The 55278-nt window shown below is 62.6% G+C and carries 58 protein-coding genes (1 of these 58 only partly in view); 32 read left to right on the top strand and 26 right to left on the bottom strand.

The window, feature by feature from the left end:
- The 4 genes from A0O30_RS05895 to nhaA form a co-directional block, all read left to right on the top strand.
- Positions 1–119, top strand: the 3' end of a protein-coding gene (locus A0O30_RS05895; protein WP_003254879.1) for an ABC transporter ATP-binding protein. It extends 583 nt beyond the left edge of the window; the window shows 119 of its 702 coding nt (coding positions 584–702); the start codon falls outside the window, past its left edge; the stop codon is at positions 117–119.
- Between the two features lie 238 nt (positions 120–357).
- Entirely contained in the window at positions 358–1032 is a 675-nt protein-coding gene (locus tag A0O30_RS05890) for a COG3650 family protein (RefSeq protein WP_028698538.1), read from the top strand.
- Between the two features lie 103 nt (positions 1033–1135).
- Positions 1136–2743, top strand: coding sequence for an NAD(P)/FAD-dependent oxidoreductase (locus A0O30_RS05885; protein ID WP_016713793.1), 1608 nt, complete (start codon positions 1136–1138; stop codon positions 2741–2743).
- Between the two features lie 251 nt (positions 2744–2994).
- The gene (nhaA, locus tag A0O30_RS05880; protein ID WP_105945870.1) at positions 2995–4170 is read left to right on the top strand and encodes a Na+/H+ antiporter NhaA; all 1176 of its coding nucleotides are present in this window, start codon (positions 2995–2997) and stop codon (positions 4168–4170) included.
- Positions 4171–4239: 69 nt separating this feature from the next.
- Here nhaA and A0O30_RS05875 read toward each other — a convergent pair whose 3' ends face one another.
- The gene (locus tag A0O30_RS05875) at positions 4240–4704 is read right to left on the bottom strand and encodes a glycine zipper 2TM domain-containing protein (RefSeq protein WP_009684613.1); all 465 of its coding nucleotides are present in this window, start codon (positions 4702–4704) and stop codon (positions 4240–4242) included.
- A 147-nt stretch (positions 4705–4851) separates the two neighbouring features.
- Between A0O30_RS05875 and A0O30_RS05870 the strand changes: the two genes are divergently transcribed.
- Positions 4852–5085 carry a hypothetical protein gene (locus A0O30_RS05870; RefSeq protein WP_105945869.1) on the top strand — a complete coding sequence of 78 codons (234 nt, stop codon included), beginning with the start codon at positions 4852–4854 and terminating at the stop codon, positions 5083–5085.
- A 42-nt stretch (positions 5086–5127) separates the two neighbouring features.
- Here A0O30_RS05870 and pdxH read toward each other — a convergent pair whose 3' ends face one another.
- The 5 genes from pdxH to dinG form a co-directional block, all read right to left on the bottom strand.
- Positions 5128–5775, bottom strand: a complete 648-nt coding sequence (pdxH, locus tag A0O30_RS05865; protein ID WP_105945868.1) for a pyridoxamine 5'-phosphate oxidase — start codon at positions 5773–5775, stop codon at positions 5128–5130.
- An 18-nt stretch (positions 5776–5793) separates the two neighbouring features.
- The gene (locus A0O30_RS05860; protein WP_016713789.1) at positions 5794–6774 is read right to left on the bottom strand and encodes an OmpA family protein; all 981 of its coding nucleotides are present in this window, start codon (positions 6772–6774) and stop codon (positions 5794–5796) included.
- Positions 6775–6873: 99 nt separating this feature from the next.
- Positions 6874–8019 carry a serine hydrolase domain-containing protein gene (locus A0O30_RS05855; RefSeq protein WP_105945867.1) on the bottom strand — a complete coding sequence of 382 codons (1146 nt, stop codon included), beginning with the start codon at positions 8017–8019 and terminating at the stop codon, positions 6874–6876.
- A gap of 109 nt (positions 8020–8128) precedes the next feature.
- Entirely contained in the window at positions 8129–10363 is a 2235-nt protein-coding gene (locus tag A0O30_RS05850; protein ID WP_105945866.1) for a beta-galactosidase, read from the bottom strand.
- 79 nt (positions 10364–10442) lie between these two features.
- Positions 10443–12587, bottom strand: a complete 2145-nt coding sequence (dinG, locus tag A0O30_RS05845; RefSeq protein WP_019096578.1) for an ATP-dependent DNA helicase DinG — start codon at positions 12585–12587, stop codon at positions 10443–10445.
- 98 nt (positions 12588–12685) lie between these two features.
- Here dinG and A0O30_RS05840 point away from each other — a divergent pair, with 98 nt between their 5' ends.
- Positions 12686–13150: a CopD family protein gene (locus A0O30_RS05840; RefSeq protein ID WP_105945865.1), complete on the top strand. Its 465-nt coding sequence runs from the start codon at positions 12686–12688 to the stop codon at positions 13148–13150.
- 118 nt (positions 13151–13268) lie between these two features.
- Here A0O30_RS05840 and A0O30_RS05835 read toward each other — a convergent pair whose 3' ends face one another.
- The 4 genes from A0O30_RS05835 to A0O30_RS05820 form a co-directional block, all read right to left on the bottom strand.
- Entirely contained in the window at positions 13269–14027 is a 759-nt protein-coding gene (locus tag A0O30_RS05835) for a hypothetical protein (protein WP_105945864.1), read from the bottom strand.
- Positions 14020–14295 (bottom strand): DUF1145 domain-containing protein, encoded by a 276-nt coding sequence (locus tag A0O30_RS05830; protein ID WP_016713783.1) that lies wholly within the window; start codon positions 14293–14295, stop codon positions 14020–14022. Before A0O30_RS05830 ends, A0O30_RS05835 begins: the two co-directional genes overlap by 8 nt.
- A 98-nt stretch (positions 14296–14393) precedes the next feature.
- Complete coding sequence (locus A0O30_RS05825; protein WP_105945863.1) at positions 14394–15113, bottom strand: OmpA family protein; 720 nt, start codon at positions 15111–15113, stop codon at positions 14394–14396.
- An 89-nt stretch (positions 15114–15202) separates the two neighbouring features.
- Complete coding sequence (locus A0O30_RS05820; RefSeq protein WP_016713781.1) at positions 15203–15895, bottom strand: OmpA family protein; 693 nt, start codon at positions 15893–15895, stop codon at positions 15203–15205.
- 159 nt (positions 15896–16054) lie between these two features.
- Here A0O30_RS05820 and A0O30_RS05815 point away from each other — a divergent pair, with 159 nt between their 5' ends.
- The 4 genes from A0O30_RS05815 to A0O30_RS05800 are packed head-to-tail and all read left to right on the top strand — an operon-like array spanning position 16055 to position 17712.
- Positions 16055–16549 (top strand): DUF6231 family protein, encoded by a 495-nt coding sequence (locus A0O30_RS05815; protein ID WP_060497855.1) that lies wholly within the window; start codon positions 16055–16057, stop codon positions 16547–16549.
- Positions 16550–16551: 2 nt separating this feature from the next.
- Complete coding sequence (locus A0O30_RS05810) at positions 16552–17028, top strand: YchJ family protein (protein WP_025754557.1); 477 nt, start codon at positions 16552–16554, stop codon at positions 17026–17028.
- A 2-nt stretch (positions 17029–17030) separates the two neighbouring features.
- The gene (locus tag A0O30_RS05805; RefSeq protein WP_105945862.1) at positions 17031–17507 is read left to right on the top strand and encodes an LEA type 2 family protein; all 477 of its coding nucleotides are present in this window, start codon (positions 17031–17033) and stop codon (positions 17505–17507) included.
- Positions 17508–17514: 7 nt separating this feature from the next.
- Positions 17515–17712, top strand: coding sequence for an SEC-C metal-binding domain-containing protein (locus A0O30_RS05800; protein ID WP_009684590.1), 198 nt, complete (start codon positions 17515–17517; stop codon positions 17710–17712).
- A gap of 31 nt (positions 17713–17743) precedes the next feature.
- Here A0O30_RS05800 and A0O30_RS05795 read toward each other — a convergent pair whose 3' ends face one another.
- Genes A0O30_RS05795 through A0O30_RS05780 form a run of 4 tightly spaced genes read right to left on the bottom strand, consistent with a single transcriptional unit; the run spans position 17744 to position 21349 of the window.
- Positions 17744–18646 carry a pyridoxal-phosphate dependent enzyme gene (locus A0O30_RS05795; RefSeq protein ID WP_105945861.1) on the bottom strand — a complete coding sequence of 301 codons (903 nt, stop codon included), beginning with the start codon at positions 18644–18646 and terminating at the stop codon, positions 17744–17746.
- Positions 18643–19854 carry an MFS transporter gene (locus A0O30_RS05790; protein WP_105945860.1) on the bottom strand — a complete coding sequence of 404 codons (1212 nt, stop codon included), beginning with the start codon at positions 19852–19854 and terminating at the stop codon, positions 18643–18645. Before A0O30_RS05790 ends, A0O30_RS05795 begins: the two co-directional genes overlap by 4 nt.
- Complete coding sequence (locus A0O30_RS05785) at positions 19851–20639, bottom strand: alanyl-tRNA editing protein (protein ID WP_105945859.1); 789 nt, start codon at positions 20637–20639, stop codon at positions 19851–19853. The genes A0O30_RS05790 and A0O30_RS05785 overlap by 4 nt, the downstream gene beginning before the upstream one ends.
- Positions 20636–21349, bottom strand: coding sequence for a serine O-acetyltransferase (locus tag A0O30_RS05780; protein WP_177410253.1), 714 nt, complete (start codon positions 21347–21349; stop codon positions 20636–20638). Before A0O30_RS05780 ends, A0O30_RS05785 begins: the two co-directional genes overlap by 4 nt.
- Before the next feature lie 171 nt (positions 21350–21520).
- Between A0O30_RS05780 and A0O30_RS05775 the strand changes: the two genes are divergently transcribed.
- Together A0O30_RS05775 and A0O30_RS05770 are read left to right on the top strand one after the other, a co-directional pair.
- Entirely contained in the window at positions 21521–22861 is a 1341-nt protein-coding gene (locus A0O30_RS05775; protein WP_105945858.1) for a PLP-dependent aminotransferase family protein, read from the top strand.
- 103 nt (positions 22862–22964) lie between these two features.
- Complete coding sequence (locus tag A0O30_RS05770; protein WP_105945857.1) at positions 22965–25406, top strand: penicillin acylase family protein; 2442 nt, start codon at positions 22965–22967, stop codon at positions 25404–25406.
- Positions 25407–25444: 38 nt separating this feature from the next.
- Here A0O30_RS05770 and A0O30_RS05765 read toward each other — a convergent pair whose 3' ends face one another.
- Together A0O30_RS05765 and A0O30_RS05760 are read right to left on the bottom strand one after the other, a co-directional pair.
- Positions 25445–25894 (bottom strand): type II toxin-antitoxin system HicB family antitoxin, encoded by a 450-nt coding sequence (locus A0O30_RS05765; RefSeq protein ID WP_256589612.1) that lies wholly within the window; start codon positions 25892–25894, stop codon positions 25445–25447.
- Positions 25891–26073 (bottom strand): type II toxin-antitoxin system HicA family toxin, encoded by a 183-nt coding sequence (locus tag A0O30_RS05760; protein WP_105945890.1) that lies wholly within the window; start codon positions 26071–26073, stop codon positions 25891–25893. Before A0O30_RS05760 ends, A0O30_RS05765 begins: the two co-directional genes overlap by 4 nt.
- A 205-nt stretch (positions 26074–26278) precedes the next feature.
- Here A0O30_RS05760 and A0O30_RS05755 point away from each other — a divergent pair, with 205 nt between their 5' ends.
- From A0O30_RS05755 to pdeM, 5 genes are all read left to right on the top strand, one after another.
- On the top strand, positions 26279–27301 hold the full coding sequence (locus tag A0O30_RS05755; RefSeq protein ID WP_105945856.1) for a ligase-associated DNA damage response exonuclease: 1023 nt from the start codon (positions 26279–26281) through the stop codon (positions 27299–27301).
- Positions 27298–28956: an ATP-dependent DNA ligase gene (locus A0O30_RS05750; protein WP_105945855.1), complete on the top strand. Its 1659-nt coding sequence runs from the start codon at positions 27298–27300 to the stop codon at positions 28954–28956. Before A0O30_RS05755 ends, A0O30_RS05750 begins: the two co-directional genes overlap by 4 nt.
- Before the next feature lie 100 nt (positions 28957–29056).
- The gene (locus A0O30_RS05745) at positions 29057–30172 is read left to right on the top strand and encodes a succinylglutamate desuccinylase/aspartoacylase family protein (RefSeq protein WP_105945854.1); all 1116 of its coding nucleotides are present in this window, start codon (positions 29057–29059) and stop codon (positions 30170–30172) included.
- Between the two features lie 67 nt (positions 30173–30239).
- Positions 30240–32690, top strand: a complete 2451-nt coding sequence (locus A0O30_RS05740; protein ID WP_105945853.1) for a ligase-associated DNA damage response DEXH box helicase — start codon at positions 30240–30242, stop codon at positions 32688–32690.
- On the top strand, positions 32687–33337 hold the full coding sequence (pdeM, locus tag A0O30_RS05735; RefSeq protein ID WP_060497868.1) for a ligase-associated DNA damage response endonuclease PdeM: 651 nt from the start codon (positions 32687–32689) through the stop codon (positions 33335–33337). Before A0O30_RS05740 ends, pdeM begins: the two co-directional genes overlap by 4 nt.
- A gap of 6 nt (positions 33338–33343) precedes the next feature.
- Here pdeM and A0O30_RS05730 read toward each other — a convergent pair whose 3' ends face one another.
- The gene (locus tag A0O30_RS05730) at positions 33344–33571 is read right to left on the bottom strand and encodes a hypothetical protein (RefSeq protein WP_016713758.1); all 228 of its coding nucleotides are present in this window, start codon (positions 33569–33571) and stop codon (positions 33344–33346) included.
- Between the two features lie 94 nt (positions 33572–33665).
- Entirely contained in the window at positions 33666–34232 is a 567-nt protein-coding gene (dcd, locus tag A0O30_RS05725) for a dCTP deaminase (protein ID WP_003258001.1), read from the bottom strand.
- Positions 34233–34560: 328 nt separating this feature from the next.
- Between dcd and A0O30_RS05720 the strand changes: the two genes are divergently transcribed.
- The gene (locus A0O30_RS05720) at positions 34561–34770 is read left to right on the top strand and encodes a cold-shock protein (protein WP_003254922.1); all 210 of its coding nucleotides are present in this window, start codon (positions 34561–34563) and stop codon (positions 34768–34770) included.
- Positions 34771–34891: 121 nt separating this feature from the next.
- On the opposite strand, the gene apbC is transcribed toward A0O30_RS05720, so the two are convergent.
- The gene (apbC, locus tag A0O30_RS05715; protein WP_016713757.1) at positions 34892–35986 is read right to left on the bottom strand and encodes an iron-sulfur cluster carrier protein ApbC; all 1095 of its coding nucleotides are present in this window, start codon (positions 35984–35986) and stop codon (positions 34892–34894) included.
- A 159-nt stretch (positions 35987–36145) separates the two neighbouring features.
- Between apbC and metG the strand changes: the two genes are divergently transcribed.
- From metG to A0O30_RS27815, 7 genes are all read left to right on the top strand, one after another.
- Positions 36146–38185, top strand: a complete 2040-nt coding sequence (gene metG, locus A0O30_RS05710) for a methionine--tRNA ligase (protein ID WP_105945852.1) — start codon at positions 36146–36148, stop codon at positions 38183–38185.
- A gap of 89 nt (positions 38186–38274) precedes the next feature.
- Positions 38275–38823 (top strand): Rnf-Nqr domain containing protein, encoded by a 549-nt coding sequence (locus A0O30_RS05705; protein WP_105945851.1) that lies wholly within the window; start codon positions 38275–38277, stop codon positions 38821–38823.
- Positions 38820–39794 (top strand): RnfABCDGE type electron transport complex subunit D, encoded by a 975-nt coding sequence (locus tag A0O30_RS05700; RefSeq protein ID WP_105945850.1) that lies wholly within the window; start codon positions 38820–38822, stop codon positions 39792–39794. Before A0O30_RS05705 ends, A0O30_RS05700 begins: the two co-directional genes overlap by 4 nt.
- Entirely contained in the window at positions 39791–40393 is a 603-nt protein-coding gene (locus A0O30_RS05695) for an RnfABCDGE type electron transport complex subunit G (RefSeq protein WP_105945849.1), read from the top strand. The genes A0O30_RS05700 and A0O30_RS05695 overlap by 4 nt, the downstream gene beginning before the upstream one ends.
- On the top strand, positions 40386–40910 hold the full coding sequence (locus tag A0O30_RS05690) for an Rnf-Nqr domain containing protein (protein ID WP_105945848.1): 525 nt from the start codon (positions 40386–40388) through the stop codon (positions 40908–40910). Before A0O30_RS05695 ends, A0O30_RS05690 begins: the two co-directional genes overlap by 8 nt.
- Positions 40911–40914: 4 nt before the next feature.
- Complete coding sequence (gene nth, locus A0O30_RS05685) at positions 40915–41553, top strand: endonuclease III (protein ID WP_105945847.1); 639 nt, start codon at positions 40915–40917, stop codon at positions 41551–41553.
- 104 nt (positions 41554–41657) lie between these two features.
- Positions 41658–41834 carry a PA3496 family putative envelope integrity protein gene (locus A0O30_RS27815; protein WP_012273877.1) on the top strand — a complete coding sequence of 59 codons (177 nt, stop codon included), beginning with the start codon at positions 41658–41660 and terminating at the stop codon, positions 41832–41834.
- A 56-nt stretch (positions 41835–41890) separates the two neighbouring features.
- Here A0O30_RS27815 and A0O30_RS05680 read toward each other — a convergent pair whose 3' ends face one another.
- Positions 41891–42514 (bottom strand): response regulator transcription factor, encoded by a 624-nt coding sequence (locus A0O30_RS05680; protein WP_019096559.1) that lies wholly within the window; start codon positions 42512–42514, stop codon positions 41891–41893.
- A 369-nt stretch (positions 42515–42883) separates the two neighbouring features.
- Between A0O30_RS05680 and A0O30_RS05675 the strand changes: the two genes are divergently transcribed.
- On the top strand, positions 42884–43351 hold the full coding sequence (locus A0O30_RS05675; protein ID WP_105945846.1) for a hypothetical protein: 468 nt from the start codon (positions 42884–42886) through the stop codon (positions 43349–43351).
- A gap of 70 nt (positions 43352–43421) precedes the next feature.
- Here A0O30_RS05675 and A0O30_RS05670 read toward each other — a convergent pair whose 3' ends face one another.
- Together A0O30_RS05670 and A0O30_RS05660 are read right to left on the bottom strand one after the other, a co-directional pair.
- The gene (locus A0O30_RS05670; RefSeq protein WP_016713748.1) at positions 43422–44639 is read right to left on the bottom strand and encodes an argininosuccinate synthase; all 1218 of its coding nucleotides are present in this window, start codon (positions 44637–44639) and stop codon (positions 43422–43424) included.
- Positions 44640–44918: 279 nt separating this feature from the next.
- Positions 44919–45845, bottom strand: a complete 927-nt coding sequence (locus A0O30_RS05660) for an OmpA family protein (protein ID WP_105945844.1) — start codon at positions 45843–45845, stop codon at positions 44919–44921.
- Between the two features lie 130 nt (positions 45846–45975).
- Here A0O30_RS05660 and pyrC point away from each other — a divergent pair, with 130 nt between their 5' ends.
- Positions 45976–47022 carry a dihydroorotase gene (pyrC, locus tag A0O30_RS05655; RefSeq protein WP_016713746.1) on the top strand — a complete coding sequence of 349 codons (1047 nt, stop codon included), beginning with the start codon at positions 45976–45978 and terminating at the stop codon, positions 47020–47022.
- Between the two features lie 59 nt (positions 47023–47081).
- Positions 47082–47693 (top strand): ribonuclease T, encoded by a 612-nt coding sequence (gene rnt, locus A0O30_RS05650; RefSeq protein WP_225917480.1) that lies wholly within the window; start codon positions 47082–47084, stop codon positions 47691–47693.
- Positions 47694–47852: 159 nt separating this feature from the next.
- Here rnt and A0O30_RS05645 read toward each other — a convergent pair whose 3' ends face one another.
- Positions 47853–48455 (bottom strand): peroxiredoxin, encoded by a 603-nt coding sequence (locus A0O30_RS05645; RefSeq protein WP_012273884.1) that lies wholly within the window; start codon positions 48453–48455, stop codon positions 47853–47855.
- 224 nt (positions 48456–48679) lie between these two features.
- Between A0O30_RS05645 and A0O30_RS05635 the strand changes: the two genes are divergently transcribed.
- A complete protein-coding gene (locus tag A0O30_RS05635; RefSeq protein WP_045185737.1) occupies positions 48680–48898 on the top strand; it encodes a bacterioferritin-associated ferredoxin in 219 nt (72 codons plus the stop codon).
- Positions 48899–49099: 201 nt separating this feature from the next.
- A complete protein-coding gene (gene bfr / locus A0O30_RS05630; protein ID WP_105945842.1) occupies positions 49100–49573 on the top strand; it encodes a bacterioferritin in 474 nt (157 codons plus the stop codon).
- A gap of 57 nt (positions 49574–49630) precedes the next feature.
- On the opposite strand, the gene grxD is transcribed toward bfr, so the two are convergent.
- Both grxD and A0O30_RS05620 read right to left on the bottom strand, forming a co-directional pair.
- Complete coding sequence (gene grxD / locus A0O30_RS05625; protein WP_016713741.1) at positions 49631–49966, bottom strand: Grx4 family monothiol glutaredoxin; 336 nt, start codon at positions 49964–49966, stop codon at positions 49631–49633.
- A 91-nt stretch (positions 49967–50057) separates the two neighbouring features.
- On the bottom strand, positions 50058–52166 hold the full coding sequence (locus A0O30_RS05620; protein WP_105945841.1) for a molybdopterin oxidoreductase family protein: 2109 nt from the start codon (positions 52164–52166) through the stop codon (positions 50058–50060).
- A 374-nt stretch (positions 52167–52540) separates the two neighbouring features.
- Between A0O30_RS05620 and argF the strand changes: the two genes are divergently transcribed.
- Both argF and A0O30_RS05610 read left to right on the top strand, forming a co-directional pair.
- On the top strand, positions 52541–53461 hold the full coding sequence (argF, locus tag A0O30_RS05615; RefSeq protein ID WP_105945840.1) for an ornithine carbamoyltransferase: 921 nt from the start codon (positions 52541–52543) through the stop codon (positions 53459–53461).
- Positions 53458–54567, top strand: coding sequence for an ABC transporter ATP-binding protein (locus A0O30_RS05610; protein WP_105945839.1), 1110 nt, complete (start codon positions 53458–53460; stop codon positions 54565–54567). The genes argF and A0O30_RS05610 overlap by 4 nt, the downstream gene beginning before the upstream one ends.
- A gap of 136 nt (positions 54568–54703) precedes the next feature.
- Here the strand turns inward: A0O30_RS05610 and ybaK are convergent, their stop codons facing one another.
- Positions 54704–55174 (bottom strand): Cys-tRNA(Pro) deacylase, encoded by a 471-nt coding sequence (ybaK, locus tag A0O30_RS05605; RefSeq protein WP_105945838.1) that lies wholly within the window; start codon positions 55172–55174, stop codon positions 54704–54706.
- Positions 55175–55278 lie beyond the last annotated feature (104 nt).

Here is a 55278-nt window from a genome sequence, read left to right as displayed (position 1 = left end):
AGGCGCTGAAGATTGCTGACCGGGCGTATGTGCTGGAAAACGGCCGGGTGGTGATGCAGGGCACGGGTGAAGCATTGTTGACTGACCCGAAGGTGCGCGACGCGTACCTCGGCGGTTGATAAATAAAGGGCCAACTACTGGCCCTTTATTTTGCCTGTCAGAAATGTAATGCCTGTACCGGCCCTATCGCCGGCAAGCCAGCTCCCACAGGACTCCACAGCTCGTGAAGATTGTGGTGACCTGTGGGAGCTGGCTTGCCGGCGATAGGGCCGGTACAGGCAACCATTAACTTGTGATCCCGCGCCAGCCTGAGTAACGTGGCCAGCTCTTTGGCAAAGATTCCCCGGAGCCCGCCCCATGCGCCTCACCCCCACCCTGCTGCTCACCGCCCTGCTGCCCCTGTTCGCCGGCTGCCAACTGATGGCTAGCCCGCCAAGCGACCCGAACATCGGCACCACGCGCATGCAGGGCGAACTGCGTGCCGCCGGTGGCCAGTTGCTGTTCAAGCCATGCAGCGAAAACCGCACCTTCGTGATCAACGATGTCGGTGCGACGGGCATCCTGCAAGAGGCCGCCAACCTCGCCAAGGACGCCAACGACAAGCTGTTCGCCGACGTGCGCGGGCGCCTTACCGGGAGCAAGCAGGCCAACAATGATGGCCAGCTGGAAGTGCGCCGCCTGTACCGCCTGGAACCTTCAACCCGAGCTTGTGACGACCCCAACTTCAAGCAGCTGACCCTGCGCGCCAATGGCCACGAACCGGAGTGGGACATCAAGGCCAGTGGCAAGGGCATGGTGCTCAACCGCGTCGGCCAGGAGCCCCTGCCCCTGCCCTTCCTGGAAGAAGAAGTACCCGGCGGCGGCCTGACCCTGACCAGCGAAGCCAACAACCAGCATGTGGAACTGTGGGTCGCACCGCAGCGCTGTGTAGACAACGCCACCGGTGCCATCCACCACCTGCGTGCCGAGCTGCGCATCGACGGCAAGACCCTGCAGGGCTGCGGTTACTACGGCGGCGCACGCGACAACTGATCGCCGGGCGCTTTTATCCTGCCAGTCGGGGCGGCTAACAGCTTATACTTGGCGGTTTGTGTAAAGCCGCCGGCCGCCCATGGCCGGGATACTGGACCCTGCCATGCTACGAATCACCGAACTGAAGCTGCCCCTGGACCATCCCGACGAAGCTCTGCGTGAAGCCATCGTCCAGCGCCTGGGCATCCGCGACGAGCAACTGCTCAGCTTCAACCTGTTCAAGCGCAGCTACGATGCGCGCAAGAAGAACAGCGAACTGCTGTTCATCTACACCATCGACCTGGAAGCCAGCAACGAAGCCGAACTGCTCAGCAAGTTCGCCGACGATCGCAACATCGGCCCAGCGCCGGACGTCACCTACAAGTTCGTCGGCCAGGCCCCGGCAGGCCTGCAGGAACGCCCGATCGTGGTCGGTTTCGGCCCCTGCGGCATCTTCGCCGGCCTGCTGCTGGCACAGATGGGCTTCAAGCCGATCATCCTTGAACGTGGCAAGGAAGTACGCCAGCGCACCAAGGATACCTGGGGCCTGTGGCGCAAAAGCGTACTCAACCCCGAGTCCAATGTGCAGTTCGGCGAAGGCGGCGCCGGCACCTTCTCTGACGGCAAGCTGTACAGCCAGATCAAGGACCCGCAGCACCACGGCCGCAAAGTGCTGGAAGAGTTCGTCAAGGCCGGTGCGCCCGACGAGATCCTGTACATCAACAAACCGCACATCGGTACCTTCCGCCTCACCGGCATGGTCGAGCAGATGCGTCAGGACATGATCGCCCTGGGTGCCGAAGTACGCTTCCAGCAGAAGGTGACCGACCTGTTGGTCGAAGACGGCCAGCTGACCGGCGTGGTGCTGGAGAGCGGCGAGCAGCTGCATTCGCGCCATGTGGTCCTGGCGCTGGGCCACAGTGCCCGCGACACCTTCCGCATGCTGCACGCCAAAGGCGTGTACATGGAAGCCAAGCCGTTCTCGGTCGGTTTCCGTATCGAGCACCCGCAAACGCTGATCGACAAGGCGCGCCTGGGCAAGTACGCCGGCCACCCGAAACTGGGCGCTGCCGACTACAAGCTGGTGTACCACGCCAAGAACGGCCGTTCGGTGTATAGCTTCTGCATGTGCCCGGGCGGCACCGTGGTCGCGGCTACCAGCGAGCCGGGCCGGGTGGTGACCAACGGCATGAGCCAGTACTCGCGTAACGAGCGCAACGCCAACTCCGGCATCGTCGTCGGCATCGACCCGGAGCGAGACTACCCGGGTGGCCCGCTGGCCGGTATCGAGCTGCAAGAGCGCCTGGAAGCCCATGCTTATGTGATGGGGGGCAGCAACTACCAGGCGCCTGCGCAATTGGTAGGCGACTTTGTAGCGGGTCGGCCCTCGACCGCGCTGGGCAGTGTCGAGCCGTCCTACAAGCCGGGCGTGACCCTGGGCGACCTGGCGCCGAGCCTGCCGGACTTCGCCATCGAGGCAATCCGTGAGGCATTGCCGGCATTCGACCGGCAGATCAAGGGTTACAACCTGCATGACGCGGTGTTGACCGGGATCGAGACACGTACCTCGTCGCCATTGCGGATTACCCGGGGTGAGGATTACCAGAGCCTGAACCTGAAAGGCCTGTTCCCGGCAGGTGAAGGGGCCGGCTACGCGGGCGGGATCCTGTCGGCGGGTGTCGATGGCATTCGCATCGCCGAGGCAGTGGCGCGGGATATGCTCGGCCTCTGATGCTTGATTGCCTGCCAGCACCCTTTCGCGGGCTTACTCGCGAAAGGGTGCTGGCAGGCATCAGAATAATCCACCCCCAACATCAGGCTTCCCCTCCCCCTTCCTTCCTCAGTTCCATCTAGGCTTCTCCCAGGCCTGTCAGCAACAACATATAACAAAAACGAATATGGTTTTTGTTTTAAAGCATATAGTCACAGGCTAGGGTGTACGCCCGTTCCATTCGTAAACTGCTCATGGAGAGCCTATAGCCCGTGCGTAGCCTGTTCACCCGCTTCTTCCAGCTTGAAGCCGCCAGCGGCCTGCTGCTGATCGCCGCCGCCGTACTGGCACTGATCATCAACAACTCACCGCTATCCTACCTGTACAGCGGCCTGCTCGACGTTCCCGTCGCTGTCCAGGTCGGCGCGTTGAACATCGCCAAGCCGTTGCTGCTGTGGATCAACGATGGCCTGATGGCGCTGTTCTTCCTGCTGATCGGCCTAGAGGTCAAACGCGAGGTGATCAATGGCCACCTGTCCAAACCTTCGCAGATCGTGCTTCCTGCCACGGCCGCTATCGGCGGCATGGTGGTACCCGCGCTAATCTACTGGTTCATCAACCGCGAAGACCCTGCCGCCGTTGCCGGGTGGGCGATCCCCACCGCCACCGACATCGCCTTCGCCCTCGGCGTACTGGCCTTGCTGGGCAAGCGCGTGCCGGTGTCGCTGAAGCTGTTCCTGATGACCCTGGCGATCATCGACGACCTGGGTGCAATCATCATCATCGCCCTGTTCTATTCCGGCACCCTGTCGAGCGTGTCGCTGCTGCTGGCTGCGGCCTGCCTGGTGGTGCTGGTGGCGATGAACCGGCTTGGCGTGGTCAAGCTTGGGCCGTACATGGTCGTTGGCCTGATCCTGTGGGTCTGTGTGCTCAAAAGTGGCGTGCATGCCACGCTGGCGGGTGTCGCCCTGGCCTTGTGCATTCCACTGCGCACACGCAACGCCGAAACTTCGCCGCTGCTGGCGCTTGAACATGCCCTGCACCCGTGGGTGGCCTACGCCATCCTGCCGCTGTTCGCCTTCGCCAACGCCGGTGTCTCGCTGGCAGGCATGACCGTAGAAAGCTTCACTCACCCCGTGCCGATGGGCATCGCGGTCGGCCTGCTGCTGGGCAAGACCGTGGGGGTTTTCGGCCTGACATGGGTGGCCGTCAAGCTACGACTGGCCGCGCTGCCTGCTGGGGCCGGCTGGGGGCAATTGCTGGGGGTCGCGATACTCTGCGGCATTGGCTTTACCATGAGCCTGTTCGTTGGCTCGCTCGCCTTTGTGCCGGGTAGCAGCGAATACGCCGGCATGGACCGCATGGGCATTCTTACCGGCTCGTTCTTCGCCGCAGTGATCGGCTATGCCGTCACCGCCATGGCCAGCCGCAAAACCCACGCAGGCTGAGTTGGCTGACGCATGAAAAAACCCCGACTGGCAGGCGCCATGTCGGGGTTTTGTTTTACCGTGCGGCGGTCAGTGCGAAACGCGGCTGGTACCGTCAACGGTCATGATGCGTACACGGTCGCCCACGCGGAAGATTTCGTTCTCCTGCACGGCCTGAACGTAGGCGCGCATGCTGCCATCGTCCTCACGTACGGTGATCTCGACGCCTTGGGTGCGCGTCAGGCCTTCCTCGGCAGCAGACCCGGCCAGGCCGCCGGCGACAGCACCGATAACAGCTGCCACGATGCTGCCACGGCCACCGCCTACGGCACTACCGGCAACGCCACCCACGATGGCGCCAGCGCCGCCACCGATCGGGGTTTTGGTACCCTCGATCTTGACCGGGCGCAGGGATTCGATGGTGCCCATGCGCACGGTTTGCACGCGGCGGGCTTCGTCACGGGAGTAGCTATCACCGGTCAGGCTTGAGGCACAGCCCCCCAGCAGCAGCGACATGGTGGTAAAAGTCGCCACCAGCAAAGCGGATTTACGCATGGGTAAAGTCTCCATAAGTCAGGTGCTCATTAGACGCTGCACATTGACGGCTGTCACGGTACAAACGTAATAAAATTGTTTTCATTCAGCCGGGGTACAGCCTGCGGGGCTGTGTCGAAGGCCTTTCAAGTGAGACCAAGGATAGCCATGGATTACTTCATCGTCGTGGTCACCACCGTTGCAGGGCTGTATTTTCACGGGTGGTTGTATGTGCGCATGCGCCGCTGGGTGGACCGTGACCTGGCGTTGTCATTGGCGGGGGCGGATGTGGGGAAACGCGCGTACATGCTGCAGCGGCTGGAGCAAGCGCGGGTGGAAAAGGTGGGGCGCAAGCAATTGGCAGGGTGGTTGGAGCGGGAGGCTGCGGGGTATGTGGGGTAGCCTCTGGTCGAGTATTGGGGCCGCTTTGCGGCCCCAACATTTTCAGGGTGCCAGGCGCTCGCGCTGCCATTGCCCATCGACCAGCCGATAGTTCAGCCGGTCATGCAGGCGGCTAGCCCGACCCTGCCAGAACTCGATGCGCTCAGGCAGCAAACGGTACCCACCCCAATGCTCAGGGCAATGGGGCAGGGTGTCCGAGAAGCGCGCCTCAGTTGCCTTGACCAGCCCCTCCAGTTCTTCACGCCCGGCAATCACCCGGCTCTGCGGCGAAGCCCAGGCCCCCAGGCGGCTGCCCAGCGGGCGCACCTGGTAGTAGTCGTCCGACTCCTTGGCCGTGACCTTTTCCACCCGCCCCTCAATGCGCACCTGGCGCTCCAGCGCCGGCCAGAAGAAGGTCATGGCTGCAAAGGGGTTGGCTTGCAGCTGCTGGCCCTTGGCGCTGTCGTAGTTGGTGAAGAAGGTAAAACCACGCGTGTCGAGCCCCTTCAGCAGCAGCACACGGCAATGCGGGCGGCCTTCGCCGTCGACAGTGGCCAGGGTCATGGCGTTGGCTTCCACCGGTACCTGCTCGGTTTTCACCGCATCGGCAAACCACTGGTGAAACAGGGCGAACGGCTCCCCCGGAGCCTGGGCTTCGGCCAGGCCATCACGGGTGTAGTCGCGGCGCATATCGGCCAGGGATTGGGTCATTGCTGCGTTCCTTGACGATCAGTTGGTCTTCGCAGGGCTGTTGGCAGCTACTTTCTTGTCAGTGGTAGCTTTCTTGGCGGCTGGCTTGGCCGGCGCGGCTTTTTTCTTGGCGGTGGTCTTGGCTGGAGCCTTGGCCTTGGCTGCTGGCTTTTTCGCCACTGGCTTCTTCGCGGCTGGCTTGCTGTCGGCGGCCTTGGCAGCCGGTGCCTTGGCATCCTGTACCGCAACCATCGAAGCCGGCGCAGGTGCCGGGCCGGCCTGCTGATATTTGGCCAGCAGTGCGACCATGGTGTTCTGCGGGGTCAGCAACATTTCAACGCGGCGGTTCAGAGAACGGCCTTCGGCGCTGTCGTTGGCGGCACGTGGCATCACCGAGCCCATGCCCTTGAGGGTCAGGCGGTCACGCTGCAGGCCGCTGAGGCGGAAAATGGCCGATACCGACGCGGCGCGCTCCAGGCTGAGCTTCTGGTTGGCAGCTGCAACACCGCTGCTGTCGGCATGGCCGAGCACCAGCACGGCAGTTTTCGGGTCACCTTCGACGGCCTTGGCCACTCGGGTGATCGGGCCGAGCGTCATGGGCAGCAGCATGTTCGGGCGGTCAGGGTTGTACGAGCTGTCTACCGGCAGGGTTACCGCCAGCACATTGTCGCGACGCTCCAGCTCCAGCTTGCTGTCCTTGATGGCTTCGCGCAGCTTGGGCTCGTACTCGTCCAGCCAGGCCTGGGTGGCCTTCTGGTCGATCTTCGGCACCACAGGCCCTTTGGCTTGCTTGTCATCACCACCGAACGGCCACCACCAGCGGCTGGCGCTTTCAGACTTGGCATCGGCTTTGGCCACGTTTTCAGTGACGGCTGCCTTCACTTCCTGCTCGGCGACCTTGTCCGAACCGAAAGGCCACCAGCTGGAGCCACCTGCCTTGGAGCCTTCCGGAGAGTGGCTGGCACAGCCGGTAACGGCGGTCAGGCACAGGGCGAGTGCTAAGGTTTTATGTGAAGACATCAGCGATACACCATGAAATTAAAAGAAATTTTGCCCACACACATAAGGCGTTGGCATTGAGGATAGTCAAAGGGCTGGGGCAATACCCGCATTACCCGATCAAAGGCAACTGGCAAGGACACGCACCAGCTTCTGGGCTCGTGGGTCCATCAGCACATAAGGGCCGAGGGTATTGACCACGAAGCCGAACGCCACATCGTGCTCCGGGTCGGCAAAACCGACCGAGCCACCGGCACCGGGGTGGCCAAAGGCACGTGCGCCGAGGCCGAAGGTGGCATTGGCCACATCGGGCTGGTCGAGCATACAGCCGAGGCCGAAACGGGTCTGGGTGAGCAAGGTACGATCCTGGCCCAGGCTGTGTTCACGGGTCAGTTCATCGAGCAGTTCGGACTCGAGCAGGCTGCCGTCCAGCAGCCCGGCATAGAAACCCGCCAGGCTGCGGGCATTGCCATGGCCATTGGCCGCTGGCTGCTGCATGCGCCGCCATTCCGGCTTGTTGGTGCTGGTCAGGATTGCTGGCGGGTTGGTGAAGGCACGGGTCGACAACGCCTCGGGCTCACGCATGGTCACCTGCAACAGGCGCTGCGCGGCGGCATCCCCGGGGTTGCCCTTGCCACGGGCGATATGCGCCACGCGGTGGAACTCTTCATCTGCCAGGCCAACATGGAAGTCCAGCCCAAGCGGGCGGGCGGTACGGGCCACGATCGAGTCGCCAGGGCCACGGCCATCGGCACGACGGATCAGTTCACCGATCAGCCAGCCGTAGGTGATGGCGGCATAGCCGTGTTCCGTACCTGGAGCCCACCAAGGTGTCTCGGCGGCCAGGGCATCCACCATGGCCTGCCAGTCATACAGGGCTTCGGCTGGCAGCAGTTCACGGATGGCAGGCAGGCCGGCACGGTGGCTAAGCAGTTGGCGCAGGGTGATCGACTGTTTACCCGCTTGGGCAAACTCGGGCCAGTATTTGGCCACTGGCGCATCGAGGGCCAACTTGCCCTCACCCACCAGTTGCAGGGCAGTGACGGCGGTGAAGGTCTTGGTACAGGAGAACAGGTTGGCGATGGTGTCGCTGTGCCAGGCCTGCTGCCCATCCTTGTCGGCGCTGCCGGCCCACAGGTCGATGACGGTTTCGCCACCCACCTGGATGCACAGCGCGGCGCCACGCTCCTGGGGATCATCGAACAGCGCGGCAAAGGCTTCGCGCACGGCTTCGAACTTCAGCTCATAGTGACCCTGGATCTGCACCCGCTGTACCCCGTACGACCATGTCCAAAAAAGGTGTGCATTGTTTCAGTAGTTGGGTGTTTTGCAAACTGGCTTGGGCCAAATGGTCGCGACGAACGGTAGCCTGCACTCAAGGCGCCGGCTTTTCCAGCTGGGTACGCAGTTGGCTCACGGCCTGCAGGTTGCTCTTGCGCACAGCGTCGACAAACCCTGGGTAAGGCATATCCGTAATCGCGACCAGCCCCAGGTGCCCGTTCTCGCCGTCGAGCAGGCGGCCGCTAGCTGGCTGATCGAGGTACTGGAACCAGTGGGCACCCACGATCATCGGCTGCGCCAGGGCCGCCTTGAGGAAGTTGCCATAGGCCGGGCCACGGTCCTCTTCCCGCGCCACCTCCAGCGGCCCTGGCCAGAACGGCCCGCGATCGCGCGAACCGAACTGGAACTCGGACACCAGCACCGGCTTGTCCAGCTCGGCCAGGCGGGCGAAGTCGTAGCCGTCCTGCGGCTTGAGGGTATAGAAGTTGAAGCTGAGCACATCGCAGAATTCGGCACAGGCCTTGACCGCCTCCGGCGTGCTGACCGCATAGCGGCCACCCAGCAGCAGGTGATTGGGGGCATGCCATTTCAATGAGTCGGCAATGGTCTTGAAGTAAGTCTCGGCAAACACCTGCTGGAAGTGCTGGTAGTCGCGCTCGATTTCCGGGTGTTCCGGGTTGGGCAACGGTGCCTCGAAGCCCGGGTCTTCCATCAGCTCCCAGGCGGTCAGTTCGATGCCCCAGGCCTTGGACAGCCCCTCCTGGTTACGGTACTTGTCGCGCAACTGCTTGAGAAAGGCGCGCTTGGCCGGTACGTCGGTGGTCAGGCGCAAGGTGCCATAGGCCAGGCCATAGCGGGCTTTGGGGTCGTTACCGGGGGCAGCCCACGCCAACTCGTTGTCGGCAAAGTAGCCGATCAGCCAAGGGTCGTCGCGGTGATCGCGGGCGGCAATGGCCACGGCGCGCTCTGTAGCCATGGCAAAACGTGGGTCGAACGGGTCGGGCATACTGCCCCACCAGTCCATGCCGGTGCTGATGCTGGCGTAGTCTCCCACGATCGACAGCGGCAAGGTGTAGGGCATCCGCTTGGCCTGGCCCAGGGCAGGCTCACTCCAGTTGCCGATCGTGTTGAACCCCCAGGCCTGCAACCGGTCGAGCGCATGCGCCTGCCAGCGGGCAGCATCCAGTACCAGCGGCGGGCAGTTGGCTGGCTGCCCTTCCAAGGCCGGCGGGCAGGGTTTACCGTAGATACGCTGCAGGTTGGCAGCATAGAAGTCGAACCAGCGCCCTTGCTTGAAATTGCGCCCTTGCGACGAGGCATTGCCATCGTCGTTGTTGCCTTCGCCATAGAATGCCGCCAATGCCTCGCCCTCACCCGGCAATGCCTTGAACATGCCTTCACGGCCGGCGACGTAAGTACGCCCGCCGTCTGCAGCTATCGCATTTACCCCCAGGGAATAGAACGGGTGCCCCTCGGGCGTTACCAGGTACCAGCGGCCATCACGCTTTTCGGTACGGAAGAACCCTTTGGCCTCGAACGCCGGCCCGGCAACAAGCCCGCCGTAGCTGTCCAGTTGCTGCTTGTCACGCTCAGCCAGCCAACCCTTGAGCTGTTGCTGCTCGCGCTTATCGGCCGCCTTGAGTTGATCGTCATTGGCGACCTTCTCTGGCCAGTTGGCGCGGGTGGACTGGCCGTAGGCATCGATCAGCTCGTGGTAAGCCGCCTGGTAGGCCTGGTCGTCATCCTGGATGCCCACCCGTTCGATCAGCAGGTTCTGCGCCACCTTGGGGTTGGGGATGCTCAGGCTGACCGAGGTCACCTGCTTGAGGTCAACCGCGCCAGCGCTGCTGGTCAGTAGCAGGCGCTGGCCGCCATGGTTCCAGGGCATGGGAGGGCCGGCGCGCATGCCCTGGCTCAACGGCGAGCTGGCCGTCAGTGGCACCATCACCGTTTGCGCAGGGCCGGCCGGCAGGTCGATGCGGCTGGTCAAGGTGCGGCCATCGCTGCCTTGCACCGTAACATCAACAGTCAGTGCCCAGTCCATGGCACTTTGCAGGCGCAAGGTGAGGAACTGCCCGGCCGACCAGTCCCACACCCCGCCTTGCGGGCTCAGGCGCAAGGTCGGTCGCAGGGCCGGGTTGAACACCACACGGCGCAGCACCTCGCCCTCGGCCGTTTGCTCCGCGTTGTACTGCGGCATGCCTGCATCTTCGGTCGCCACATTGACCACCGAGGCCGGGCGCACGAAGCTGAACAGCGTCTGCTGCCCGGCCAGCAAGGGCGAGCTGAACAACAGGGCGAAAACGGCGGGCAGGGTACGGCGGACCATAAGGCTGGGGCTCTCCTTCAGGGCCGTCATGGCCCAAGACTGAGTAATGGACAACGCGCCGGAGCAAGTGCTCCGGCGGTCAGGAAATCTCCCGCCGGAACGGCGGCAGCGCATTGAGAATAGCCTTGCCGTAGCGCTGGGTGACCAGGCGCCGGTCGAGCAAGGTGATGACGCCGCGATCCTGCTCGGTACGCAGCAGGCGGCCACAGGCCTGGATCAACTTCAACGAGGCGTCGGGCACGGCAATTTCCATGAACGGGTTGCCACCGCGAGCCTCGATCCACTCCGACAAAGCGGCTTCCACCGGGTCGTCGGGCACGGAGAAAGGTATTTTGGCGATGACCACATGCTCGCAGTACGCACCTGGCAGGTCGACACCTTCGGCAAAGCTGGCCAGGCCGAACAACACGCTGTGCTGGCCATCATCGACCCGCGCCTTGTGCTTGTTCAGGGTTTCCTGCTTGGACAGGTTGCCCTGGATCAGCACCAGCTTGCGCCAGTCACGGTCCAGGCCGTCGAACACATCCTGCATTTGCTTGCGTGACGAGAACAGCACCAGCGCGCCACGGGCATCCTCGACGATGTTTGGCAGCTCACGGATGATCGCCGCCGTATGCGCCGCCGCATCGCGGGGGTCGGCCTGCAGGTCGGGGACCCGCAGCAGGCCGGCATCGCCATGCACGAACGGGCTGGGCACCACGCAGGTGACGGCATCGCGCGGCAACCCCGAGCGCATGCGGAAGCGGTCGAACTTGCCCAGCGCGGTCAACGTCGCCGACGTGACCAGTGCGCCGTGGGCAACGCTCCACAGACTGCGGCGGAGCATTTCGGCGGCGAGGATAGGGCTGGCGTTAACTTCGATGTCGAACAGTGCGCCACTCTCGGCCAGCGTCAGCCAGCGAGCCATGGGCGGGCTGTCTTCCGGGTCCTCGGCGGTAAAGGCCGTCCACAGTTCCCAGTTGCCTTGGGCACGGGTGACCAGGCTGCCAAACAGCGGGTACCACTCTTCGGCCTGATGGCTGGCGATACCGATATTGACCTCGCCGTCCATGCCCTCCTTGAGCAAGTCGGCCAGGCGGGTGAACAGGTCGTTGAGGCGGGCAAAGCCCTTTTTCAGTTCGATGCCCACTTCGCGGATTTGCTCTGGCACCACACCGCCCTCGAAGCGGTAACGCGGGCGTTCACGGCCTTCGGTGTCCTCGCTGGGGCGGAAGTCCGCCACCTGCTCGCACAGGGTGAACATGAACTGCTGTTGGGTGCGCACTTCCCGCGCCAGCTCCGGCACCTGCTCGATGTACTTGCCAAGGTCACCGGGCAGCGGGTGCTGAGCCAACAGCTTGGTCAGGTTCTTGGCGGTCTGTTCCAGCCAGTCGGCGGTGGAGCGCAGGCGCGAATAATGGGCGAAATGACCAATGGCCTTGTCTGGCAGGTGATGGCCTTCGTCGAACACGTACAGGGTATCGCGCGGGTCGGGCAACACCGCGCCACCGCCCAGGGCCAGGTCGGCCAGCACCATGTCGTGGTTGGTGACGATCACGTCGACCTTGCCCATGCCTTCGCGGGCCTTGTAGAACACGCACTGCTGGAAGTTCGGACAGTGGCGGCCTGTGCACTGGCTGTGGTCGGTGGTCAGCCGTGCCCAGTCCTGGTCTTCCAGGGCCTCGGGCCAGCTGTCACGGTCACCGTCCCAGCGGTTGCCAGCGAGCTTCTCGATCATGCTGTTGAACAGCTTCTGGCTGCGCTCGTCGACTTCGATACGGAAGCCTTCTTCCTCGAACAGCTGGGCGGTGGCCGACTGGGCATGGCCTTCCTGCAGCAGGATGTCGAGCTTGGACAGGCACAGGTAGCGCCCACGGCCCTTGGCCAGGGCGAAGCTGAAGTTGAGCCCGCTGTTGCGCATCAGGTCGGGCAGGTCCTTGAAAACGATCTGCTCCTGCAGGGCCACGGTCGCGGTGGCGATCACCAAGCGCTTGCCGGCGGCCTTGGCGGCCGGGATGGCTGCCAGGCTGTAGGCCACGGTCTTGCCGGTACCGGTGCCCGCCTCGACCGCCACCACGGCAGGCTCGCCGGCACGGCGGCCTTCATCGTCGCAGGCGATGTCGCCAAGCACCTTGGCCACTTCGGCGATCATCAGGCGCTGGCCATAGCGCGGCTTGAGGCTCTTGGCTTCGAGAAAACGCGAATAGGCGCCCTGGATGGTGGCTTTGAGTTCGTTGCTGATCATGGTCTGCAGGCGCCCGAAGGGCTGGATATATTTTCAGTGTTTCACACGGGGCGGCTATCATACCCCGCTATTGCCCATTATGCCGCATGGAGATCCGGATGCTTGCCTTTGCCCTGCCCTACACACTGCATGTTCTGGCTGCCCTGGTATGGGTCGGCGGCATGTTCTTCGCCTGGCTGGTGCTGCGCCCGGCAACGGTTGTAGCCCTTGAAGGGCCTGCGCGGCTGCGCCTGTGGGTGGAAGTTTTCCGACGCTTCTTCGGCTGGGTCTGGGTGGCCGTGGCGATCTTGGCGATAAGTGGTATCGGCATGTTGCACATGCGCTTCAGCGGCTTCGAGACTGCGCCAAAGTACGTGCAGGTGATGATCGGCGGCGGGATCGCCATGTTTGCCTTGTTCATGCGCATTCAGGCGTTGCTGTTGCCCGAGCTGAAGGCAGCGGTGCAGGCGGAGGACTGGCCGACGGGTGCGGCAGTGCTGGGGCGGATTCGACGGATGGTGGGGATCAACCTGCTGCTGGGCATGGCGGTGGTCGCCGTGGCCAGTTCGCGCCTGATGATCTGATGTTGCCTGAACTAGCCCTATCGCCGGCAAGCCGGCTCCCACAGGTACTCTGCATGGCTTGCAGCTGATGCGGTCGGGGTGGGAGCTGGCTTGCCGGCGATAGGGCCAGTTCAGGTTTTCAAAGGCGCTGCAGGATCAACTCACCCGCTGCCCCCGCCAATCCTGGCTGGCCCGGCTGCCCCGGCCGGCCATTGGCCCCGGCGTCGGTGCTGTACACAAGGCAACCTTTACTCGCCCCGCCTTTACCCGCCTTGCCTGCCGCCCCGGCCTTGCCCGGTGCGCCGCCATCCAGGCGCACCACAATGTGCTCCTGCGGGAAGCCCTGCGGCAGGCTCAGACGAATGCGCCCACCCGGGGCACCGTCGTGCCCGTTGCCGCCATTATCGCCATTGGCACCGCGACTGGCCTGGCCCCATGTGCAACCACCTGCCTGGCCATTGGCACCATCAAGCCCCACGTACCCCGGCGCACCGGCGCCGCCACGGGCATCGATCGCCACCCGCTCGGCATCCAGCTCAGCCAGTTTCAGGTCCAGGCTGCGGCCCGAGCGGGCTGCCCGCTGGTAGCTACCGGCAGCCCCTGGAGCACTGAACTCACTGCCTTCGCCCAACCTGGCGCTGCGCGCCTCGATCAGCAACGGGCTATCGGAAGGTGCAATGGCGATACGCGCATCACGCCCCAGCTCAAGCTGGTCGACCTTCAATTGCGCAAGCGAGGCAGGCAGCAGCAGGGTTGCCGAATCAGCGACACGCAAGTGCGTGAAGTGCACGCTGGCCGATTTGTCGGGCAGGCGCAGCATGGAGTTGGCGGCGACTTCCAGGCTTTCGGCCTGAGCCAGGGGAGTGGCCAACATGGCCAGCAACATCAGATTACGCATTTCGCGGCGCCTCCTGCGCACGGGGAATGGACATGACATGGAAGATACCCGTCAACAGGATCTGCAATCGGTCGAACCAGCGGTGGCTGCGCCCACGCAGGCTGCCATTGAAGAACAGCACTTCGAGCAGGTGCAGGCCGAACAGGAAGATACCAGCGGCATTGATCAGCAGATTGAAGGGCAAAGGTTGTGGCAACAGCTGATTGAACAACACCACACCCCAGAAAGCGACCGTCAGGACCTTGCCCAGGCCCAGGATGAACTTCATACCCCGCCCCTATCGATTGTTGTTATGTCGAGACGGCCCGATCGAGCGGGCCGTGCGCCCCACATTAACTGCAATGCCAAGGCAGGCGCCAGCACCGCTCAGTTGAGGTGCAGCTCCACCCGTCGGTTGCGCGCGCGGCCTTCCTCGGTTTCGTTGTCGGTGACCGGCTCGCTTTCCCCACGCCCCTGACTGGTGACCTTGCCGGGCTCCAGGCCCTGGCTGATAAGGTACTCGGCAACACTGCTGGCACGGCGCTCGGAAAGCGCCTGATTGTAGGTGTCGGAGCCCACGCTGTCGGTGTGCCCGATCACCGCGACCTTGGCTACCGTCGGTGAGTTGAGCTTCGCCACCAGGCCTTGCAGCCGTTGCTGGGCCGCCGGGGTCAGGTCGGCGGAATCGAAGGCGAACATCACCGCGCCGTTGTCATCCAGGATGATGACTTCAGGTGCAGGTTCGGGTGCGGTAACAGGGGGGGCTGCCGGATACACCTTCAACGGGCAACCCATGTGGTCGACCGCCGTGTTGGCTGGGGTGTCGGGGCAACGATCGCGGCGGTCGAAAATACCATCGCCATCTTCGTCACCGTCCTGGGCATAGCAGATCAGCCCCCCGGTAATGGCGCCCAGGACGCCGCCACCTGCGGCCCAGGCAGAACTTTCGATAGCGCCCAGGCCGCCACCGACCAGGCCGCCCAACAGGCTGCAGATGGGCCAGGTCCTTTGGTTGAGGGGCGCGCTGCCATCGCTATGGGTAGCGCAGCCCGCGAGCAGGCTGGCAGCCACCAACAGCGGCAATGCCGCCTTCGACGTCACACTCATGCTGAATGCTCCTGTGTCATTGGCCACAAACGGCTGACCGGCATCAAGACGCGCCCGTGCCACTGCTCAAGGCACGGGCGCATGCCGTGTTACCGCTGGATCTTGATCTCGGTACGACGGTTCATGGCGCGCCCTTCGGCCGTGGCATTGTCAGCCACCGGTTGGGTTTCACCGGCACCGACCACCGAAACGAAGCTGCTGCGCGGTACGCCGCTCTCGACCAGGTAATCGGTCACCGAGTGGGCACGACGTTCGGACAGTTTCTGGTTGTAGCTGTCGGAACCGACGCTGTCGGTGTGGCCGCTGACACTCAGGCGGGCGGACGGCGCTTCCTGTTTGAGGCGCGTGGCAATGGTGTTGAGGCGTTCTTTGTCGCGGGCGGTCAGCTTCGCAGAGTCGAATTCGAAGTGCACATCGCGGATGACGATGACCTCTTCTTTCTGCACCACCACTTCCTCGACCACGGCTGCCGGCTCAGGCGGGCACCCGTTGGCATCGACCTGCACCCCACGCGGGGTGCCAGGGCACTTGTCACGGCTGTCCGGCACGCCGTCGCCATCCTCGTCGCCATCTCCATGGGCCCAGCAGTAACCCGCCGCCAGGCCACCGCCCAGCAACGCGCCCCAGCCAGCCCAGCTGGAACTTTCGATAGCGCCCAAGGCGGCGCCGCCTACACCCCCGACGGCGGCACATTTCGGCCAGTCGGTTTTTTGCAAACCTGCACAACCAGTCAACACACTGGTGAGCAGTACCAGGGGTATCGCTGTGCGTACTATGCTCATTTCATTGCTTCTCCTAGGGGGAATCGGCATAAGGCCGATCTCTGGGAGTAAAGACCGCGCATTCCAACCCTGCCAGCAATAAGCCACGACGCGGTCACATGCCTCTTTGCCCGCAGGCTGCGGCCCGCTAGTCTTGGACGACTTGAACGAGGATTGGCAATGACCGAAGGTTTCTCCCAACGTACGCCGCAGCAGGCTTTGGCAGCCCTGCTGGAGCGCTTCACCCCGCAACGCCTGCTGCTGGTGGGCACACGCTTCCCGGCGCTCGACGCCTTCGCCGCGGCACACCCGCAGGTGAGCATCGCCACAGCGGCCCCTGGCCCGCTTCCGGCCGAGCTTGCGGCCCAGCGTTTTGACCTGGCGGTGCTGGTGGACTGCCTGGAGCACCTGCCCAAACGCACGGGCCTGGAACTGCTCGGCGGCATCCGCAACCTCAATGCCAGCCGGGTTGCCGTGCTGGCCGACCTGGCCGCCTGCGGCTGGCAAGACACCGACTTTTTCGCCCTGGCCCTGTCGGCCAGCGAGAAATTCTGCCGTGACCAGCAGGTATTGAGCCTGTTCACCTATGATCTACATGACTACAAGCAGGTCCCGGACTGGCTCAACGCCAGGTTCTGGGCCAACCCTGAAAACTTCGGCAAGTACTGGTGGTGATGATGAGTGTCTCGGTCTGCCCTTGTGGCAGTGGCAACCTGCTGGATGCCTGCTGTGGGCATTACCATGCCGGCACCCCGGCACCCGATGCCCAGGCGCTGATGCGCTCACGTTACAGTGCCTACGTGCTGGGCCTGGTCGACTACCTGGTGGCCACCACTTTGCCTGCCCAACAAGCCGACCTGGACCGTGCCGCCATGGCCGCCTGGAGCGCCCAGAGCACCTGGCTGGGCCTGGAGGTAGAAAGCGCTGAAGTACTCGGCGGCCAACCGGAACACGGCTTTGTCACCTTCACCGCACGCTGGCACGACCAGGAGGGCGACCACCAGCACCGCGAACGCTCGGCGTTCGTCCAGCATGCCGGGCGCTGGTACTTCATCGACCCTACGGTCGGGTTGAAGGCCGGGCGCAACGACCCCTGCCCCTGCGCCAGCGGGCAGAAGTTCAAGAAATGCTGCGCCAGTTACGTCGGGAGCTGAGCATGAACGCCCGCGCCCGTCTGCTGCTGCTCGGTACACTGATGACATGGCTGGCGGGCTGCAGCAGTTGGGGCGGTGAAGACTGGCGCGAACCCGAGGTGCGCCTGGTCGAAGTCGAAACGGTCAAGGCCAGGTTGCTGGAGCAGGAGTTCGTGCTGCACCTGCAAGTCGACAACCCCAATGACAGCCGTCTGTTCATCCGCAACCTGTCGTATGCCGTGCGCCTGAACGACCTGCTGCTGGTGCAGGATGAAACCAGCGTATGGCGCAGCGTGGGCGGGCATGCCCGGCGTACCTTCAAGATCACCGCGCGTACCAACCTGTGGCAGCACCTCAAGCCGCTGGCCAAGCTGCTCAGAAGCAAGCAACCGCTGCACTACACCCTGCAGGGCGAACTGGCGACCGGGCTGCTTATCCATCGGGACCTGCACTTATCGCGCAGTGGTGAGATAATCCCCGGCGATCACATCCCGGAGTAACCCTGCAATGTCCCAGCAACCCCACGTTCATGGCCCTGACTGCAACCACGACCATGATCACCACCATGACCATGGCCATGTTCACGGCCCGCACTGCAACCACGGCCACCAGGAGCCGGTACGTAACGCCCTGAAGGACGTTGGCCGTAACGACCCGTGCCCATGCGGTAGCGAGAAGAAGTTCAAAAAGTGCCACGGCGCCTGATCTGACGTCGCCCCCTGCTGAGGGCCTTGGCCTATGCGGCCTTGCGCCGGGTCGCCCCCAGCAGGTCCTGGTACCACAGGCCGGCGTCATAGGCGATGGTCACCACAGTGGTTCCGGCATACCGCGGGTGCTGGGCCATGCGCTGAGCAACGGCCAGGCAGGCGGCAGCGGTATTGCCCACGAAAATGCCACTTTGCATGTAGAACCAGCGCTGCGCAGCCAGCATCTCTGCGTGTTGCACCTGGGCCCGCTCGTCCACCAGCGACCAGTCCATGAAGGGCGGGCAAACCCCCACCGCCATGCCTTCGAAGCGGTGGTCGGCAAACACACCTGCCCTTGAGTCACACCCGCAGGGGTCGACCAACACCGTCGACACCTCGAAACCGTGATCTTTCAGCCCCAGCGTAATGCCCGTGAAGCTTGCACCCGTACCCGCACAGCCAACAAACAGGACTTCCCGCCCTGCCCCGGCGTTGGTCAGCTGCACGGCCAGCTCGCTGGCCGTCTGGTAACGGTGGGCCTCGATACCCACCGGGTTGTTGAACTGATCGGTATAGAAGTATGACTTGCCCAACGCAGCCTGGTTGTCCAGGTGGTGCATGACCACATCCTTGGGGGTGGCACCGGCCATCAGCATTTCCTTGCCGATCAGCCGGGCACCGAAACACTCGAGCAGATCCCTCTTTGTCTGGCTGAAGCTCAGCCCGACCGCCAGCTCCACCGCGACCTGGTACTTGTGACAGGCCGCCAGCAAGCCGAAGCCGAAACTGCCACCGGTTTTCTCGATGACGGTTGTCACACCGGGAATGATGTCGCCATTGCGTACGGCATGCTCGACGATGCGCCGGGCCGCCCGGTATTTGTGGCTTCCCCCCGGGTTGTTCATTTCCAGCTTGGTATAGATGCGATCGCTGACACTGATGAGCTCGCTCATTTGCGGCTACCTTCCATTGAAGTATGCAGGCAGGCCTTGTTCTGCAGCAGGCCGGCAGTGGCAACCAGCAGCCCGATGCACAGGACCATGCAGATGGCGTTGGTGCCATCCCAGCCGACCGTGCTCAGCAACAGCGAAGGGCTGAACGCGCCGAGGGTGGCGAAGATGGCGATTGCCAGGTCGTTCTTGCCCTGCATCTGCATCGCTGCCGGGCTGTTCTGCAGCGACTGGGCCAGCAAGGCGCCGCCGCCTACATACGTCAGGTTCCAACCCAGCCCGAGGGCAATCAGTGCCAGGGTCATCATGGCGTAGCTGTGCGACCAGATATTCAGGGCCGAGCAGCCGAGCAGCAGGGCCAGGCCCGTGCAAATGGTGGTCCTGATACCCAACCGCTGGATGATCGCGCCGGTGAAGAACGACGGGGCAAACATGGCAATCACATGCCACTGGATCGCCAGGCGTACGTCCGAGAAGTCCTCGTGCATGTGCTTCATGTGCATCGAGGCCTGGATCATCAGCAGGTTCATGATCCCGTAGCTCAGTGCAGCAACGCCCATTGCTACCACCACACTCGGGCTTAACGGCTCGGTGCGTGGGCGGGCCGACTGGGCGGCGCTGTTGACCGTGCTGGTCACACCGCCATCGTCTGGCAGGCAAAGGGCAATCAGCAGTGACAGCAGCGCCAGGCCGACAAACGCGGCATAACACAGCGAAAACAGTGGATAGCCGCCCACATCTCGCAGCCACTCGGTAAGCGTCGGCCCGACCACCGCGGCGATGACGCCCCCAGCCACAACCAGCGAAAGGGCTTTGGGCTTCAGGGCCTGAGACAGATTGTCGGTGGCCGCGAAGCGGTTGAAGTTGGCGAAGGCGATGTACACGCCCAGCGCAGAATGGCTAAGGACCAGCGTTGCAAAATGCTGGTGCTCCACCGCCAGAAAGCCGCTGATACCCGACAATGCCAAAGGAATCGCGCCCAGCATGAAAGCCTTCTTGCGGCCGATGCGGCTCATCAGCCTGGAGACCGGGTAGGTTGCCAGCATCAGGCTCAGAAACTGAAACCCGTATGGCACGGTGGACCACGCGGCATCAGGGGCCAGCGCCGCGCCGACAATGGCGGCCATGGTCACGGACATGACCGCTGTGGTCAGGTTGATCGACTGTGCGGTGAAATACAGGTACGTGCGCCGCGGTAACGTGCTGTTCATAGTGCGTGCCCGTGGTAGGTGGACAGGTCGATTTCGGCATCGGGGAACGCGCAGATCAGCCGTTCCTTACCTTTACCCAGGCGTTTGCGCCTGACGCTCAGGCGCCCGATACGCCCTGGTGAATCGAGGTGTGTGCCACCGCACGGAATTTCGATGCCGTTGTAGGTCCACAAACGTGCGTCTTCCAGGCCCTCGACCGCGTAGTGCTCGATGGGTGCATCGCAGCCGATCAGTTCGTTGGCCCGCCGCTCTATTTCAACCACCTCTTCGGCCGTGAAAGCGTCCTCGACCAGGAAGTCGAAACGTGCCGAATCCTCTTTGATGTGGCAGCCGATGGTCCATTGCTGCAGCTCTTCACGCAGCCCGATAGCAGCGGCATACAGAAAGTGACTGGCACTGTGAGACAGCGTCAGCCGTTCGCGCCGTTCAACATCGATGGTGATGCGGGCCGGCATGCCTGGCGTGACGTCATCCAGCAAGTGCAGGTCATCAGGGTGCAGGCTGTGAATAATGATGCCGCCCAGTTTTCCGCCCTTGAAACCTTCGAGGCGAATCGGGCTGCCATACAGTTTTTTCACCCAGACAAACCGCACAGTTCCCACCGGTAATTCAATGGTGCCGAAGTCCGCTTCCTGGCCGCCACCTTCCGGGTAAGCCACGGTACTTTGTAATTCAATGCCATCACTGTGCACGCGTGTTACTTGCGTATCAACGCCGGCCAGGTACTGGTCTTTGTAATACAGCTTTTCGGTATTGCGTAAAACTTCATAGTTCAGAGCGTTCATGATTCCAGCACCACCTGCAATGATGTTTTAACCTGTACCCGGGCAGCAGCGGGAACATCTTTGGTAATAATGCAGCCCGGCCCGATAAATGCGCCGTCACCCACGTGGATAGCGCCCAGCACACTGGCGAATGCGCCGATTTGTACCCGGTTACCCAAGGTCGGGTGCCTGGGGCTTGAAGGGTTGCCGCTGATACCGCGGGCGCCCAGGGTGACGCCGCCCAGCACGTAGCAATCGTCACCAATGGTCGAGGTTTCGCCTATGACGGTGCCCATGCCGTGATCGATGATGAAGCGTGCGCCAATACGGCTGCGGAAGTGGATCTCCGCCCCGGAGAGCATTTTGCCGCGCCTGGAGATCATGGCCGCCAGGCATTGACCTCCGGCACCATAGGCAGCAGCGGTATTGTTGTAGATCCAATGGGCGAGCCGATAATGCAGAACGGCAGAATAAGAGGTGTACGTTCTTGCAATGAAGACCAGGTCGCAGCCCGCGGCCGGATCTTTCAGGGCAAAGGCCTGCAAATCGGCATGGGCTTGTTCGGTGACACACTGAATAACTGCAGTTTCTTTAAACGCTTCGAATTCTTCAACTGAACAACACTCCAATAGCGCCGATGTAACAAGGTTCCTTACAACCTTGAATGTTTCCGGTTCATCAGGCACAGGTAGCCTGGCAATGACGGCTGATTGCATATCCATAGAGTGCATGGGCTCGATATCCAGTTGTCTGGTTGAACAGACGCTTAAGGTGCTGCCTTTGCGGGCAACCAACACTTCCGACAAGGGAATAGTGGCATGTACTGGCCATTTGAAAACGAACAGTCGACAAGCATTTCCGTTAACTGTTAGGCTTTTTTTTCTAACGGTTTGAGACCTGCCATGAACACCAGCAGCCTTCATCACCAGTTAAGACAACGCCTGGATGCAGGGGAGTGGCTGCCCGGGCAGCGCATGCCCTCCATCCGGAAACTGACGGCTGCGGTCGACTTCAGTTACCACGACGTTGTTTCGGCCTACGCCCAGCTGGTCAGCGAAGGTGTGTTGACGGCTTCACCGGGCAGGGGCTACTTCGTCGCGACCCGGTCACGGCAAACCGGTGTGATACACGAGCCCGAATGCATGGCGGGCGACCCGCTCTTCAAGCTGCTGCAAGGTGGCCAGCACTACACCAAGCTGGGCAGCGGCTGGCTCCCCCCCGCCTGGCGTGACACCGAGCTGCTGGCCAAGGCCATTCGCCGCACGGCGCGGCTGGAGCAAAGCTCGCTGGCCGAGTACGGCGACATCCAGGGCTACCTGCCCATGCGCAAACAGCTGTGCGTACACATGAAACGGCTGACCCGTGTCGATGTCCGCCCCAACCAGTTGCTGACCACACTGGGCGCTACACAAGGCCTGGACCTGGTTGCGCGGCTACTGATCAAGCCAGGCGACCACGTTTTCGTCGACGAGCCGGGTAACGGCAACCTGATCAAGCTGATCCAGCTGGCGGGCGGGCACGTTGTCGGCATACGGCGAACCCAGGACGGGCCGGACGTGGAAGAGATGAAAACCTACCTGGCCAGGCACAAGGTCAAGGCATTTTTCTGCAACAGCACCTTCCACAACCCGACCGGCAGCAACATCAGCCCGCACAACGCCTTCAGCGTCCTGCGCCTGGCGGTAGAGCACGAGTTCTTCGTGGTCGAGGACGATGTGTATGGCGACTTCAGCCCGGCCGTACGCCAGACCTTTGCCGAGCTGGACAACCTTGACCGGGTTATCTACATCGGCAGTTTCTCCAAATGCCTGTCAGCATCGCTGCGCGTGGGCTTCATCGCCTGCTCACAAGACCTGATCGAACCGCTGACACGCCTGAAACTGCTGACCTGTGTTGCCGTCCCGGCGTTTTGCGAACGCTTCGTCAACACCATATTGTCGGATGGCACCTATGCCCGGCACATGAATGATGTGCAGCAGCGCCTGATCAGGCAGCAGGTCCAGACCCAGCGGCTTCTGATCGAGCGAGGCTGGCAGTTTGAAATCGCACCGCAAGGGGGGATGTTCCTCTGGGTCTACCACCCGGACCTGCCAGACCTGCAACCCCTGGTGCGCAAACTGGAACAAAACAAGATCCTGCTGATGCCCGGCTCGGCGTTCGCCGTTACCCGTGACTACCGGCGCTATGCGCGCATCAATTGCACGCACTTTTCCGAGACGTTGGCAGACCACTTCAACGTTTGAGGCAGCGCTGGCAAATAAACCGACCTGGGACCTTGCATGGCGCCTGCGCGCTTACTACCTTAGCGCCTTTCGAAACCCGCCACGCCTTGCAGGAGCCCTTGTCATGGCCGCCCCCGCCTTTCCTCCCTTCCGCCCGCGGTTCGCAACCGCTGCCACGCTGCTCGGCATGCTCGGGCTGGCCGGCTGCCAGACGGGCGGCTACCAGGACAGCGTGCCACCGACCAGTGGCGTGCAGCCGCTCAAGGGCCTGGCGCAGAATGTTTCAGTACGCCGCAATGCCATGGGTGCGCCACTGATCGAAAGCAGCAGCTTCCATGATGCGCTGTTCAGCCTGGGCTATGTGCATGCCGGTGACCGCATCGAGCAGATGGTCGCCATGCGCCTGCTGGCCCAAGGCCGCCTGGCCGAACTGGCCGGCAGCGAAGCGCTGGACATCGACCGCCTGATGCGCGCGGCCAACCTCAAGCAAAGCGCCGCCCAGCAGTACGCCGACGCCTCGCCACGGCTCAAGCGCTTTTTCGAAGTGTACGCACGCGGGGTCAACGCCTACCTGTTCCGCTACCGCGACAAGCTGCCGGCCGGCCTGGCCAGCAGTGGCTATCGCCCGGAATACTGGAAGCCCGAAGACTCGGCGCTGATCTTCAACTTGTACGCGTTCAGCCAATCGGTGAACCTGCAGGAAGAATTGAGTGCCCTGACCCTCGCGCAGAAAGCCGGCAGCGACAAGCTGGCCTGGCTGCTGCCAGGCGCCCCGGACGAGCCATTGGCCGAAGGCGAGGTGGACAAGCTCAAGGGCCTGAACCTGGCCAGCCAGCTGCCTGGCCTGCCAGCGCTGGCGGCCGCCAGCCAGAAACTGGCCGACCTCGACCTGCTCGGCAGCCCGGGCTCGGCCAACCTGGCCCTGGCCCCGCAGCGCAGCCGCAGTGGCAAGAGCCTGCTGGCCAGCGACAGCCGCGCTGCCTGGGCCCTGAGCCCGGTACAGATCCACACCGGCAAGTACCAGGTTGCCGGCCTGTCGTTGCCGGGCTTGCCGATCGTGCTGGCCGGTTACAACGGCAAACTGGCCTGGAGCAGCAGCGCCGTGATGGCCGACAACCAGGACCTGTTCCTGGAGCAACTGCGTCGTCAAGGCAGCCAGCTGAGCTACCTGGCCGACGGCAAATGGCTGCCGGCCCGCGCCCGTAGCGAAACGTTCTTCGTCCGAGGCCAGCGCCCGCTGCGCGAGGTGATGTATGACACCCGCCACGGCACCCTGCTGGCCCAGCCAGACAACGCCAGCCTGGGCCTGGCGCTGAACCTGCCGCAGTTCAAAGGCGACCGCAGCCTGGATGCGCTGTTCGACCTGACCCGGGCCAGGAACGTGGAACGCGCCTTCGACAGTACCCGCGAAGTGACCGCCGCGGCCCTCAATTTTGTCTTCGCCGAGCCGGAGCACATCGGCTGGCAAGTCAGTGGCCGCTACCCCAACCGCCGCGAAGGCCAGGGCCTGCTGCCCTCGCCGGGCTGGGACGGGCGCTACGACTGGGATGGCTATGCCGACCCGATGCTGCACCCGTACGACCAGGACCCGCCTGCTGGCTGGATCGGCCACGCCAACCAGCGCAGCCTGCCGCGCGGCTACGGCATGCAGCTGTCCAGCACCTGGTACTACCCTGAGCGCGCCGAGCGCCTGGCCCAACTGGCCGGCAATGGCCGCCACGACAGCCGCAGCCTGATGGCCCTGCAGAACGACCAGGTGACCCTGCTGGCCGACAAGCTCAAGCAGATGTTCGACGCCCCCGGCATGGCCCAGCCCTTGAAGCAGGCGATCGACGCCCTGCCTGCCGCACAACGCGACAAGGCCCGCGACACGCTGGCCCGGCTCAAGGCCTTCGATGGCCGACTGAGCCCAGTGTCGGCGGATGCCGCGCTGTACGAGCTGTTCTTGCAAGAGGTAACGCGGCAAACCTTCCTCGACGACCTGGGCCCGGAATCCGGCCCGGCCTGGCAGGCGTTCGTCAGCAATGCCCGCTTGTCGTTTTCGGCCCAGGCCGATCACCTGCTGGGCCGCGACGACAGCCCGTTCTGGGATGACCGCAACACCCCACAAAAAGAAGACAAGCCTGCCATTCTCGCCCGCAGCCTGGCGGGAGCAATGGACGCCGGGATCGCGCAACTGGGCGCCGACCGCCGCGCCTGGCAGTGGGGCAAGCTGCACCAGTACCGCTGGCCAGCACCGGCCTACCATGGCCTGGGCGAAGCCATCAGCCGCTCACCACTGGCTGCAGGTGGCGACTTCACCACCCTGGCCCTGACGCCATACGCCTGGGGCAGCGACTTCGACACCCGCCTGCCGGCCTCGACGCGGATGATCGTCGACTTCGGCCAGCCCGAACCGTTGCAGGTGCTGACCAGCAGCGGCCAGTCCGGTAACCCGGCAAGCGCGCACTACAACGACGGACTGGATGCCTGGTTCAAAGGCCGGTTCATGAGCCTGCCGCTGCAGCAGCAGAACTTCGGGCGGGCGTATGGCAGCCAGCGCTTGACCTTGGCGCCTGGCAAGTAAGCCTTCAGTCCGAGCCGCCAGCTGTGGCGGCTCGGGCTTTAAACAGCGACGACTGAAAGCTCGATCCGCTGTCCCAACACATGCAAGGCATGCTCAACCTGCTCGATTTTCGAGCGATGCAACAGATCGACCAGACGATCGACCTGGGGACGATTTACCCCTAGCCGGCGTGCCATCTCGGTCTTGCTGATTTTTTGTCCCACCATCGTATTCCACAGCGCCGCCTTCGCTGCCGTCAGGGCTGGCAGGCGTACCACGGGCTGGCCAGCCGCAGGCGCTGAAGGTAGAGGGATAGCCTGTTTCTGATCCACATAGAACGAAAGCGCAGACTCCAAGGCATCCACCGCATCGAACAATGCTTCCTCCGAAGTATCACCCGCGCAGGCCATCTCTGGCACATCGGGACAACTCACCCAGACACTACCGCCTTCTTGATGAACAACCACCGGATACTCGAATATCATCACATGCCTCTCTGAACCCTTCATGCTTTCAATCCCAAGTCTTTCAGGATTTTCTTTCTCAGGCCTTCGCTTATTTCCTTCGCACCATGGTCCGGGAAAATCGTCTGGCGATTACCCAGGTAAACCTTGAAATGACTGCCCTTGGCAGCCACGAACGTAGCGCCCTGGCTACGCAGCCATCGGCGGAATTCACTGTATTTCATGCAGGCCTTCGTAGAGTCAATGTGCATGACGCGCCAGCAGATCGCAACATTTTTGTTGCACCCGTTCAACCACACACAGTTAACCGCAAAAGGCCTTTCGGCATTTCTGAATGGCGTGTAGTCCATTTCGCTAAGTAAAACCGTTCGAACTCCCGAGACCGTTCCGAGCTCTTAACAGGTATTCTCGGCAACCCGCGCTCGCCCTATGGACCTTGTCATCGCCCGCCCCGAAGGCCTCTACTGCCCGCCCGGTGATTTCTACATCGACCCTTGGCGGCCCGTGGACCGCGCCGTGATCACCCATGGCCACGGTGACCATGCACGTACCGGCAATGGCCATTATCTGACCGCCAGCCCAGGTGCCGGCATTCTGCGTAGCCGGTTGGGCCAGGGCATCGATTTGCAGACCCTGCCCTACGGTGAGCGCCTGCTTCACCGTGGGGTGACCCTGAGCCTGCACCCGGCCGGACACGTCCTGGGTTCGGCACAGGTGCGCCTGGAGTACCAAGGTGAAGTCTGGGTCGCGTCCGGTGACTACAAGGTAGAGCCCGATGGCACCTGTACGCCCTTCGAACCCGTGCCGTGCCACACCTTCATCACCGAGTCGACGTTCGGCCTGCCCATTTATCGCTGGCCCATCCAGGCTGAGGTCTTCGCCGACATCAATACCTGGTGGCGGACCAACAGCAAACAGGGCAAGGCCAGCGTGCTGTTCTGCTATGCCTTCGGCAAGGCCCAGCGGATTTTGCATGGGCTGGACGCCAGCATCGGCCCGATACTCGTGCACGGCGCCGTCGAGCCGCTCAACCGGGTGTACCGGGACGCCGGTATCCACCTGCCGAAAACCCTCTACGCCGGCGATATACCGCGCAACGACCCACTGCTGCGCCAAGCGCTGGTCCTGGCGCCCCCGTCGGCCAGCGGCAGTAGCTGGATGCGCCGCTTCGGCGAGTACAGCGATGCCTTCGCCAGTGGCTGGATGCTGCTGCGCGGCACCCGCCGGCGGCGCGGTGTGGACCGGGGCTTCGTCCTCTCGGACCATGCCGACTGGCCCGGTCTGCTGTGGGCAATCGGCCAGACCGGCGCCGAACGGGTGATGGTCACCCATGGCTCGGTCAACGTGCTGGTGCGCTACCTCAACGAACAAGGCCTCGATGCCCGCGCCTTCGCCACCGAATACGGCGACGAAGACGAAGACGACGTCGTCACGGCCGAACCCACACCATGAAAGCCTTTGCCACGTTGTACCTGCGCCTGGATGCGACCACGTCCAGCAACGCCAAGCTTGAGGCACTGCGCGACTATTTCGCCAATGCCCCCGCCGAGGATGCCGCCTGGGCCGTGTACTTTCTGGCCGGCGGGCGCCCGCGCCAGCTGGTGCCCACTCGCGTGTTGCGCGCACAGGCAACGGCTCAGGCCGGGTTGCCGGACTGGCTCTTCGAAGAAAGCTATCAGGCAGTGGGTGACCTGGCCGAAACCATTTCGCTGTTGCTACCCATACACGCCGATGGCAGCGATGAAGGCCTTGCCACCTGGGTGGAGCAGCATTTGCTGCCCCTGCGCGGGCTACCGCCTGAGCAGGTTCAGCAGCGCCTGCAGCCGCTCTGGGCGCAGCTGGATCGCCCCAGCCTGATGCTGTGCCTGAAGCTGATCACCGGCAGTTTTCGCGTGGGCGTATCGAAGTTGCTGGTCACCCGCGCCCTGGCGCAACTGGCCGGGCTGGACGCCAAGCGCGTGGCCCAGCGCCTGGTCGGTTACACCGATATTGGCCATCGCCCTACCGCAGCCAGCTACCAGAAGCTGATCGCCCCGGAGTCCGCCGATGAGCATCGCCAGCGCAGCGGCCAGCCCTACCCATTCTTCCTGGCCCACCCGCTACAAGCCTCTATCGACCAGTTCGATACTTTGCTCGGGCCGCCAGGCAGCTGGCAAATCGAGTGGAAGTGGGACGGCATTCGCGCCCAGGTGGTCAAGCGCGAGGGCCAGCTGTGGGTGTGGTCGCGCGGCGAAGAGCTGGTGACCGAGCGCTTCCCGGAACTGCACAGCCTGGCGCAGACGCTACCCGATGGCGTGGTGCTCGACGGCGAGATTCTGGTCTGGAAGCCAGGTGATACGGGGGCTGAACTGGCCGTGCAGCCTTTTTCCTTGCTACAGCAGCGCCTGGGGCGCAAAACGCTGGGCAAGAAATTGCTGACCGACGCACCGGTGGTGTTGCAGGCCTACGACCTGCTGGAGTGGCAAGGCGAAGACTGGCGCAACCGGCCGCAGCACGAGCGCCGCAGCCAACTGGAACGCTTGGTCGATGCGCACCCGCTTGCCCCCGTGCTGCTGTCGCCGCTGCTGACAGGCCCGGACTGGGCCGACCTTGCCCACCAGCGCGAACAGTCGCGCAGCCTGGGTGTCGAGGGCCTGATGCTTAAGCAACGCGAGGCCCTTTACGGTGTGGGGCGCACCAAGGATATGGGTACCTGGTGGAAGTGGAAGATCGACCCGTTCAGCGTCGATGCCGTGCTGATCTATGCCCAACGCGGCCACGGCCGGCGTGCAAGCCTGTACAGCGACTACACCTTCGCCGTGTGGGACGCACCGGCCGGCACCCAGGGGCGAACATTGGTACCCTTTGCCAAGGCCTATTCGGGGCTCAGTGACGAAGAAATGCGCAAGGTCGATGCCATTATCCGCAAGACCACGGTGGAAACCTTCGGCCCGGTGCGCAGCGTAACGCCTACGCTGGTGTTCGAACTGGGCTTCGAAGGCATTGCCTTGTCCAGGCGCCACAAGAGCGGTATTGCCGTGCGCTTTCCGCGCATGCTGCGCTGGCGGCTGGACAAGCCGGTGGAAGAGGCGGATGACCTGGCCACCTTGCAGGCACTGCTGGCCTGAAAAGGTGGCGACTCCATTGAGGCGCAACCCTAAAAACTATGCTTCTATCAGTGTGCCGACCTGTGTCGCAGACCGTATTCGCCACGCATCCAGGACCACCATGCACCATTCAACCCACGACCTGCTCTCACCCGTTCCGGGCATCACCCGCCAGTTGCACAGTTTCCACTTCGGCCCTCGCAGTGGCGGCAAAGTCTATATCCAGGCTTCCCTGCATGCCGACGAACTGCCCGGCATGCTGGTGGCATGGCACCTCAAGCGCCGCCTGATTGCGCTGGAAGAACAAGGCCGCCTGCAGCGCGAGATCATCCTGGTGCCGGTGGCCAACCCGGTCGGCCTGGAGCAAGTGCTGCTGGATGCACCGCTGGGGCGCTTCGAGCTGCAAAGCGGCGAGAACTTCAACCGCAACTTCGTCGACCTGTCGGACAGCATCGGCGACCAGATCGAAGAGCACCTGACCCAGAACCCGGCGCACAACGTCGAGCTGATCCGCGAATACCTGCGTCGTGGGCTGGACGCGCACCCGGCCCGCACACCGCTGCAAGCCCAGCGCCTGATCCTGCAGCGCCTGGCCTGCGATGCCGACATGGTGCTGGACCTGCACTGCGACTTCGAGGCGGTCGAACACCTGTACACCACACCCGATGCCTGGCCACACATCGAGCCGCTGGCCCGCTACCTGGGCGCCCAGGCCAGCCTGCTGGCCACCGACTCGGGCGGGCAGTCGTTCGACGAATGTTTCAGCCTGGTCTGGTGGCAGTTGCAGCAACGCTTCGGCAAGCGCTTCCCGATCCCGCTGGGCTGCTGCTCGGTAACGGTCGAACTGCGCGGCCAGGCCGATGTCAGCCATGACCTGGCCAGCAAAGACTGCCAGGCGATACTCGACTTCCTTACCCACGCGGGCGTTATCGAAGGCGCCAGCCCTGCCCTGCCACCCTTGCCCAGCCCGGCCACGCCGCTGGCTGCTGTCGAACCGGTAGTGACGCCACTGGGCGGGTTGCTGGTGTATCACGCCAAACCCGGACAACACCTGGAAGCCGGGCAGTTGATTGCCGAAGTCATCGACCCGCTCAGTGACCGGGTAACGGCAGTGCGCAACAGCCAACCGGGCCTGCTGTATGCCCGCAGCGTAAGGCGCATGGCCACTTCTGGCATGGTCATCGCCCATGTTGCTGGCGAGCAGGTATGTCGCAGTGGCTACCTGCTGGGCAACTGATTCGGTAAAACCATTGCACCTGGCGGGCGGTCTGTAGAAGCACAGCCTTCGAAGGACCACTTGCCTCATGCCCGCCGCCACCGACCTTGCCAATGCCTGGTTTGCCAGGCGTGGCTGGAAGCCTTTCGCTTTCCAGCGCCGCGTTTGGGCGGCTGTGGCGCGCGGCGAGTCCGGCCTGCTGCACGCCAGTACCGGTGCCGGCAAAACCTACGCCGTGTGGCTCGCCGCGCTTCGTGCGTTCAAGCCCCAGCCCCACGGCAGCCAACCGGCGCCATTGCAGGTGGTGTGGGTGACGCCCATGCGCGCCCTGGCTGTCGACACCGCACGCGCCCTGCAGGTGCCCGTGGATGAACTGGCGCTGCCGTGGAGCGTTGGGGTACGCAGCGGTGACACAGGCAGTGCCGAACGAGCCCGACAGGCTCGGCGCCTGCCAAGTGTGCTGGTCACCACGCCCGAGAGCCTGACGCTGCTGCTGACGCGCGCACAGGCCCGCGAAGATTTCGCCACCCTGCGGCTGGTGGTCGTGGATGAATGGCACGAACTGCTGGGTAACAAGCGCGGGGTACAACTGCAGCTGGCCCTGGCCCACCTGCGCCACTGGCATCCAGGCCTGCCGACCTGGGGCCTCTCCGCCACCCTGGGCAACCTGCAACATGCACGGGACGTTCTGCTGCCGCAAGGCGGCCTGCTGGTACAGGGCCGACAGGACAAGGCGCTGCAAGTCGATACCTTGCTGCCAACAGCGATCGAGCGCTTTCCTTGGGCCGGGCACATGGGCCTGAAGATGCTCGACCAGGTCAGCCGGGAAATCGAGGCCAGTGCCAGTTGCCTGGTGTTCACCAACACGCGCGCCCAGGCCGAGCTCTGGTACCAGGCCCTGCTTGAAGCCCGCCCTGACTGGGCCGGACTGATTGCCCTGCACCATGCCTCGCTGGCCCGCGATACCCGCGACTGGGTGGAACGTAGCCTCAAGCAGGGCAGCCTGAAAGCGGTGATCTGCACGTCCAGCCTTGACCTTGGCGTGGACTTTCTACCCGTGGAACGGGTGCTGCAAATCGGCTCGGCCAAAGGCATCGCCCGCCTGATGCAACGGGCCGGGCGCTCCGGGCACGCACCGGGGCGGCGCTCGCGAATTACCCTGGTGCCTACCCATAGCCTGGAACTGGTGGAGGCAGCTGCAGCCCGACAGGCACTGATGGCCGGGCACATCGAGGCTCGCTGCTCGCCGCAACTGTGCATGGACGTTTTGGTGCAGCACCTGGTCAGCATGGCCTTGGGCAGTGGCTTTCGACCCAAGCAGCTACTGGCCGAAGTGCGCAGCACCTGGGCCTTCCGCACGTTGCGCGACAGCCAGTGGCAGTGGGCGCTGGACTTCGTCTGCCACGGTGGCAGTTCACTTTCCGCCTACCCGGATTACCAGCGCGTCGAGCCCCGGCCCGACGGCGTTTACCGGGTTGCCAGCGAACGCCTGGCACGGCGCCACCGCATGAGCATCGGCACCATCGTCAGCGACGCCAACCTGCAACTGAAATACTGGAGCAAGGGCGGCGGAGGCAAGACGCTGGGCAGTGTCGAAGAAGCGTTCATCGCCCGCCTGCGTCCCGGCGACACGCTCGTGTTTGCCGGGCGGGTGCTGGAACTGGTACGCGTGGAAAACATGACCGCCTATGTGCGCCGCAGCACCGCACGCAAGGCTGCGGTAGCACGCTGGAACGGTGGGCGCATGCCGCTATCGAGCGAACTGGCCGACGCCCTGGTCGAGCAGCTCGATTCTGCGGCCCATGGCCGCTTTGACGGCCCGGAGATGCGAACCGTGCGCCCGCTGCTGGCGTTGCAGGCACAGTGGTCGGCGTTGCCAACCACCGGCACGCTGCTGGCCGAGACGTTCAAGTCCCGCCTGGGCTGGCACGTGTTCTTGTACCCCTTTGCCGGGCGCCTGGCCAACCTGGGCCTGGCCAACCTGATTGCCTGGCGGGTCAGCCGCGTACAACCGCTGTCGGTATCGATTGCCGTCAACGACTACGGGTTCGAACTGCTCAGCCCTGCACCGGTGGACTGGACAACGCACCTGCCAAAAGCGCTGGGTACCGAGCACTTGCTGGAAGATGTGCTGGCCAGCCTGAACGCAGGGGAAATGGCACTGCGGCGTTTTCGCGAAATTGCCCAGATTGCCGGGCTGGTGTTTGGCGGGTACCCGGCGGCACAGAAGAGCACTCGACAGATCCAGGCATCCAGCGGGCTGTTCTATGAAGTGTTTCGCAAGCATGACGCCGGTAACCTGCTACTCGGCCAGGCACGGGACGAAGTGCTGGGCGAGGAGCTGGAGATCGAGCGGCTGCGTCGGCAATTGCTGAAAATGGCCAGCCTGAAGCTGGACCTGCAGGTATTGAAGCGACCGGGGCCACTGGCCTTCGCTTTGCTGGTAGAGGGCATGCGCGAGACGCTGAGTACCGAGAAGCTGGCAGACCGGATTGCGCGAATGGTTGCAGAACTGGAACAAGCGGCGGGCAAGGCATGAGTCACCAGCCCATCGAACACGCAGGCCAGGTGCTCTGGCTGCTTGCCGACAAGGCCATCTATTGGCCCAGCCGCCGAGCATTGCTGGTGGCCGACGTACACATCGGCAAGGCTGCCAGCTATCGTGCCCTGCACCAGCCTGTGCCGCGAGGCACCACAGACGCGACGCTCACCCGGCTGGATGCCTTGCTGGCAGCCCATGACTGCGACCAGCTGATCGTCCTCGGGGACTTCCTCCATGCACGCACTGCCCGGGCGCCAGCAACGCTGGCCAGGCTGCATGCGTGGCGGCAGCGCCACGCGCACCTGAACATTGTGCTGATACGCGGCAATCATGATCGTAACGCCGGCGATCCACCTGCATCACTTCGCATTGAGGTCAAGGATGAGCCTTGGATACTGGAACCTTTCGCGCTACAACACGAACCAGCGCCTCACCCGGCTTACCCAGTGCTGGCCGGCCATGTGCACCCGGTCTTTGTGCTACGCGGCACGGCCCGCCAGCGCCTGCGACTGCCGTGCTTCCTGATCGACGCTCACGTCAGCCTGCTACCGGCTTTCGGTGAGTTCACCGGCGGCTGGAAGATCGCGCCCTCCGGCACCAGCCGGGTATACCTGGCTGGCGCAGGGCGCGTCTGGCCGCTGTAACGGCGTTCAGGCGACAGGTGCTGGCGGCGGCTCATCCGGCAAGGTCGGCTCGCCCGGCTCCATGGGTGGCCTCTCGCCAGGCTCTGGGGGCTGCGGGGTATCGGGGTCAGGCTGATGGGGCACGCCCCCCGCCTGCATGGGCAGCGGGTGCGCCAGCAATGACCAGGGCAACAACCCCACGTGGTTGGGCTGCAGGCCTGCCAGCTTGGCACTGATTGCGGGATGGAGTTTCATTGGCTGCTCCTGACGAAAGCCGATGCACATCATGCGCACCGGCGTTACTTCGTTGGAGTGCCAAAGGCGCGGGTAATTCCCCGCGCTTGTCGGCTCAGGTACGCGGCAGGGTGACGCCGCGCTGGCCCTGGTATTTGCCCCCACGGTCCTTGTAGGACACTTCGCATTCTTCGTCAGACTGCAGGAACAGCATCTGTGCCACGCCTTCGTTGGCGTAGATCTTCGCCGGCAGCGTGGTGGTGTTGGAGAACTCCAGCGTCACGTGGCCTTCCCACTCGGGCTCCAGCGGGGTGACGTTGACGATGATGCCGCAACGGGCGTAGGTGCTCTTGCCCAGGCAAATGGTCAGCACGTCACGCGGAATGCGGAAGTATTCGACGGTGCGCGCCAGGGCAAAAGAGTTTGGCGGGATGATGCACACGTCGCTCTTGATGTCGACGAAGCTGCCGGCATCGAAGTTTTTCGGGTCGACGGTAGCCGAGTTGATGTTGGTGAACACCTTGAATTCGTCAGCGCAGCGTACGTCGTAGCCATAGCTGGAGACGCCAAAGGAGATCACCCGGCTGTCTTGTTCGCCGCGCACCTGGCGCTCGACGAACGGTTCGATCATGCCGTGTTCCTGCGCCATGCGGCGAATCCACTTGTCCGATTTGATGCTCATGGCGGGGGTGTCCTGAAGAGTTGCGTGGTGAAAATCGTGACGCGCATCTTACCGGTCCCGGCGCCCAGGTTAAAGTTCTATGCCTCATCCCGCGCCGGGCGGGGGCTGCAGCCGCCGTCGATCCGAATTTGCGTAAAGCGCCTTCTGACCATTGGCAGGTTGCGGAAAGTGGGGTAAGGTGGCGCCACTGTGCTGCACGTGACACCGAGAATCTCTAGTTTGATGCACGATCCTGATCGGCCCATCGCTGAATTTTCTGCTCTCTTTGCGCTCAGTCCCGGGCAGGGTTTTTCCTGACCGTTATCAAATTGTCCAAGGAGACAGAAAAATGTCCAACCGTCAATCCGGTGTTGTTAAGTGGTTCAACGATGAGAAAGGCTACGGCTTCATCACCCCTCAGTCGGGCGACGACCTGTTCGTGCACTTCAAAGCCATCCAAGCTGACGGCTTCAAAACCCTGAAAGAAGGCCAGGCTGTTACTTTCGTCGCTACCCGCGGCCAGAAAGGCATGCAGGCTGAAGAAGTTCAGATCGCCTAAGTCGATCTAGCTTCCTAGCTTTCAAAAAAACCCGCCTCTGGCGGGTTTTTTTATGCCTGGTTGAAAGACCGAGTCACCTGTTTCGCGGGCAAGCCCGCGAAACAGGTGACTCGGTCTCCGATCAGTCTTCGCTGATGGTAATGCTCGGCATCGCCGGCGCCGCCGCCTCTTGCAGCACAATCCGCGCGCCTACCTGGCGGGCCAGTTCCTGATAGACCATGGCAATCTGGCTTTCCGGCTCGGCAATCGCCGTCGGCTTGCCGCTGTCGGCCTGTTCGCGGATCAACATCGACAATGGCAACGACGCCAGCAGGTCAACGCCATACTGGCTGGCCAGTTTCTCACCACCGCCTTCGCCGAACAGATGCTCGGCATGGCCGCAATTCGAACAGATGTGCACGGCCATGTTCTCGACCACACCCAGCACCGGGATGTTGACCTTGCGGAACATCTCCACACCCTTCTTGGCATCCAGCAACGCCAGGTCCTGCGGCGTGGTGACGATCACCGAGCCCGCCACCGGCACTTTCTGCGCCAAGGTCAGCTGAATGTCGCCGGTACCCGGCGGCATGTCGATGACCAGGTAGTCCAGGTCATCCCAGGCGGTCTGGGTGACCAGTTGCAGCAGCGCACCGGAAACCATAGGGCCGCGCCAGACCATCGGTGTGTTGTCGTCGGTGAGGAAGGCCATGGACATGACCTCCACGCCATGGGCCTTGATCGGCACAAACCACTTCTGCTCGCGAATCTGCGGGCGGGTGCCTTCGGCAATGCCGAACATCACGCCTTGGCTAGGGCCGTAGATATCGGCATCGAGAATACCCACCCGTGCGCCTTCGCGGGCCAGCGCCAGCGCCAGGTTGGCCGCAGTGGTCGACTTGCCCACACCGCCCTTGCCCGAGGCCACGGCGATGATGTTCTTGACGTTGGCCATGGCCGGCACCTGGGCCTGGGCCTTGTGAGCGGCGACCACGCAGTCGATCGATACCTGGGCGCTGCTGACGCCCTCAAGGTTGCCGATGGCCGTCTGCAACACCTGGGCCCAACCGTTCTTGAACAAACCTGCGGCATAGCCCAGCTGCAATTGCACGCTGACCTGCCCGCCCTGGATGTCGATGGCGCGCACGCAACCGGCGCTGACCGGATCCTGGTTCAGGTAGGGGTCGGTGTACTGGCGAAGCACGCCTTCGACGGCGGCACGGGTGACGGCACTCATGGAGACTCCCATTGGCAAACTGAATGTAAAACAGGCGCCTATCCTAACCCGTCAATCGTCAGTAGATGCGCATGCGGGGTGAAATATCTTCGCCAGCCCTTTATAGTGGCCGATCACCCTTAATTTTTACCCCGTAGCCAGATAAGTAGCCGAGCCACCATGTCCGAGCCACGTCAGATTCTCGTCACCAGCGCCCTGCCCTATGCCAATGGATCCATCCATCTAGGCCATATGCTCGAGTACATCCAGACAGACATGTGGGTCCGCTTCCAGAAAATGCGTGGCAACCAGTGCATCTATGTCTGCGCCGACGACGCCCACGGCTCGGCCATCATGCTGCGCGCCGAAAAGGAAGGCATCACCCCGGAGCAGCTGATCGCCAACGTCCAGGCCGAGCACAGCAGCGACTTCGCCGATTTCCTGGTGGATTTCGACAACTTCCACTCTACCCACAGCGAAGAGAACCGCGAGCTGTCGGGCCTGATCTACACCCGCCTGCGTGAAGCCGGGCACATCGCCACCCGTTCGGTAACCCAGTACTTCGACCCGGAAAAGGGCATGTTCCTGGCCGACCGTTTCATCAAGGGCACCTGCCCCAAGTGCGCGGCGGAAGACCAGTACGGCGACAACTGCGAAAAATGCGGTGCCACCTATGCACCTACCGAGCTGAAGAACCCCAAGTCGGCGATCTCCGGCGCCACCCCGGTGCTGCGTGACTCCCAGCACTTCTTCTTCAAGCTGCCAGACTTCCAGGCCATGCTGCAGCAGTGGACCCGCAGCGGCACCCTGCAGGACGCGGTAGCCAACAAACTGGCCGAATGGCTGGATTCCGGCTTGCAGGAGTGGGATATCTCCCGCGATGCGCCGTACTTCGGCTTCGAAATCCCGGGTGAACCGGGTAAATACTTCTACGTGTGGCTGGACGCGCCAATCGGCTACATGGCCAGCTTCAAGAACCTTTGCGCACGCCGCCCGGAACTGGACTTCGATGCGTTCTGGAACGAAGGCTCCAAGGCCGAGCTGTACCACTTCATCGGCAAGGACATCGTCAACTTCCACGCCCTGTTCTGGCCAGCCATGCTCGAAGGTGCCGGTTTCCGCAAGCCGACTGCCGTCAACGTGCATGGCTACCTGACCGTCAACGGCGCGAAGATGTCGAAATCGCGCGGCACCTTCATCAAGGCCCGTACCTACCTCGATCACCTGCAGCCGGAATACCTGCGTTACTACTACGCAGCCAAGCTGGGGCGTGGCGTCGACGACCTGGACCTGAACCTGGAAGACTTCGTGCAGAAGGTCAACTCCGACCTGGTGGGCAAGGTCGTGAACATTGCCAGCCGCTGCGCCGGCTTCATCCACAAAGGCAACGAAGGCGTGATGGTAAGCGGTGATGCCGCGCCTGAGCTGACCGAAGCCTTCCTGGCTGCCGCTCCGTCCATCGCCGAAGCCTATGAAGGCCGTGACTTTGGCCGCGCCATGCGTGAAATCATGGCGCTGGCCGACCGCGCCAACGCCTGGATCGCCGACAAGGCACCGTGGTCGCTGGCCAAGCAGGAAGGCAAACAGGATGAAGTGCAGGCCATTTGTGCCCAGGGCATCAACCTGTTCCGCCAGCTGGTGATCTTCCTCAAGCCGGTACTGCCGGTGCTGGCAGCAGACGCCGAGGCGTTCCTCAACGTTGCCCCGCTGGCCTGGAACGACCACCTGTCGCGCCTGGAAAACCATAAACTGAACCCGTTCAAGGTCCTGATGAGCCGCATCGAACCGGCCAAGGTCGAAGCCATGGTCGCCGCCAGCAAGGAAGACCTGCTGGCCGCCGAAGCCAAGGCCCCGGCCGGCAACGGCGAGCTGACCAAGGACCCGCTGTCGGCAGAAATCGAGTTCGACACCTTCGCTGCCGTCGACCTGCGCGTGGCGCTGATCGTCAAAGCCGAAGCCGTGCCGGGCGCCGACAAACTGCTGCAACTCACCCTGGACATCGGTGACGAGCGCCGCAACGTGTTCTCCGGCATCAAGTCGGCTTACCCAGACCCGTCCAAACTGGAAGGCCGCCTGACCATGATGGTCGCCAACCTCAAGCCCCGGAAAATGCGTTTTGGCGTATCCGAGGGCATGGTCATGGCTGCCGGCCCTGGCGGTGAAGAAATCTACCTGCTGAGCCCGGACAGCGGCGCCAAGCCAGGCCAGCGCATCAAGTGACACCCCCTGCCCCGGCCCTCGTGCCGGGGCAGTTTCTTCTGCGCCTTGATTACCGGACAATCACCCGCATTCCCGGCTATCGTCATCTCATGAGCGATTACCTTCTGGTCCTGATCGGCGCCGCGCTGGTCAATCACCTGTGCCTGTTGCAGCAGCCACCCCCCCGGCTGAACCTGCATGTGCATGGCCTGGCCTGCGCCCTTTGCATTGCCTTGGGCACGATCGGCGCACAATTGCTGATGCGGGGGGTACTTGCCCCACTGCACATCCCCGACCTTGCCCTGTTCCTGTTATTGCCCTGGCTGGCACTGCTCGCCTGGGGCTTGCCCTGGCTGCTGGCCAAGTGGCGCCCGGCCTGGCCCGTAGTCGGGTTGCCAGCGCTGCTGTCGAGCAATGCCACAGTGCTGGGGCTTGCCCTGCAGCAGGCAGGCGATGGCAGCACTTGGGCCTCGACGCTGCTGCAAGGTTTACTGGCGGGCGGCGGCTTCTGGCTGGCACTGGTGTTGTTCGCCGATTTGCGCCAGCGCAGTGACCATGCCGATATCCCCGGCGCACTGCGCGGCCTGCCGCTCGAATTGATCGGCGCCGGGGTGATGGCCATGGCATTTTCTGGCTTTAACGGTATGTTCGGACAATGATCAGCCAGCCCGATCCGCGACTGCGCACCAGTATGGGCCTGGTCCTGCTGGCCTGTTTGCCTGGCCTGCTGGCGTTGTTGTGGTTGCATGGCTGGGGCATGCTGCTGAACCTGTTGCTAAGTGCCACCGCCGCATTGCTGTGCGAAGCTGTGCTGCTGGCGTTGCGCGGCCAACCGCTGAGCACAGCGCTAGGCGACGGCAGCGCACTGGTAACCGCCGTGCTGCTGGCGGCCGCCCTGCCCACCCTGGCCCCGTGGTGGTTGCCGGTGGTCGCGGCAAGCGTTGCCATCGGTTTCGGCAAACAGGCCTTTGGCGGCGTCGGACGCAACCCGTTCAACCCGGCCATGGTCGGTTATGCCTTCGTGCTGCTGAGCTTCCCGTTGCAGATGAACCATTGGCCAGGGCAACCCCCAGGCCTGTTCGACAGTTTGCAGCAGGTATTCACCGGGGGCGAACAGATCGACGCCTGGGCCCGGCCGACGTTGCTCGACGGCCTGCGCCACAACCGCAGCCTGACCATCGAGGAGCTGTTTGCCAGCCATCCTGGCTTCGGCAACATCGGCGGGCGCGGCAGCGAATGGGTCAACCTGGCATTCCTGCTCGGCGGCCTGTTCCTGTTGCAGCGCAAGGTGATCAGCTGGCATGCACCACTGGGCCTGCTGACAGGGCTGTTCGTGTTCAGCCTGCTGGGCTGGAACGGCTCTGGGTCGGACTCCAACGGCTCGCCCTTGCTGCACCTGTTCTCCGGCTCGACCATGCTGGCAGCCTTTTTCATTGCCACCGAGCCGGTGTCGGGGCCCAGGAACGAACGGGCCAGGCTGTACTTCGGCCTGGGTGCCGGGCTACTCATCTACCTGATTCGCACCTGGGGCAGCTACCCTGATGGCACCGCGTTCGCCGTCCTGCTGATGAACCTCATGGCACCAACGCTTGAACGCCTTGCGGCACAGCCCCAACAGGCCGCCCGATGAAACGCCTGACGCATGATGTGAGCCTGCTGGTGCTGATTGGGGTATTGGCAGTGTCTGCCACGCTGGCATGGCGGCACTTGACCGGCCCAGCCATCACCGGTGCCGAGAAGCAATTGCAAAGCCGTCAACGGCTGGCCGTGCTGCCAGAGGGCAGCTACGACAACCAACCGTTGGACAGCCCGCTCGCGAAGCCCGAGGCGCAGCGGCCCAACAGCCGCATCCTGGCGGCTTACCGTGCCACGATGGAGGGCAAACCAAGCGCGATCGTCCTGGTCACTCAAACCCAAGGTTATGCCGGACCCATCGTACTGAGCGTGGCCATCGCCACAGATGGCCGCCTGATCGGCAGCCAGGTCATAGAGCAACAGGAAAGCCCCGGTCTGGGCGCACGCCTGGGCGACCCGCAGTTGCACTGGCTGGGGCAGTTCGACAACCGCCATCAGGGCGACCATTGGGCGCTGAAGCGGGACCAGGGTGACTTTGACCAACTGGCCGGCGCAACCGTGACTTCACGGGCGGTGATCACCGCGCTGCAAGAGGCGCTGAGCTATTTCGATGAGCAGCGCAGCGTACTGCTGGAGGGTGCAGCACATGAATAGGTTCTGCCTGCTGGCCGTAAGCCTGACGCCCCTGCTGGGTGCGACCCGAACGCTGCATGAGGGCGTCGCCATTGGCCTGTGCGCAGTAGTGATGGGCAGCCTGCATCAGCTTTTGCTGACACCGCTGCGCCAGCGCCTGGCCAGCTGGGCCTATGTGCCAGCCAGCCTGCTGATGCTGGCAGCCTTGGCCAGTTGCCTGCAAATGGCCCTGCGCGCAGGGTCGCTGCCTTTGGCACTTGCCTTGGGCCATTATCCCGCCCTGCTGTGCCTGCAGTGCCTGGCCTGCGATCATCTGCTGCCCGATCAAGGCCGCTGGCGCATGCTCGCCGGGTATTTCTGTGCGGTATTTGCCCTCTGCCTGGTGCTCGGCGCCAGCCGCCAATGGCTGGCCAACGTTGCCGACCTGCACGTGGCCAGCCTGGCCCCGGGCGCCCTGCTACTGCTCGGACTGCTGCTGGCCTTGTACAATCGCTTGCGTCCGGGCCCTGCCCACCCACGTCGTCAAGGAAAGCTCTGATTTCATGAATGCCGCCAAACGCCTGGAGATTTTTCGCAGGCTGCACGAAGACAACCCAGACCCGAAGACAGAACTGGCCTACACCACCCCGTTCGAACTGCTGGTCGCCGTGACACTGTCCGCGCAATCCACCGACGTCGGCGTCAACAAGGCCACTGCCCGCCTGTTCCCCGTCGCCAATACGCCCGAGGCCATCTATGCCTTGGGCGTTGAAGGCCTTAGCGAATACATCAAGACCATCGGGCTATACAACAGCAAGGCCAAGAATGTCATAGAGGCCTGCCGGCTGCTGATCGAACGGCACGGCAGCGAGGTGCCACAAACCCGCGAAGCCTTGGAGGCACTGCCCGGTGTGGGCCGCAAGACCGCCAACGTGGTGCTCAACACAGCGTTCCGCCAACCGACCATGGCGGTGGACACCCACATCTTCCGGGTGAGCAACCGCACGGGTATTGCGCCTGGCAAAACGGTGCTGGAAGTGGAAAAGAAACTGGTCAAGTTCGTGCCAAAAGATTACCTGCTCGATGCCCACCACTGGCTGATCCTGCACGGGCGCTACGTGTGCCAGGCGCGCAAGCCAAGGTGCGGCAGTTGCAGGATCGAAGATTTGTGCGAGTACAAGCACAAAACCTCCGACGATTGAGGCGATAGCTGGAAACCCCTCACCACGATTGAAAAAATCTTTTTTACCGGCGCCTGCTTTCTGGTTATAAGGACGGCCAATGGCCCCTTGGCTTGGAGCGACTCATGAGTACCGATAAAGACGACCTGTCGATCGAAGATGATTTTGTTGCCGCAGACGATGACGCGGAGCCCCAGGTGGAAACCGCAAAGACCAACCTGAGCAAACGCCGCACCATCGATAACATGCTGGAAGAACGGCGCCTGCAAAAGCAGTTGGCTGATTTCGACTACGACCTGTAAAGCCAGACCTGTAGCCTTGGCAAAGCCTCCTGACTGGAGGCTTCAAGGCTTGGCAGTCAGTTCAGTCCTTGACGTTGTGCCAGCTCGATCAGGTCGACCAGCGACCGTGCATTGAGCTTGAGCAGCAGCCGCGACTTGTAGGTACTGACCGTCTTGTTGCTGAGGTACATGCTGTCGGCAATCTCCTTGTTCGAACGCCCTCGCGCCAGTTGTTGCAGCACCGTCATTTCACGCGCGGAGAGGCGATTGACCATGTCCACCTCGCTTCCCGCCCCCCTGCCACGTGACGCGTGCAAGGCCTGGTTAGGGAAGTAGCTGTAACCCGACAACACCGCCTTGATGGCGCTTAACAACTCGGTAAGTTCCTGCTGCTTGCACACGTATCCTGCAGCGCCCGCCTGCATGCAACGCATCGAGAAGTTGCCGGGGGCCTGCGATGTCAGCACCAGGACCTTGCTAGCCGGGCTGAACGTCGTCATGCGGGCGATCACCTCCAGGCCATCCAGCTTCGGTATCCCGATATCCAGCACCACGATATCCGGCAGGTGCTGCCGAGTAAGCTGCAGCGCCGCCACCCCATTGTCGGTCTCCGCCACGACGTCATACCCATGCCGCTCCATCAGCATGCGTACGGCCAGGCGTATGACCGGATGATCATCCACGATAAGCACTTTATTCATGCGATATCCATTCATTCATTGTTTTGCTTTGGCACGCCACGATAACCGACAGGACGCTTGCTGGCGCGGCGATTTACTGACGAAACTCATGGACAGACAAAACTTACAACACTTACAGAAATTTCCTACACTTCATGACCAAGGTTGTAACAAACGCGTTCCTTAGCACCAAAACAACGGTATCACCCGCCTGCAAAAACGCACCAGTTGAAAACTGAACATCTGCTGGCGAAACGTCCAACTCAAACGCGCTGAAAAAACAAAGCCGAGTGGATTTATGTCGATTATTCCTCACCTGGAAAACAATCCAGTCTTTAGTTGAGTACCGCAGTAAGGTAATGATGGGCAAAACCGCTGGAGATGGCCCACATGACCCAAGCACAACCTGTTGCCCCGCTGACGATCATTGCCATCTTCGCGGGGATTATCGAAGCCTCCGCCCTTGCCACACTGCCTTTTCTCAGCGAGTCCAGCCAAAAGCTCTACACCTGGTTCCTGGTGGGCTTTCCGTTCTTTCTGACGGCACTGTTTTTTCTCACGCTCAATTTCAATTACAAGTCGTTCTACAGCCCGCCACCAAACAAGATGGCACTCGACAAAACCCCAGCTGTGAACAGTGTCATCAGTGATGCTCCTGAGGCGGCGCAAGGCGAGCCTGTCACGTTCATGTTTTCCGGCCCCGACGCCTATCGCATGATGGAACAACAACTCCTGCATGCACTTGCCCAACCGCCCGTGCCGCCCCGAATATGGCGCTTTTGCAACCTGGAAAAACGTCAATGTGCGCAGCTGTCGATCAGTGCACTCGAGGGCGATGTTGTGAGCCAACACAGTTGAATGCCCTGACTTTTCTGCACGCAAAAAAAACCCCGGCTTAAGCCGGGGTTTTCATTGCACAAGCGCGCAATCAGAGCATCGAACGGCCCTTGTTGGCGGCAATGCGCATGCGCAGTGCGTTCAACTTGATGAAGCCTGCGGCATCGGCCTGGTTGTAGGCGCCGCCATCTTCCTCGAAGGTCGCGATGTTGGCATCGAACAGCGAATCGTCCGACTTGCGGCCAACCACGGTAACGTTGCCCTTGTACAGCTTCAGGCGCACGACACCGTTCACGTTGACCTGGGAAGCGTCGATCATCTGCTGCAGCATCAGACGCTCCGGGCTCCACCAGTAGCCGGTGTAGATCAGGCTGGCGTACTTCGGCATCAGCTCATCTTTCAGGTGAGCGACTTCGCGGTCCAGGGTGATCGACTCGATGGCACGGTGGGCCTTGAGCATGATGGTGCCGCCAGGGGTCTCGTAGCAGCCACGCGACTTCATGCCGACGTAACGGTTTTCCACGATGTCGAGGCGGCCGATGCCGTTGGCACCACCGATACGGTTCAGGTCGGCCAGGACGGTGGCCGGGGTTTTCTCGACGCCGTCAATGGCAACGATGTCGCCGTTGCGGTAGGTCAGCTCGATGTAGGTCGCCTGGTCCGGGGCGTTCTCAGGCGAGACGCTCCAGCGCCACATGTCTTCTTCGTGCTCGGTCCAGGTATCTTCCAGGACACCGCCTTCGTAGGAGATGTGCAGCAGGTTGGCGTCCATCGAGTACGGCGACTTCTTCTTGCCGTGGCGCTCGATCGGGATGCCGTGCTTTTCGGCGTAGTCCATCAGCTTCTCGCGGGACAGCAGGTCCCACTCACGCCACGGTGCGATGACCTTGACACCAGGCTTGAGGGCATAGGCACCCAGCTCGAAACGAACCTGGTCGTTGCCTTTACCGGTGGCGCCGTGGGAAATGGCGTCAGCACCGGTTTCGTTGGCGATTTCGATCAGGCGCTTGGCGATCAGCGGACGGGCGATGGAAGTACCCAGCAGGTACTCGCCTTCGTAGACGGTGTTGGCGCGGAACATCGGGAACACGAAATCACGCACGAACTCTTCGCGCAGGTCGTCGATGTAGATCTCTTTAACGCCCATTGCCTGAGCCTTGGCACGGGCCGGCTCGACCTCTTCGCCCTGACCCAGGTCAGCGGTGAAGGTCACCACTTCGCAGTTGTAGGTATCCTGCAGCCACTTGAGAATCACCGAAGTATCAAGGCCGCCGGAATACGCCAGTACGACCTTTTTTACGTCCGCCATGCCATCACTCCACGGGGTTGTACGGAAAGGGATCGATTCTAACGGCCTTGCAGATAAAATTACAGTGGGGCGACAGCTTCTGACGACAAAGCGACAGGAACTTTCGCAAGCGCGACGGCGCCGCCGAGTACGACGCCGAACCTGTGGGAGCGGGCATGCCCGCGAACACCGGCGCAGCCGGTGCCATCTACCGCGTCGCCTGCTTCGCGGGCTTGCCCGCTCCCACAGGGATTGCGCAGGCTCTCAACGTTTGAGGAGGCCGTACGAAAAGAATGCGGGTTACTTGACCGCTGGCGCAGGAGCCGTTGGCTCAGGGGCTTTTTCGGCAGGTTTCTCCACCGGTTTCTCAACCACCGTAACCCGATCCAGTTCGATATTCACTCGCCGGTTGCGCGCCCGGTTGGCAGGGCTGTTGTTTTTCGCCACCGGGTACTGCTCACCGTGGAAGCGCACGATGATCTGCTCTTCCTTCAAGCCATGGGCCTTGAAGTAATCAGCCACCGACAATGCCCGACGGCGCGACAGGTCGCGGTTGGTCAGGCGATTGCCGCTATTGTCCGAATGGCCGTCGAGCTCGATGTGGTTAACCGTCGGGTCGGCTTTCATGTAGTCAAGGATCAGGTCCAGACGCGCCTTGGCGGCTTCATCCAGCTCAATGCCGCCCCCCGGGAAGCCCACCTGGGTCTGACGCACCTGGTCGTAGTTCATCGCAAGCAGCTTGCCCGCGCAGGCCTGATAGTCGCTGTAAGCCTTGGCAAAGCTGACCGGCAACACCCGCACCTCCATCGGCCTGCCCGCCTCACCGGCATAGTTGCGCACCACCGTGCTGCGCCCGTCGAGCAGGCCATTGATCAGGCGGCTGGCCTGGCCCTGGGACGAGCTGAACAGCACACCGGTACGGGCCATGCGCACACTGCCCAGGTTGATGTCGCCGCGCCCGGGTTGCCATGGGGCCGCCGCCGCCAGCAGGCTGGCGGTGCCTGCACCCAGTACGTTGCTGTCCGAGCGCAACTGGAACACCGGCTGCTCACCTGCGCGGCGCACGAACTCACCACTGCCGAAACCTTCGATCGGCTGGATCAGGCGGCACTCGAACTGGTCACCCTCGACCTTCCAGGCAATGTTCTCCATGCGCGTCTGGAAAGTCAGTGCACCGGCCGGCAGGCTGGCGAACAGGGTCAACAGGGCTAGGTAACGCTGGCGCACGGGCGGCTCCACAAATTCTGACGGCTTACCTGCAGGCTATCGGACGCTGGCCGGAAAACTTGATAGCCGTGCTCGACCCAGGGTTTTCCGGTAGCATTGGGGCTTGAGTTCGACCCGCCTGGAATCCCCAATGTCCGATCGCCTGACCCTCCTGCGCCCCGACGACTGGCACATCCATCTGCGCGATGGTGCCGTCCTGCCCCACACCGTTGGCGACGTGGCGCGTACCTTCGCCCGTGCCATCATCATGCCAAACCTGGTTCCACCGGTGCGCAATGCCGCCGAGGCTGGCGCCTACCGTGAGCGCATCCTTGCCGCGCGCCCGGCCGGTAGCCGCTTCGAGCCGCTGATGGTGCTGTACCTCACCGACCGTACCAGCCCCGAGGACGTCCGCGCGGCCAAGGCCAGCGGCATCGTGTACGCTGCCAAACTGTACCCGGCCGGCGCCACCACCAACTCCGACTCGGGCGTGACCAGCATCGACAACATCTTCCCGGCCATCGAGGCACTGGCGGAAGTTGGCATGCCCCTGCTGGTGCATGGCGAAGTGACCCGTAGCGAAATCGACGTGTTCGACCGCGAGAAGCGCTTCATCGACGAGCACATGCGCCGTCTGGTCGAGCGCTTCCCTACGTTGAAAGTGGTGTTCGAACACATCACCACCGGCGATGCCGCGCAGTTCGTCACCGAGGCCCCGGCCAACGTTGGCGCGACCATCACCGCCCAGCACCTGCTGTACAACCGCAACCACATGCTGGTCGGCGGCATTCGCCCGCACTTCTACTGCCTGCCGATCCTCAAGCGCAACACCCACCAGGTGGCGCTGCTGGATGCGGCCACCAGCGGCAACCCGAAGTTCTTCCTCGGCACAGATTCGGCACCTCACGCCCGCCACGCCAAGGAAGCCGCCTGCGGTTGCGCCGGTTGCTACACCGCCTATGCGGCCATCGAAATGTACGCCGAAGCGTTCGAACAACGTAACGCACTGGACAAGCTGGAAGGCTTTGCCAGCCTGCACGGCCCGGCTTTCTATGGCCTGCCGGCAAACACCGACACCATTACCCTGGTCCGCGAAGAATGGACCGCCCCGGACAGCCTGCCGTTTGGCGAGCAGACGGTAATCCCGCTGCGCGCTGGTGAAAAACTGCGCTGGCGCCTGCTGGAGGACAACGCGTGAGCGAAGACCTCTACGAAGACGACCTGGACTCCCAGGGCAGCAGCGGTTCGCGCCACCCGATGGCCGAGCGCTTCCGTGGCTACCTGCCGGTCGTGGTGGATGTGGAAACCGGTGGTTTCAACAGCGCCACCGATGCCCTGCTGGAAATTGCCGCCGTCACCATCGGCATGGACGAGAAAGGCTTCCTGTTCCCCGAGCACACCTACTTCCACCGGGTGGAGCCGTTCGAGGGTGCCAATATCGAAGCCGCGGCGTTGGAGTTCACCGGTATCAAGCTGGACCACCCGCTGCGCATGGCCGTCAGCGAGGAAAGCGCGCTGACCGACATCTTCCGTGGCGTGCGCAAGGCGCTCAAGGCCAATGGCTGCAAGCGGGCGATCCTGGTCGGCCATAACAGCAGCTTCGACCTGGGCTTCCTGAATGCAGCGGTAGCGCGCAACGACCTGAAGCGTAACCCGTTCCACCCGTTCTCCAGCTTTGACACCGCTACGTTGGCGGGCCTGGCGTATGGCCAGACCGTACTGGCGCGCGCCTGCCAAAGTGCGGACATCGACTTCGACGGGCGTGAAGCGCACTCGGCGCGATACGACACCGAGAAGACGGCAGAGCTGTTCTGCGGCATCGTCAACCGCTGGAAAGAAATGGGCGGCTGGCGCGACTTCAACGATTGATCTGAAATCGTATTCGCGGGCATGCCCGCTCCCACAGGTGCACTTCTGCCCTCAAGGAATGCAGAGAACTTGTGGGAGCGGGCGCGCCCGCGAAGAGGCCGGCACATGTCGGCACAAAAAAACCGGCCACCAGGGCCGGTTTTTTCATGCACGCAGCAATTACAGCTTGCCGGCGTTCTCGCTCAGGTAGGCAGCAACGCCTTCTGGCGAAGCGTTCATGCCTTTGTCGCCTTTTTTCCAGTTGGCAGGGCAAACTTCGCCGTGCTCTTCGTGGAACTGCAGGGCGTCAACCAGGCGCAGCAGCTCGTCCATGTTACGGCCCAGTGGCAGGTCGTTGATGATCTGCGAACGGACAACACCGTTGGTGTCGATCAGGAAGGCGCCACGGAAAGCCACGCCGCCTTCGGACTCGACGTCGTAGGCTTTGCAGATTTCGTGGGTCATGTCGGCAGCCAGGGTGTACTTCACCTGGCCGATGCCGCCGTTGTTGACCGGGGTGTTACGCCAGGCGTTGTGGGTGAAGTGCGAGTCGATCGACACGCCGATCACTTCTACGTTACGGGCCTGGAAGTCCGGGATGCGGTTGTCCAGGGCGATCAGCTCGGACGGGCAGACGAAGGTGAAGTCCAGCGGGTAGAAGAACACCAGGCCGTACTTGCCCTTGATGGCCGAAGCCAGGTTGAAGCTGTCGACGATCTCGCCATTGCCCAGCACGGCCGGAACGGTGAAATCGGGGGCTTTCTTACCAACGAGTACGCTCATTGTAATCTCCTGATGAGGGTGAAAAACCGTTTGCCGGGCCAGACGGGCTTGCCCGACATCCAACAAAGGCCGACCATCATACACGGCTTCTGATGACAGGCCGAATCCATCAGGCAGGCAACCGCCGGTCGCTCAAGCACGGCCCTTCCAGAAAGTCCTTTGACAAGCATTCTCATTAACATTAAGCTCCAACCCATCGACTCAACCCGCGATGGTCAGCCCTTATGTATGTGTGTCTTTGTGTCGGCGTTACCGACGGACAGATCCGCGATGCGATCTATGAAGGATGCTGCAGTTACAAGGAAGTGCGAGCCGCGACCAATGTCGCAAGCCAGTGTGGCAAATGCGCCTGCCTGGCCAAGCAGGTGGTCCGTGAGACCCTGACCGAGCTTCAGGTCAGCCAGGCAGCCCTGCCCTACCCCGTAGAATTTACCGCAGCCTGAAACCCCAGAATTCAAAGAACCGGACCCTGTGTCCGGTTTTTTTATGCCTGTAATTCAATAAGTTAGCGCCGCAACGCGGTTCACAAACATTCTTATTCCTATTAATTTTCACTTATTATTCAATAACTTAGGTTTGACACTCCTAAGTATCGGGCTCAAACTTCACTGTATTGGCACACTTCTACAGGGCAGGAACCCGCAATGAAAGGCGACGTAAGCGTCATCCAGCATCTCAACAAGATCCTCGGAAACGAGCTGGTCGCGATCAACCAGTACTTCCTGCACGCACGCATGTACGAAGATTGGGGCCTGAACAAACTCGGCAAGCTCGAGTACAAGGAATCCATCCACGCGATGAAAGACGCTGACAAACTGATCAAGCGTATTCTCTTCCTTGAAGGCATCCCGAACGTTCAGGACCTGGGCAAGCTGATGATCGGCGAGCACACCAAGGAAATGCTCGAGTGTGATCTGAAGCTCGAGAAGAAAGCCCTGGTAAACCTGAAGGCGGCCATTGCGCATTGCGAAACGGCTGGCGACTTCGGCTCGCGTGACATGCTTGAAGATATTCTCGAGTCCGAGGAAGAGCACATCGACTGGCTGGAAACCCAACTGGGTCTGATCGACAAGATCACTATCGAGAATTACCTGCAGTCGCAGATGGGCGAAGAGTAATTCTTCACCGCATAAAAAAACCCGCGATCCGCGGGTTTTTTTATGCTTGCCGGAAAATCAGGCTTCGGAAGCCTTGGCCTTGGCAGCCGCTTCCTTGATCAGGGTTTGCAACTCACCCTTCTCGAACATTTCCAGCATGATGTCGCTGCCGCCAACCAGCTCACCGGCTACCCACAGCTGTGGGAAGGTCGGCCAGTTGGCGTACTTTGGCAGGTTGGCGCGGATTTCCGGGTTCTGCAGGATGTCGACGTAGGCGAACTTCTCGCCACAACCCATCACAGCCTGCGATGCCTTGGCCGAGAACCCGCACTGCGGGGCATTCGGCGAGCCTTTCATGTAAAGCAGAATGGTGTTGTTGGCAATCTGCTCTTTGATCGTATCGATGATATCCATCTAGCACCTCAGCTGAACTTTCCGACGCGGTCGTCGGCACGGTGACGCATTGTAACGGAAAGCCGAGCGGCGTGCTCGGCCTTACCATTGCTCATGCGGCCTCTACCTGCACGGGCACGCCATTGAGTGCAGCGTTGCCGGAAACCGCGTCCCGAAAGCGCTCGTCGGTCAGGTCATTGGCACTCACGCCGGGTTGTGTCTGGGCGATCTGCATGTGTACGCCCTGGCGGCCATGGCCGAAGCCGTGGGGCAGGCTGACCACCCCCGGCATCATGTCTTCACAGGCCTGCACCTCGATTTCCAGATCACCCGTACGCGAACGGATACGCACCCGCTGGCCGTCCTGCAGCTGCCGCTGCAGCAGGTCTTGCGGGTGCATCAACAACTGATGGCGTGGCTTGCCTTTCACCAGGCGATGGAAGTTGTGCATCCATGAATTGTTGCTGCGCACATGGCGGCGGCCGATCAGCAGCAGTTCACCCGGTGCAGGGGGCGCCAGTTGTGCGAGGCGACTCAGGTCGTCCAGCAATACCTGAGGTGCAGCGTCAACAGCCTTGCTGACCGTCGCCAGGCGTGCCGCGAGGTTCCTGCGTAAAGGCCCTAGATCAAGCCCGTGCGGGTGCTCATCCAGTGTTGCCAGGGATAACCGCCACGGTGTTGCGTCGCCATAGCGCCCTTTGCGCAAGGCCAGGTCGATCATCTGCGCGGGCGCCACGGTTGGTTTCAATTCAAGCTCGGCGCGCCTGGCGAATGCCCGCGCCAGGCCGACGAAGATTTCCCAGTCGTGCAGCGCCCCTTCCGGCTTGGCCAGGATCGCCCGATTGAAGCGGGTGACGTTGCGCACGGCCAGCAAATTGAAGGTGCTGTCGTAGTGGTCGTTTTCCAGCGCGCTGGTGGAAGGCAGGATCAGGTCGGCATGCCGGGTGGTTTCGTTGATGTAGAGGTCGATGCTGAGCATGAACTCAAGCCCCTCCAGCGCTGCATCCAGCTGGCGACCGTTAGGGGTGGATAGCACGGGGTTGCCGGCCACTGTCACCAGCGCGCGGACCTGCCCTTCGCCTGGTGTCAACATCTCTTCGGCAAGGGCCGCCACGGGCAACTCGCCACCGTACTCGGGCAAGCCCGATACCCGGCTTTGCCAGGCGTTGAAATGGCCACCCGAGGTGGTCGCCACCAGATCGACGGCAGGCTCCGTGCACAACGCGCCACCTTCACGATCGAGGTTGCCGGTCACCAGGTTGATCAGTTGCACCAGCCAATGGCAGAGGGTACCGAAGGCTTGGGTAGAGACACCCATGCGCCCATAACACACGGCCTTGCCTGCAGCGGCGAAATCCCGTGCCAGCTGGCGGATATCCGACGCGGCAATACCACAATGCACGCTCATGGCCTCGGCACTGAGCGGCGCGAGTGCTTCGCGCACTTGTTGCAGGCCGTTGACCGGCAAGTGCGAACCCTGCGCCAGGCCCTCTTCGAACAGGGTGTTGAGAAAGCCGCACAAAAAGGCCGCATCGCCACCCGGGCGAATGAACAGATGGGTATCGGCCATGGCCGCCGTCTCGCTGCGCCGCGGGTCTACCACTACCAGACGCCCTCCCCGCGCGCGCAAGGCCTTCAGGCGCTTCTCTACATCGGGCACGGTCATGATGCTGCCGTTGGAGGCCAGCGGATTGCCACCGAGAATCAGCATGAAGCCGGTCTGGTCGATATCCGGGATCGGCAGCAGCAGGCCATGGCCATACATGAGGTGGCTGACCAGATGTTGTGGCAACTGGTCCACCGAAGTGGCCGAGAAACGGTTGCGCGTCTTGAGCAGGCCAAGGAAGTAGTTGCTGTGGGTCATCAGGCCATAGTTGTGCACGCTCGGGTTACCCTGGTAAACCGCCACGGCATTGCGCCCGTGCGCCTGCTGGATCGCCCACAGCTTGTCGGCGGCCAGGGCAAAGGCCTCGTCCCAGCCAATGGCCTCCCAGCGCTCCCCCACCCGCTTGTGCGGCTGGCGCAGGCGGTCGGGGTCGTTCTGGATGTCTTGCAGGGCCACGGCCTTGGGGCAGACATGGCCGCGGCTGAACGGGTCCTCGGGGTCGCCTTTGATCGAGCTAATCAGCGCCCGCCCATCGTCTTCGTGGCTGACTTCGATGTTCAGCCCGCAGATCGCTTCGCACAGGTGACAGGCACGGTGGTGCAGGGTCTTGGTCATGGCCGCCTCTGCCTTGTTGTTGTCGAACAGTGACTATGCGCCCGGCCCCTCCCCCGGGCCAGCGCCCTTCGCCGTGTGAATCCACCGACATCAGGCGCACGATTCGCGACAGCCATTTGCCAAATTGCCAGCAAGCCGTGTACAACCCTGTGTAGTAAATAAAAAACAGCACCGGCCAGCGGGTAAAGACACCCTTTGCAACATCCTTTCGAATAGGCCGCTGTTTCCCCCCTTGGCTTGAGGCGACATTTACTTATAGTATTGCGCCTTTCCCTATTTCGTCCGCCCCGTGCGGCTTACGCCGCAGGTCACTCCCGTTGTCAAAAAAAACCATACGGTCGACCTGCATACCGTTGCAGATAAGGTAGTCAATCATGAGCGCTAGGCACTTTCTCTCCCTGCTGGACTTCACCACCGACGAATTGCTCGGGGTGATCCGCCGCGGCATCGAGCTGAAGGACCTGCGCAAGCGAGGCGTGCTGTTCGAGCCCCTGAAGAACCGCGTATTGGGCATGATCTTCGAGAAGTCCTCGACCCGCACCCGGGTGTCGTTCGAAGCCGGCATGATCCAGCTCGGTGGCCAGGCCATCTTCCTGTCGCCGCGCGATACCCAGCTGGGCCGTGGCGAGCCGATCGGCGACAGCGCCATCGTGCTGTCGAGCATGCTCGACGTGGTGATGATCCGTACCCACGCCCACAGCACCCTGACCGAATTCGCCGCCAAATCGCGCGTACCGGTCATCAACGGCCTGTCCGACGAGTCGCACCCGTGCCAGCTGCTGGCCGACATGCAGACCTTCCTGGAACACCGCGGCTCGATCCAGGGCAAGACCGTGACCTGGATCGGCGACGGTTTCAACATGTGCAACTCCTACATCGAAGCTGCCCGGCAGTTCGATTTCCAGCTGCGCATCGCCTGCCCCGAAGGCTACGAGCCGGATGAACGCTTCATGGCGCTGGGCGGTGACCGCGTGCAGATCATCCGTGACGCCAAGGAAGCCGTACGTGGCGCACACCTTGTGGTCACCGATGTCTGGACTTCCATGGGCCAGGAGGAGGAAACTGCACGGCGCCTGGCGCATTTCGCGCCTTACCAGGTCACCCGCGAACTGCTCGACCTGGCGGCACCCGATGTCCTCTTCATGCACTGCCTGCCCGCCCACCGTGGCGAGGAAATCAGCCAGGACCTGCTCGACGACCCTCGTTCGGTCGCCTGGGACGAGGCTGAAAACCGCCTGCATGCACAGAAGGCGCTTCTCGAATTCCTTGTAGAACCGGCTTACCACCACGCATGAGTCAACCCCTACTGCTCAACCTGCGCAACCTCGCCTGCGGCTATGGCGACCAGCGCATCGTCCAGAACCTCAACCTGCACCTGAACGCAGGCGACATCGGTTGCCTGCTGGGTTCATCCGGTTGTGGCAAAACCACCACCCTGCGCGCCATTGCCGGCTTCGAGCCGGTGCATGACGGTGAAATCCAGCTGGCCGGCGACGTCATTTCCCGCGCCGGCTTCACCCTGGCCCCGGAAAAACGCCGCATCGGCATGGTGTTCCAGGACTACGCGCTGTTCCCGCACCTGACCGTGGCGCAGAACATTGCGTTTGGCATCGCCAAGCACCCACGCCAGGCCGCCGTCATCGAAGAGATGCTCGAACTGGTCAAGCTGGGCGGCCTGGGCGGGCGTTATCCGCATGAGCTGTCTGGTGGCCAGCAGCAACGGGTTGCTTTGGCCCGTGCACTGGCGCCAGAGCCGCAGTTGCTGCTGCTCGACGAACCGTTCTCCAACCTTGACGTGGAGCTGCGTCGGCGCCTTAGCCACGAGGTTCGCGACATTCTCAAAAGCCGCGGCACCAGCGCCATCCTGGTGACCCATGACCAGGAAGAAGCGTTCGCCGTCAGCGATCAGGTGGGCGTGTTCAAGGAAGGCCGCCTGGAGCAGTGGGACACGCCCTACAACCTTTACCACGAGCCACAGACACCATTCGTGGCCAGCTTCATCGGCCAGGGGTACTTCATCCGGGGGCAGATGAGCAGCCACGAGGCGGTCAATACCGAACTGGGTGAACTGCGCGGTAACCGCGCCTACACCATGGCGCCAGGCAGCTCGGTGGATGTGCTGCTGCGACCGGACGATATCGTGTATGCGCCGGACAGCCCGCTGAGGGCGGCTATCGTGGGCAAGAGCTTCCTGGGGGCGTCGACCTTGTATCGCCTGCAACTGCCGACCGGCAGCCAGCTGGAAGCGATTTTCCCCAGCCATGTCGACCATCAGGTGGGTGGGGATGTGGGGATTGCGGTGAAGGCCGATCACCTGGTGCTGTTCCCGGTGCCGGGCAGTGTGGCGGCGCAATTGCCTCGGCAGGAGAATGGCGTACGTCGGTACAGTTCGGCGACCTGACTTCAGATCCTTGGGGCCGCTTTGCGGCCCATCGCCGGCAAGCCAGCTCCCACCTCGACCGCATCGACCTGAAACTCTGCGCAATTCCTGTGGGAGCTGGCTTGCCGGCGATGGGCTGCAAAGCAGCCCCAAAATCTCAACCCCGACCGATTCCGGCAAACTTGCCTTGGGTATGCTCGGCAAGTACAACTGCAGCCAATTCCACCTCCAGCCCACGCCGCCCGGCGCTAACATGGATCGTTGCAAAGTTTTGCGCTGAATCATCAATGAACGTCCGCAGACGTTTCTTCTGCCCCAAGGGGCTGATCCCACCCACCAGGTAACCCGTAGCCCGCTGCGCCGCCGCAGGGTCGGCCATTTCGCACTTCTTCACCCCCGCAGCATGGGCCAGGGCCTTCAGGTCCAAAGTACCCACCACAGGCACCACCGCCACCAACAATTCCCCCTTCTCGCTGCTCGCCAGCAAGGTCTTGAACACCTGTTGCGGGTCAAGCCCGAGCTTTTCCGCTGCCTCCAGGCCATACGACGCCGACTTCGGGTCATGCTCATAACTGTGCACGCGGTGCTCGGCACGGTGCTTCTTCAACAGGTCTAGGGCGGGGGTCATGCAGGGGCTCCGGTCTTGGACGGCTCGGCGGCTACTTTAGGACAATTCCCACATCCCAGCCAGCGCACCGCAATTGGGCGCCTCTAGCACGGGGATCCGCGGTT

The organism is Pseudomonas sp. LLC-1, from assembly GCF_002992185.1.
GTDB classification, from domain to species: domain Bacteria; phylum Pseudomonadota; class Gammaproteobacteria; order Pseudomonadales; family Pseudomonadaceae; genus Aquipseudomonas; species Aquipseudomonas monteilii.
This window is presented reverse-complemented; position numbering and strand designations above follow the sequence as displayed.

Coding starts and splice junctions, on each gene's coding strand:
- A0O30_RS05890 (WP_028698538.1), top strand. CDS start 358: ATGCGCCTCACCCCCACCCTGCTGCTCACCGCCCTGCTGCCCCTGTTC.
- A0O30_RS05885 (WP_016713793.1), top strand. CDS start 1,136: ATGCTACGAATCACCGAACTGAAGCTGCCCCTGGACCATCCCGACGAA.
- A0O30_RS05875 (WP_009684613.1), bottom strand. CDS start 4,704: ATGCGTAAATCCGCTTTGCTGGTGGCGACTTTTACCACCATGTCGCTG.
- A0O30_RS05870 (WP_105945869.1), top strand. CDS start 4,852: ATGGATTACTTCATCGTCGTGGTCACCACCGTTGCAGGGCTGTATTTT.
- pdxH (WP_105945868.1), bottom strand. CDS start 5,775: ATGACCCAATCCCTGGCCGATATGCGCCGCGACTACACCCGTGATGGC.
- A0O30_RS05860 (WP_016713789.1), bottom strand. CDS start 6,774: ATGTCTTCACATAAAACCTTAGCACTCGCCCTGTGCCTGACCGCCGTT.
- A0O30_RS05850 (WP_105945866.1), bottom strand. CDS start 10,363: ATGGTCCGCCGTACCCTGCCCGCCGTTTTCGCCCTGTTGTTCAGCTCG.
- dinG (WP_019096578.1), bottom strand. CDS start 12,587: ATGATCAGCAACGAACTCAAAGCCACCATCCAGGGCGCCTATTCGCGT.
- A0O30_RS05840 (WP_105945865.1), top strand. CDS start 12,686: ATGCTTGCCTTTGCCCTGCCCTACACACTGCATGTTCTGGCTGCCCTG.
- A0O30_RS05835 (WP_105945864.1), bottom strand. CDS start 14,027: ATGCGTAATCTGATGTTGCTGGCCATGTTGGCCACTCCCCTGGCTCAG.
- A0O30_RS05830 (WP_016713783.1), bottom strand. CDS start 14,295: ATGAAGTTCATCCTGGGCCTGGGCAAGGTCCTGACGGTCGCTTTCTGG.
- A0O30_RS05825 (WP_105945863.1), bottom strand. CDS start 15,113: ATGAGTGTGACGTCGAAGGCGGCATTGCCGCTGTTGGTGGCTGCCAGC.
- A0O30_RS05820 (WP_016713781.1), bottom strand. CDS start 15,895: ATGAGCATAGTACGCACAGCGATACCCCTGGTACTGCTCACCAGTGTG.
- A0O30_RS05815 (WP_060497855.1), top strand. CDS start 16,055: ATGACCGAAGGTTTCTCCCAACGTACGCCGCAGCAGGCTTTGGCAGCC.
- A0O30_RS05810 (WP_025754557.1), top strand. CDS start 16,552: ATGAGTGTCTCGGTCTGCCCTTGTGGCAGTGGCAACCTGCTGGATGCC.
- A0O30_RS05805 (WP_105945862.1), top strand. CDS start 17,031: ATGAACGCCCGCGCCCGTCTGCTGCTGCTCGGTACACTGATGACATGG.
- A0O30_RS05800 (WP_009684590.1), top strand. CDS start 17,515: ATGTCCCAGCAACCCCACGTTCATGGCCCTGACTGCAACCACGACCAT.
- A0O30_RS05795 (WP_105945861.1), bottom strand. CDS start 18,646: ATGAGCGAGCTCATCAGTGTCAGCGATCGCATCTATACCAAGCTGGAA.
- A0O30_RS05790 (WP_105945860.1), bottom strand. CDS start 19,854: ATGAACAGCACGTTACCGCGGCGCACGTACCTGTATTTCACCGCACAG.
- A0O30_RS05785 (WP_105945859.1), bottom strand. CDS start 20,639: ATGAACGCTCTGAACTATGAAGTTTTACGCAATACCGAAAAGCTGTAT.
- A0O30_RS05780 (WP_177410253.1), bottom strand. CDS start 21,349: ATGCACTCTATGGATATGCAATCAGCCGTCATTGCCAGGCTACCTGTG.
- A0O30_RS05775 (WP_105945858.1), top strand. CDS start 21,521: ATGAACACCAGCAGCCTTCATCACCAGTTAAGACAACGCCTGGATGCA.
- A0O30_RS05770 (WP_105945857.1), top strand. CDS start 22,965: ATGGCCGCCCCCGCCTTTCCTCCCTTCCGCCCGCGGTTCGCAACCGCT.
- A0O30_RS05765 (WP_256589612.1), bottom strand. CDS start 25,894: ATGAAGGGTTCAGAGAGGCATGTGATGATATTCGAGTATCCGGTGGTT.
- A0O30_RS05760 (WP_105945890.1), bottom strand. CDS start 26,073: ATGAAATACAGTGAATTCCGCCGATGGCTGCGTAGCCAGGGCGCTACG.
- A0O30_RS05755 (WP_105945856.1), top strand. CDS start 26,279: ATGGACCTTGTCATCGCCCGCCCCGAAGGCCTCTACTGCCCGCCCGGT.
- A0O30_RS05750 (WP_105945855.1), top strand. CDS start 27,298: ATGAAAGCCTTTGCCACGTTGTACCTGCGCCTGGATGCGACCACGTCC.
- A0O30_RS05745 (WP_105945854.1), top strand. CDS start 29,057: ATGCACCATTCAACCCACGACCTGCTCTCACCCGTTCCGGGCATCACC.
- A0O30_RS05740 (WP_105945853.1), top strand. CDS start 30,240: ATGCCCGCCGCCACCGACCTTGCCAATGCCTGGTTTGCCAGGCGTGGC.
- pdeM (WP_060497868.1), top strand. CDS start 32,687: ATGAGTCACCAGCCCATCGAACACGCAGGCCAGGTGCTCTGGCTGCTT.
- A0O30_RS05730 (WP_016713758.1), bottom strand. CDS start 33,571: ATGAAACTCCATCCCGCAATCAGTGCCAAGCTGGCAGGCCTGCAGCCC.
- dcd (WP_003258001.1), bottom strand. CDS start 34,232: ATGAGCATCAAATCGGACAAGTGGATTCGCCGCATGGCGCAGGAACAC.
- A0O30_RS05720 (WP_003254922.1), top strand. CDS start 34,561: ATGTCCAACCGTCAATCCGGTGTTGTTAAGTGGTTCAACGATGAGAAA.
- apbC (WP_016713757.1), bottom strand. CDS start 35,986: ATGAGTGCCGTCACCCGTGCCGCCGTCGAAGGCGTGCTTCGCCAGTAC.
- metG (WP_105945852.1), top strand. CDS start 36,146: ATGTCCGAGCCACGTCAGATTCTCGTCACCAGCGCCCTGCCCTATGCC.
- A0O30_RS05705 (WP_105945851.1), top strand. CDS start 38,275: ATGAGCGATTACCTTCTGGTCCTGATCGGCGCCGCGCTGGTCAATCAC.
- A0O30_RS05700 (WP_105945850.1), top strand. CDS start 38,820: ATGATCAGCCAGCCCGATCCGCGACTGCGCACCAGTATGGGCCTGGTC.
- A0O30_RS05695 (WP_105945849.1), top strand. CDS start 39,791: ATGAAACGCCTGACGCATGATGTGAGCCTGCTGGTGCTGATTGGGGTA.
- A0O30_RS05690 (WP_105945848.1), top strand. CDS start 40,386: ATGAATAGGTTCTGCCTGCTGGCCGTAAGCCTGACGCCCCTGCTGGGT.
- nth (WP_105945847.1), top strand. CDS start 40,915: ATGAATGCCGCCAAACGCCTGGAGATTTTTCGCAGGCTGCACGAAGAC.
- A0O30_RS27815 (WP_012273877.1), top strand. CDS start 41,658: ATGAGTACCGATAAAGACGACCTGTCGATCGAAGATGATTTTGTTGCC.
- A0O30_RS05680 (WP_019096559.1), bottom strand. CDS start 42,514: ATGAATAAAGTGCTTATCGTGGATGATCATCCGGTCATACGCCTGGCC.
- A0O30_RS05675 (WP_105945846.1), top strand. CDS start 42,884: ATGACCCAAGCACAACCTGTTGCCCCGCTGACGATCATTGCCATCTTC.
- A0O30_RS05670 (WP_016713748.1), bottom strand. CDS start 44,639: ATGGCGGACGTAAAAAAGGTCGTACTGGCGTATTCCGGCGGCCTTGAT.
- pyrC (WP_016713746.1), top strand. CDS start 45,976: ATGTCCGATCGCCTGACCCTCCTGCGCCCCGACGACTGGCACATCCAT.
- rnt (WP_225917480.1), top strand. CDS start 47,082: ATGGCCGAGCGCTTCCGTGGCTACCTGCCGGTCGTGGTGGATGTGGAA.
- A0O30_RS05645 (WP_012273884.1), bottom strand. CDS start 48,455: ATGAGCGTACTCGTTGGTAAGAAAGCCCCCGATTTCACCGTTCCGGCC.
- A0O30_RS05635 (WP_045185737.1), top strand. CDS start 48,680: ATGTATGTGTGTCTTTGTGTCGGCGTTACCGACGGACAGATCCGCGAT.
- bfr (WP_105945842.1), top strand. CDS start 49,100: ATGAAAGGCGACGTAAGCGTCATCCAGCATCTCAACAAGATCCTCGGA.
- grxD (WP_016713741.1), bottom strand. CDS start 49,966: ATGGATATCATCGATACGATCAAAGAGCAGATTGCCAACAACACCATT.
- A0O30_RS05620 (WP_105945841.1), bottom strand. CDS start 52,166: ATGACCAAGACCCTGCACCACCGTGCCTGTCACCTGTGCGAAGCGATC.
- argF (WP_105945840.1), top strand. CDS start 52,541: ATGAGCGCTAGGCACTTTCTCTCCCTGCTGGACTTCACCACCGACGAA.
- A0O30_RS05610 (WP_105945839.1), top strand. CDS start 53,458: ATGAGTCAACCCCTACTGCTCAACCTGCGCAACCTCGCCTGCGGCTAT.
- ybaK (WP_105945838.1), bottom strand. CDS start 55,174: ATGACCCCCGCCCTAGACCTGTTGAAGAAGCACCGTGCCGAGCACCGC.